Origin of the sequence: Micromonospora sp. LOL_014, from assembly GCF_048060245.1 — a bacterium.
Lineage (GTDB): Bacteria > Actinomycetota > Actinomycetes > Mycobacteriales > Micromonosporaceae > Micromonospora_E.
In genome coordinates this window covers 1-57,671 of record NZ_JBHMIP010000028.1, presented here as the reverse complement: position 1 = coordinate 57,671, position 57,671 = coordinate 1, and the positions used below count along the sequence as shown (strand labels likewise).

Sequence of the window (57,671 nt, the reverse complement as noted above, 5' to 3'; positions counted from 1 at the left end):
TCACCGACAACAGCCTCAACGCGGACCTCGTCGCCGAGGTGGAGGCGGCCGGACCACGGGTGGTACGGGCATGATCCTCACCCTCACCCTCAACCCCAGTCTGGACCGCGCCGTCGAGATCGACGACCTGGTCCGCGGCGAGGTCATCCGGGCCACCGGTGCCCGCCTGGACCCCGGCGGCAAAGGCGTCAACGTTTCCCGGGCGCTGCTCGCCAACGGCGTACCGTCGGTCGCCGTGCTGCCCTGCGGCGGCGACGAGGGCGGTCAACTCGTCCGGCTGCTGGCTGCCGAAGGGGTCGAGGTGGTCGCCGTGCCGATCGCCGGGCGGACCCGGTCCAACATCACCCTCGCCGAGCCGGACGGCACCGTCACCAAGGTGAACGAGCCCGGGCCAACCCTGAGCCGGGACGAGTTCGACGCGATCACCACCCGGCTGCTGGACACCGCGCACCAGGCCGACTGGGTGGTGGTCTGCGGCAGTCTGCCACCGGGGCTGCCGGTGGACGGGTTCACCGCGCTGTGCCGGCAGTTGCTCGACGCCGGGCTCCGGCTCGCCGTCGACACCAGCGGCCCACCGCTGCGGGCCGCCGCTGAGGCCGGAGCCGATTTGGTCAAACCCAACCGGGAGGAGCTGGCCGAGGCCGTCGGGCGGCCGCTGGACGGCCTCGGCGACGTGGTCGACGCCGCCCAACAGGTCCGCGCCTGGGGTGCCGGCACCGTGCTGGCCAGCCTCGGGGCGCAGGGTGCCGTGCTGGTCGACGCCGACGGAATGCGCACCGGCGACTCCCCGGTCGACCAGCCGCGCAGCACGGTCGGCGCCGGTGACGCGCTGCTCGCCGGTTTCCTCGCCGCCGGTGCCAGCGGGCCGGACGCCCTCGCCGAAGGGCTGGCCTGGGGGGCGGCGGCGGTCAGCCTGCCGGGCAGCCGGATGCCGGGGCCGGCCGATCTGCGCCGGCACACCGTACGACTGCACCCCCGACCGGATGACCTGCAACAACTCGCCATCCAAGGATGACCCGTCACCTCGATACCCAGACCGATCGCCTACTCCCTACCCCCGCACATAGAAGGAGCAGTAGAGCATGGCCACCGACTACACACCCCAGGTGCAGGGCACCGGGGTAAAGGCCACAATCCAGAGACTCGGCGGATATCTCGCCGGCATGGTGATGCCCAACATCGGCGCGTTCATCGCCTGGGGTCTGATCACCGCGCTGTTCATCCCCACCGGATGGATCCCCAACGCGACCATGGCCGAACTGGTCGGGCCGATGATCACGATGCTGCTGCCGATCCTGATCGGCTACACCGGCGGCCGGCTCGTGCACGGTCAGCGCGGCGCGGTGGTCGGCGCGGTCGCCACGGTCGGCATCATCGTCGGCGCCGACGTACCGATGTTCCTCGGTGCGATGATCATCGGCCCGCTGACCGCGTACCTGCTGAAGCTCTTCGACGGCCTGGTCGAGGACAAGATCCCGGCCGGCTTCGAGATGTTGATCAACAACTTCTCCGCCGGCATCATCGGCGGTGGCATGGCACTGGTCGGTATCTGGGTGATCGGCCCGGTGGTGCAGGCCGTCACCGACGCCGCCGGCTCCGCGGTGGACTGGATGGTCGGTCACAGCCTGCTGCCGTTCGTGTCCATCCTGGTCGAGCCGGCCAAGGTGCTGTTTCTCAACAACGCGATCAACCACGGCGTGTTCGGTCCGCTGGGCGTCGCCGAAGCCGCCGAAGACGGCAAGTCCATCCTGTTCATGATTGAGTCGAACCCCGGGCCGGGCCTCGGCCTGCTGGTCGCCTTCCTGCTGTTCGGGCCCCGGCTGCTGCGCGCCAGCACCCCAGCGGCGATCATCATCCACTTCCTCGGCGGCATCCACGAGATCTACTTCCCGTACGTGCTGATGAAGCCGCGGCTGATCCTCGCCATGATCGCCGGCGGCGCGGCCGGTGTCTGGACCTTCATGGTCACCGGTGCCGGTCTGGTTGCCACCCCGTCTCCGGGCAGCATCTTCGCCTACCTGGCGGTCACCCCGCGAGGCGGCTGGTTCCCGGTCCTGCTCGGCGTGATCATCTCGGCGGCGGTCTCCTTCGCGGTCGCCTCGGTGCTGCTCGGCTTCGGCCGTGGCGAGGGCAAGGAACCGGTCGAGGAGAACACCGGTCCGCAGGCCGCCACCACGGACGCACCCGCCGCCGCGCACGCGTACCACGCCACCCCGACCGCCGGTACCCACCGGCCGACCGCCACGGAGGCATGACGATGGCCACCATCGACGCCCAGAGCATCCGCAAGGTCGTCGTCGCCTGCGACGCCGGCATGGGCAGCAGCGTCATGCTCGCCAGCCAGCTGCGCAAGCAGCTCAAGAAGCAGCAGGTGACCGTCGAGCACACCCCGGTCAACTCCATCCCGGCCGACGCCGACGTCGTCGTCTGCCACCAGGGGCTCGCCGACCGGGCCCGCGTCAGCGCGCCCGGCAAGGTGGTCGTCCCGGTGCAGATCTTCCTCGGCGACCCGGCCGTCGCCCGGCTGGTGGCCGTGGTGCAGCAGGGCGGCCAACTCGATGGCTGAACCACAAACGGACCCCGGCGCTCTGCTCGAGCGCCGGGCCGTCCGGTTGACCGAACAGGCCGACGATCGGGTCGCCGCCGTGCGCCGCTGCGGCGAGGTGCTGGTCGAGCTCGGTGCGGTCACCGAGGAGTACGTCGCCGCGATGCTGCAGCGCGAGCAGTCCATCTCCACCTACGTCGGGGAAGGTGTGGCGATCCCGCACGGCACCCTGTCCGGCAAGGAGGCGGTACGCCGCGACGCGCTCGCCGTGCTGCGCTTCCCAGACGGGGTGGACTGGGCCGGATCCCCGGTCAGCGTCTGCGTGGCGATCGCGGCGCGCGGCGACGGCCACGTGGAGCTGCTCGCCGCCCTCGCCCAGATCCTGCTCGACCCGGAACAGGCCCGCGAGCTGCGTGAGGCCACCGAGATCGACGACGTGCTCCGGCTGCTCGCGCCGGTAGGAGAGGAGAGCTCCACATGAAGGTCGTCCGGTTCCACTCCCCCGGCGACGTCCGGATCGAGGAGGCACTGCCGCCGCAGCCCGGCCCCGGCGACGTGTTGATCCGCGTCCGGGCCTGTTCGACCTGCGGCACCGATGTCAAGATCCGCAACTACGGTCACCACCACATCGCGCCGCCCCGGGTGATGGGCCACGAGATCGCCGGCGAGGTCGTCGAGGTCGGCGCCGAGGTCGCCGGATGGCAGGCCGACGACCGGGTCCAGGTGATCGCAGCCATCCCGTGCGGCACCTGCGGCGAATGCCGGCGCGGCCGGATGACGGTCTGCCCCAACCAGGAGTCAATGGGCTACCACTACGACGGTGGGTTCGCCGAGCACATGGTGGTCCCAGCCAAGGTGCTCGCCGTCAACGGGCTCAACCGCATCCCGGACGGGGTCAGCTACGCCGAGGCGTCGGTGGCCGAGCCGCTCGCCTGCGTACTCAACGGGCAGAACCTGGCCCGGGTCGGCCCGGGCGACGACGTCGTCATCATGGGCTCCGGCCCGATCGGCTGCTTGCACGTCCGGCTGGCCCGCTCGCGCGGTGCCGCCCGGGTCTTCCTGGTTGACGTCAACCGTGAGCGGCTCGACCTGGCCGCCGCGCTGGTGCATCCCGACGCCACCGTCTGCGGCGCCGAAACCGACGTGATCGACGAGATCAAGAAGTTGACCGACGGACGCGGCGCCGACGTGGTGATCACCGCGACCGCTGCCGGCGTCACTCAGGAACAGGCGCTGCAGATGACCGCCCGGCAGGGCCGGATCAGCTTCTTCGGCGGTCTACCCAAGGACAAACCGGTCATCGCCTGCGACTCCAACCTGGTGCACTACCGGGAGCTGACCATCGTCGGCGCCAACGGCTCCAGCCCGTCACACAACGCCGAGGCGCTCACTCTGATCGCCAGTGGCGCGGTCCCGGTCGCCGACCTGATCACCCACCGGCTGCCGCTGGATCAGGCCCTCGACGCCTTCGACGTGGTCGCCCGAGGCGAAGCCATCAAAGTCACCATCGAACCCTGACCCAGGAATCCATCGAGCCCTGACCCCCACCAGGGACAAAGGAGGCAGACATGCCTACCCGTACCGTCACCGTCGGCTCCGCCAGCGGCCTGCACGCCCGGCCCGCCGCGTTGTTCGTCGCCGCCGCCGCAACCGCACCGGTGCCGGTGATGATCAGCACCGCCGGTCGCCCGGCGGTGCCGGCCCGCAGCATGCTCTCGGTGCTTTCCCTCGGCGCGAAGCAGGGCACCGAGGTGACCCTGGAGGCCGACGGTGACGGCGCCGACGCCGCGCTCGACGAGCTGGTCGCGTTGCTCGCCCGCGACCTCGACGCCGAGCCCGGCGGTGACGGCGCCGGTGCCACGGCGGCCGGTCGTGGCTGAGCTGCACACCGGGCTCGGCGTCAGCACCGGGCTGGCCGCCGGCCCGGTGCACCGGGTGGCCGAGGCACCCCGGCTGCCCGCGCCGGTGCCGGTCGACGACCCGGCCGCCGAGGCGGACCGGGCGGTCGCTGCCCTGGTGGCGGTCGCCACCGAACTGGGCCGGCGGGCGGGCACCGCGACCGACCCGACGGCGGCGGAGATCCTGCGGGCGCAGGTGATGATGGCCGAGGACCCGGTGCTGCACGAGGCGGCACGAGCCCGCGTGGCCGCCGGTGCCGACGCGCCGCACGCCATCGACGCCGCGCTCGCCGAGCACCGGGCGGCGTTCGCGGCCGCCGGCGGGTACCTCGCCGAACGGGTCGCCGACCTGGACGACCTGCGCGACCGTGCGGTCGCGGTCTGCCTGGGCGAACCGATGCCCGGCGTGCCCGACCCGGGCGTGCCGTTCATCCTCAGCGCCCGGGACCTGGCCCCGGCCGACACCGCCGGGCTCGACCCGGCCCGGGTGCTCGCCCTGGTCACCGCAGCCGGCGGGCCGACCAGCCACACCACCATCGTGGCCCGGGCGCTCGGGTTGCCAGCGGTCGTGCGATGCCCGGGCATTCTCGACGTACCGGACGGCACCCTGGTCACTGTGGACGGCACAACCGGCGACGTCACCGCCGGAGTCGACGACGACACTGTCGCCGAGACCTGCCGGCGGGAACAGCACCGCCGGGCGGAACTGACGGCGACCAGCGGCCCGGGACGCACCGCCGACGGACATCCGGTGACCCTGCTGGCCAACGTCGGCTCCGCCGCCGACCTCGTCGACGATGTGGAAGGCGTCGGCCTGTTCCGCACCGAACTGCTCTACCTGGACCGCGCCGAGCCGCCCGGTCACGACGAGCAGGTCACCGCGTACGCGAAGGTGTTTACCGCCGCCGGTGACCGCAAGGTGGTGCTGCGGACCCTGGACGCCGGCGCGGACAAACCGTTGCCGTTCCTGCACACCGGCGAAGAGCCGAACCCGGCGCTCGGCGTACGCGGACTGCGGACCGCCCGGCGCCGCCCCGAGGTGCTGCGCACCCAGCTCGACGCGATCGCACAGGCCGCTGGGGCCACCGGCACCGAGGTGTGGGTGATGGCACCGATGGTGACCACGCCGGCGGAGGCGGCCCAGTTCGCCGAGCTGGCCCGCGCGGTCGGGCTACCCACGGTGGGCGTGATGGTGGAGGTGCCGGCGGCCGCGCTGCGGGCCGAGGCGCTGCTGCGGCACGTCGATTTCCTCAGCATCGGGACCAACGACCTGAGCCAGTACGCGTTCGCCGCCGACCGCCTCTGCGGCGACCTGGCCGATCTGCTCGACCCGTGGCAGCCGGTGCTGCAGGAGCTGATCGCCATCTGCGCGCAGGCCGGCGCGGCCGCCGGCAAACCGGTCGGGGTCTGCGGTGAGGCGGCCGCCGACCCGGCCCTGGCCGTGGTGTTGACCGGGCTCGGGGTGTCCAGCCTGTCGATGTCGGCCCGGTCGGTGCCGGCGGTGCGGGCCGCACTCGCCGCGCATACCCTGGCCGACTGTCAGCGGCTGGCCCGTGCCGCGCTGGCCGCGCCGGACGCAACGGCCGCCCGCGCGGCTGCCTCGGCCGGCCCGGCCGCCGGTTGACCCGGCCGCCGGCGACGGGATGGCTAGGCGCCGGCCAGTTCGTCAGCGGGTGCCGCACGGCACCGTAGATCCGGTGCCGTGCGGCACGTGCGGACGGCAGCGGCGCAGCCGGGCGGCGACAGCCAGCGCCGGTAGCCACGGATGGCGGCCTCGCCCGGTCCGGCACGGGTCCCCGGGCGGCGGTCGCCGTCAGCGCGCCGACGGTCAACAGGGTCGAGAACAGTCCCAGGTCGCAGCAGTCACAGCCATCGCAGCAGCCATCGGCACCTTCCCGGCGCTGCAGGGCCGCGGTGGACTGCCGACGCTGAACGAGTCGTTCAACGCGCCGGTGCTGCGTGAGGTGGCCCAGGCGGCGTACCCCAAGGTCGCCCGGCAGGTGAACCCCGCAACACCGTAGGATCAAGCAACGCTGGATTCTGGGGAACTCGTTCAACACCGAGACGTACAAGGAGATCTTCTCCCTGGCCAGCCGGCAGTTCCGGACGTGAGGTACACGGTGGTGATGCTGCACGAGGGCCCGCACGGGCTGGGCGACAACGTCAACCCGCTGTTCGCCGACCCGGTGCGCACCGAGCAGACCGACGGTCGACGGCAACACCCTGGTCCGGTACGACTACCCGCGGCGGACAACGTGCTGGCCCGTGACGTCGCCGGCACCCATTACCTGGAGACTTCCAACGTGGGCAACTCGTGCGGCGCGTTCCACCCGCTGTCGGGTCGGTCCCGGCCGGTCCGCCGTTGCCGTTCGTGCAGAGCAACGACTACTCGGTGTTCAGCGTCCTGGACACCGGCACCGGTGAGGTGACCAGCTACCGCTACGACGTGCGTACCCCGGATGTCACACCGGTCGTGCTGGGCCGGTTACCGCTCGGCGCCTGATCGGCGACGGTCCCGCCACCGGCGGGGCCGGTGGCGGGACCGCAGTCGGTTCAGTTGCCGGCCCACACGTAGGACCTGCCGGTGGTGGCGGCGTCGGTGGCCGTCGCGGCGGCGCGGACGAACAGTTGGTCGACCCGGGCCGCCTCGGCTGCACTCGGGTAGGCATTGCGGCAGGACACCGGCGCGCTGCTGCCGGACATCAGGTCGGAGCAGAGCCCGGTACGCCGGTCCGGCAGCCCGAGGATGTGTCCCCACTCGTGGGTGGCGATCCGGGTCCGGTCGTAGCCCTGATCCACTGCCTGGGTACCCATGTAGATCCGGCCGGCGCCCAGCCGGGTGACGTACGCCCGGGGCCAGCCGCTGTCGACGTAGATTACGACCGACGCCGGGCTGCCCGGCTGCAGCCGGACGTTGTCCACGCTGCTGTTCCAGATCTGCGCGGCCTGGGCGAAGTTGGTCGCGAACTGGCCGGCGCGGCTCGCGTCGTAGTAGATCGTGGTCACTGCGGCCGAGGCCGGCGCGGTGGCCACGACCTGGACACCGATCAGCGACAGGATGACGGTGACCGTCGCGAGGATCGCCCGGACGGTGCGTTGTCTCGGCATGGCATGGCTCCTTGGGAACGGGCCGCGATACCGGTCGGTATCGACTGGTATCGCTCACCGTAGGGCAACTTAATCGATGTACACCTATCCCATTTCGCTCATAGCGCGTCCCGCTGGCAGAGCCTCGCGGCGCACTCAGCAGGCCGGACCCAACGTGACGACTCGCACAGCACGGGCCCCCGCCAGCAGATGATGACTTGAAGAAGTCTTCAATTGCACACATGCCAGTGCCGCTCTACCAGAAGAAGGCCGAGTTTTTCCGGATGCTCGGCCACCCGGTGCGGATCCGGGTGCTCGAACTGCTCGGCGAGCGCCCCCGCCAGGTCCGCGAACTGCTCGCCGAGATCGACGTCGAGGCGTCGAACCTGTCCCAACAGCTCGCGGTGCTGCGCCGGGCCGGGATCGTGGTCTCCAGCCGGGACGGCTCCGCCGTCACCTACGCCCTGGCCGGGCCGGACGTCGCGGACCTGATGCGGGCGGCCCGGCGAATCCTCACCGAGATGCTGGTCGACCAGACCGAGTTGCTGGCCGAACTGCGGGACGTGTCGGCCCACGCCCCGTCGGGGCGCGGATGAGCACCGGGGCCGGGGCGCGCCGGCTGCTGCCGCAGACCGCAGACTGGCGGGCCGTCCGCCGGCAACCGGGCCGGGATCTGCTGGCCGGGCTCACCGTGGCGGTCGTGGCCCTGCCGCTCGCCCTCGGCTTCGGTGTCGCCTCCGGGTTGGGCGCCGCCGCCGGGCTGGTCACCGCCGTCGTCGCCGGTGCCCTCGCTGCGGTCTTCGGCGGATCGAACCTGCAGGTCTCCGGACCCACCGGCGCGATGACGGTGGTACTGGTGCCGATCGTGGCCCAGTTCGGGCCCGGCGGGGTACTCACCGTCGGGCTGCTGGCCGGGCTGATCCTGATCCTGCTGGCGCTGGTGCGGGCAGGTCAGGTCGCCCGGTACATGCCGGCCCCGGTGATCGAGGGCTTCACCGCCGGCATCGCCGGGGTGATCCTGCTGCAGCAGATCCCGACGGCGCTCGGCGTGCACGTCCAGGGCGAGCGGGTGCTTGCGCTGACCGGGCAGGCGGTGGCGGCGTTCGTCCGACAGCCGCAGTGGCCGTCGCTGCTGATCGCCACCGCCGTCGCCGCTGCGATGCTGGCCGGAGCACGGTGGCGGCCAACCGTGCCGTTCTCGCTGCTGGCTGTCGCCGCAGCGACCGTGACGACGGCGTTGTCCGGGTTGCCGGTGCCGACCATCGGCGTACTGCCGGCCAGCCTGCCGGCACCGTCGCTGGCCTTCCTGGACCTGGCGGCGGTGCCGGCGCTGGCGACCTCGGCGATCGCGGTCGCCGCCTTGGCCGCCTTGGAGAGCCTGCTCTCGGCCACGGTGGCGGACGGCATGTCGGTCGGTCAGCGACACGATCCCGACCGGGAGCTGTTCGGCCAGGGCGTGGCCAACCTGGTGACGCCGCTGTTCGGCGGGGTGCCGGCCACCGCGGCGATCGCCCGAACGGCGGTCAACGTCCGAGCAGGTGCCGGTTCCCGACTGGCCGCGCTGTCACACGCGCTGATCCTCGCGCTACTCATGGTCGTGGCGGCTCCGCTGGTCAGCCACATTCCACTGGCCGCGCTGGCCGGGGTGCTGATCGCCACCGCCATCCGGATGGTCGAGGTGAGCGCGCTGGCCGCGCTGGCCCGAGCCTCGCGTTCCGACGGGCTGGTAATGGCACTCACTGCAGCGACCACCGTACTGCTGGACCTGGTTACCGCGGTGCTGGTGGGTCTGGTCCTGGCTGGCGGGCTGGCGCTGCGCAGGATCGCCCAGGCGGTACGGCTGGACCGGGTGCCGCTGGACACCGGCGACCACCACGCCGAGGAGCAGGCGCTGCTGGCCGAGCACATCGTGGCGTACCGGCTGGACGGGCCGTTGTTCTTCGCCGCCGCGCACCGGTTCCTGCTGGAGCTTTCCGAGGTCGCCGACGTACGGGTAGTGATCCTGCGGATGTCGCGGGTGTCCACCATCGATGCCTCCGGCGCGTTGGTGCTGTGCGACGTGGTGGAGCGATTGGAGCGGCGCGGCATCGTCGTCTACCTCTCCGGGTTGCGACCCGGACATCACAAGGCGCTCACCGCGTTCGGACTGCTGCCCCGGCTGGACGGACTCGGCCGGGTCTTTCCCGACACACCGGAGGCGATCGCCGCAGCCCGAGCCGTCCTCGGCCAGTCGGACAGGACCCGGGACGACGGCGTCACCCCTTGAGGGCAGTGCGCCAGGCCCTCGATATGAAACTGCCGCTGGGCGATGACGAGGACAATCAGCACCGGGAACGCGGTCAGCGACGCCGCAGACAACGGCACGATCTACATCGGACCGCTCTACACGTGGACGAACTGGGTCAACGCCTGCGGCAGGGTGAACTTCTCCGGGGCGGACAGGAAGACGACCGGCTCCAGGTAGAGGTTCCAGCGGTGCAGGAAGGTAAAGATCGCCACCGCGCCCAACGCCGGGCGGGCCTACGGCAACGCGATCCGCCAGAAGGTGGCGAACCGGCCGAGCCCGTCGGCCCGGGCCGCCTCCTCCAACTCGGCACCGACCGCAGCCGGTGGTATCTGTGCTACGAAGCCGGCCAGCGGGACAGCACCCGGATCGCGGTGGCCCGGGCGATGTGACAGCCGTCCGGGTGGCGGCTGGCCGGTGGGGTGAGGGGCGCCCCCGTTCCGCGCCCCTCACCCCACCGGCGGCATCGAGGTCGGCCACTCCAGGTCGGCCACTCCAACGGGTTGGTCAGCCTCAGGTCGTGATCGTATACTGACTCGGCGTATGGTCGTCAACCGAAATTAACCACAGCGCCAACGTGGCTAATCTTAGCTGCAGTTCCCAATCAGATCTTAGCTGTAGTTCCCCAGATCTCAGCTGCACATCCGACGGAGGTAGCCGTGACGGGCGGCACCACCCCCCCTGCCGGATCGGGATCAAGCCTGGCCGACAAGCTCAACCTGCTCTTCGAGACGGTCCGGCCAGCCCGCCGCGCCCCGTACACCTCACGGGAGGTGGCCGACGCCATCCGGGACCGGGGCGGCTCCATCTCCGACGTGTACATCTGGCAGCTGCGCACCGGGCGGCGGACCAACCCGACCAAGGAGCATCTGGAGGCGCTCGCTGACTTCTTCGACGTGGACCCGGCGTACTTCTTCGACCGGCGCCGTTCCAGCGAGATCGAGCGGGACCTGCATTCGCTGCAGGCAATGCGCAACCTCAAGGTACGCGCGGTGGCGACCCGGCTGAGCGCGCTGCCCGAGGCACAACTCGACGCGGTCGGCGACATCCTCGACCGGGTGGTCCAGGCGCTGGAGAACCGTCACGCCGAGGGCGGACACGGCGCCGACGGACAGCAGAACCTGTGATCGTCATGCAGTGGCGACGGACGGACCAAGCTGAGGGAAGCACGGACATGAAGTCATCCCCGCTGCGCCGGACCTGCCGCGACCGGCTACGTCAGCTCGGGGAACAGGGCCTGCGGATGCCCCGGCCGTTCAACGCGCCACAACTGTGCCAGCGGGTCGGTGTGGTGCTCGGCCAGCGGATCACCCTGGTCGGCGTGCCGATGCCCGCCGGTGCGCCGTTCGGGCTGACCTTCTTCACCGACGCCGGTCACGTCGTCGCCTACGAGGAACGCACCAGCCGGGTGCACCGGGACCACATCATCGCCCACGAGATCGGCCACATCCTGCTCGGCCACCGCGCCCTTGCCCTCGACGACCAACAGGCCAGCCAGCTGCTGATGCCGGCGCTGCGCCCCACTCTGGTGCACCGGGTACTCGCCCGCACCGGGATGTACGGCCGGGGCGAGGAGCAGGAAGCCGAGATGATGGCGACCATCCTGCTGGAGGCCGCCGCCCGCGAGACCGACCTCGGATCGGCACCCGCCCGCGACGATGCCGGGCCGGTCACCGACGCCGCGCTGGAGGCCCGGCTGCGGCACGGGCTCGAACCACCGCCCCGGTGAGCGCCGATGGACATCCCGCTGTACGCGGTCTGCGCCGCCGCCGGCTGGCTCGCCTTCGGCTACAAACTGGGTGACCTGCGGCGGGACCGCGACAACCGGGTGCTGCGAGCGATGGTGTACGCCTTCTGTTCGTTCGCCGCCGGAGTGACCGTCGCCGTCCGCCCGGTCGCCGAGGCGGTGGACCGGATCACCGGGCTGCCTAACCTCGCCAAGCTGCTGGCGCACGCCGGAGTGATGGGGGTCGCGGCCAACTCCGAGATCCTGCTGCTGTTCCTGGCCCTGCCGCCAGCGGTCGCGGCCCACCGGGTCCGGCGTCGGGTGATCGCCTCGATGACCGCGTTCGGGCTGCTCACCGTACTCTGGGCGACCACGTTGGCCGGTGCCGCACCGGTCCGGTTGGTGGTCGAGGACGCCACTCATCCGGCGGTCGCCGGCTACCTGGTCGTCTACCTGATCGTCTCTGTCTGCTATGCCGCCGACCTGGCCCGGCTCTGCTGGCGCTTCTCCCTGGTCACGCCACGTCGGTGGCTCCGTCGTGGATTGCGGATCACCGCGTTCGGCGCGGCCGCCGCGCTGCTGTACTGCGCCACCAAGGCCGGCTACCTGGTCGCCTACCTGGTCGGCCGGGAACCGGCCGGCGAGCCGCAGATCGCGGCGGTCCTGGTGACCGTCGGTGCGCTCAGCATGCTGATCGGTCTCACCCTGCCGACCTGGGGTCCCACCATGGACACCGGGCAGGCCTGGTTGCGGCGGCACCGGTCGTGGCACCGGTTGGCACCACTGTGGCGGGCGGTCAGCGCGGCGCAACCGCACCTGGTCCTCGACGACCGGGCCCACCACCGGCGGGTGGCCCTGCGCGACATCGACTACGCGCTGCACCGTCGGATCACCGAGATCCGGGACAGCCGGCTGGCGCTGCGCCCGTACATCGACCGCCGGATCGCGCCGACGGCCGACCGGCTGGCCGCAGCCGCCGGCCTGACCGGCCCCGACCGTGCGGCGCTGGTCGAGGCGGCGATGATCGCCGCCGGAGCGCGGCGGGCCGCAACCGGCAGGCCGGTGCGGGAGCCGGACTTCTCCGAGCCGCACGATCCGCCGAACGGCTATCCTGGCGAAGTCGCCTGGTTGAGTCGGGTGACCGAATGGTTCAGCCGCTCCCCGCTGGTCGACCAGGTGCTGGCCGCCGTCGCGTCGTCGCCCGAGCCACGGTCCGCGCCACCACCGCCACACCGATCCTGAACGGGGCCTTCGTGCAGCCGCACCGCTACACCAACCTCCGACGTAACCGATACGCCAACCTGCGGCGGATCCGCACCCTCGATCCGCAACTCGACTACCTCGAGATCTATCAGACGATGGTGCGATACGAGTTTCCGTGGGACAGCAAACTCGGCCTGAACCTGGCGTTCAACCGGTCATTCTCGCTGCCCCGGGTCGCCGCCCTGCACGTGCGCACCGGGGAGCTGCTGCACCACACCCGCAAGCGGATCGACGACACCGGACTGCTGATGTACGAGATGATCCTGCACGGTCTCGACGCCCCGCGCGGTCGCGACGCGATCCGGCGGACCAATCAGATCCACCGCCACTACGACATCGCCGACGACGACTATCGCTACGTCCTCGGTTGTCTGGTGGTCGTCCCGATCCGCTGGCTGGAGCGGTACGGCTGGCGGCGGCCCTGCTGCCATGAACGGAACGCCACCTACCACTACTATCGCGAACTGGGTCGACGGATGGGCATCCGGGACATCCCGGGCTCCTTCCGCGAGTTCGACACCTGGTTCGACGACCACGACCGGACGCACCTGCGCTACAACGACGACGCCGCGTCAATCGAGCGGGCCACCCGGGCGCTGCTGCGCGGGAAAATCCCACGGTCACTCGCGCCGTTCGGTGACGCGTTGGTCGCCGCCATCTACGACGACCGACTGCGGGCCGCGACCGGGGTGGCCACGCCGAACCCGGCGGTACGCGCGGGTCTGCACGCCGGGCTGCTGCTACGCGCCGCGCTGCTGCGCTGGGCCGGCCGACCGCGGCGGACCCCGCTGTTCGCCGACGGTATCCGCACACCCACGTATCCGGACGGGTACGACATCACCCGGCTCGGCCCGGTCACGACGCAACCCGGCCACCACACCCAGGAATCGTCGTAGTCGAGCAGGCACACTGAGTCGATCACGTTCGGTGGATGTGGTCACAGTCCGGGTACGAGTCCGACCATCAGTGCGACGCACCCTTAACATCCCGTGCATGACGGTGCCATCCGAGAGCCTCGACCCGGCCGCTGGATTCCCACCGGCCACGCCGGACGACTGGCGACGGCTCGCGCTCGGCGTCCTGCGCAAGTCGGGCGCCGCAGGCCCGGACACCCCGGCCGGATCCGTGGACGAACTGCTGGCCACCACCACCTACGACGGCATCCGGGTCGCCCCGCTGCACACCCGGCCGGCGGCCCCACCGGACGTCGGGGTGCCCGGGACGGCACCGTACGTGCGCGGGGCCCAGGCCCGACGCGACGGCGGCGGCGCGGGCGGCACCGACCCGGCCGAGACGGTGGCCGGCTGGGACGTCCGGCAGCGGTACGCCGACCCGGATCCGAAGGCGGTCCGCGAGGCGGTGCTGACCGACCTCGCCAACGGTTGCACCTCAATCTGGATCGACCTGACCGCCGGTGGCCTGCACCCGTCCGACCTGCCGGAGGTGCTCGACGGGGTCCACCTCGAGCTGGCCCCAGTGGTGCTTGACGCCGGCGCGGTCAGCGTCGCCGCGGCCAAGGCGCTGCTCACGCTCGCCGACGACCGGGGCGTCGAACGCGGCGCTCTGGCCGGCTGTCTGGGCGCCGACCCGCTCGGCTGGCAGGCCCGCACCGGCCAGGCCGGTGACCTCGCGCAGCTCGGCGTCCTCGCCGGGTACGCCGCCCGGTCACCGGGCCTGCGCGCGGTCACTGTGGACGCCACCGCGTACCACGACGCGGGCGGTAGCGACGCCCAAGAGATCGGCTGTGCCCTGGCCACCGGGCTGGCCTATCTCCGGGCCCTCACCGACGCCGGGCTCGACCTGCCGGCCGCCTTCGGGCAGCTGGAGTTCCGCTTCGCCGCCACCACCGACCAGTTCGCCACCATCGCCAAGCTGCGCGCCGCCCGGCAGGCCTGGGCCCGCGTCGGGCAGCTCTGCGGCGTACCCGAGGCGGGTCGGCAGCGGCAGCACGCGGTCACCTCCGCAGCGATGATGACCGCCCGGGACCCGTGGGTGAACATGCTGCGCACCACAGTGGCCTGCTTCGCGGCCGGGGTCGGCGGGGCGGACGCGGTCACCGTCGCGCCGTTCGACGCCCGGCTGGGGCTGCCGGACGGCTTCGCCCGGCGGATCGCCCGCAACACCCAGTCGGTGCTGCTCGCCGAGACTCACCTCGGTCGGGTACTGGACCCGGCCGGCGGGTCCTGGTACGTCGAACAGATCACTTCGGATCTGGCGGCGACCGCCTGGGACTGGTTCACCGAGATCGAGCGGGTCGGCGGTGCCGCCGCCGCGCTGTCCGCCGGGCTGATCGCCGACCGGATCGACGCGACCTGGCAACGTCGGGCCGGCAATCTGGCGCACCGACGGGACCCGGTGACCGGGGTCAGCGAGTTCCCCAATCTGGACGAGCGGCTGCCCGCCCGTACCCCGGCGCCCGTAACGCCCGGCGGAGGCCTGCCGCGACGGTTCCACGCCGGGGGGTTCGAGGCTCGGCGGGACCGGGCCGACGCGTACCTGGCGGCCACCGGCGCCCGGCCGAGCGTCTTCCTGGCCACCCTGGGGCCACTCGCGGCGCACAGCGCCCGCGCCGGGTTCGCCGGCAACCTCTTCGCCGCCGGTGGGATCGCCACCACCCGGGGTGGCGACCCGGCCGACGACCCGGCGGCGATCGCCGCCGCCTTCGCCGCCGATCCGTCCACCGTGGCCTGCATCTGCGGCACCGACGCCAGCTACCCGGCAGCCGCAGCGCCGCTGGCCGCCGCGCTGACCGCCGCCGGGGCCCGGCGGGTCTGGCTGGCCGGCCGGCCAGCCGGCCACGACCACGTCGACGGCTACCTATACACCGGCTGCGACGCGATGGCCGTCCTCGACGCCACGTTCGACGACCTGGAGGTCCCCCGATGATCCCGGACTTCTCGCAGGCCACACTGCTGCCGCAGGACGGTCGGTGCGGCGACGGCGGGCCGGCCGCGGCGTCGGGTGCGCAGCCGCCCGGTCCGACCTGGCACACGCCGGAGGGGATCGAGGTCGCGCCGCTGTACACCGCGGCGGACACCGCCGACCTGACCTTCCTCGACACGGTGCCCGGCGTCCCGCCGTACCTGCGCGGACCGTACCCGACGATGTACACCACCCAGCCGTGGACGATTCGCCAGTACGCCGGGTTCTCCACCGCCGAGGAGTCCAACGCCTTCTACCGGCGCAACCTGGCCGCCGGGCAAAAGGGCCTGTCCATCGCCTTCGACCTGGCCACCCACCGGGGGTACGACTCCGACCACCCCCGGGTCGCCGGGGACGTGGGGATGGCCGGGGTCGCGGTGGACTCCATCTACGACATGCGGCAGCTGTTCGACGGCATCCCGCTGGACCGGATGAGCGTGTCGATGACCATGAACGGTGCGGTGCTGCCGGTCCTGGCGTTGTACATCGTCGCCGCCGAGGAGCAGGGCGTACCGCCGGAGAAACTCACCGGGACCATCCAGAACGACATCCTCAAGGAGTTCATGGTCCGCAACACCTACATCTACCCGCCGGGGCCGTCGATGCGGATCATCTCCGACATCTTCGCCTACACCTCGGCACGGATGCCCCGGTTCAACTCGATCTCCATCTCCGGCTACCACATCCAGGAGGCCGGGGCGACCGCCGATCTGGAGCTGGCGTACACCCTCGCCGACGGCGTCGAGTACCTGCGGGCCGGGCAGACCGCCGGGCTGGCAGTGGACACCTTCGCGCCCCGGCTGTCGTTCTTCTGGGCGATCGGGATGAACTTCTTCATGGAGGTCGCCAAGTTGCGGGCCGCCCGGCTGCTGTGGGCCCGGCTGGTCCGCGACTCCGGCGCCACCAACCCGAAGTCGTTGAGTCTGCGCACCCACTGCCAGACCTCCGGCTGGTCGCTGACCGCGCAGGACGTGTTCACCAACGTGGTCCGCACCTGCGTCGAGGCGATGGCGGCCACCCAGGGGCACACCCAGTCGCTGCACACCAACGCGTTGGACGAGGCACTGGCCCTGCCCACCGATTTCTCCGCGAGGATCGCCCGCAACACCCAGTTGCTGCTGGCCCAGGAGTCCGGGACCAACCGGGTGATCGACCCGTGGGGCGGCAGCTACTACCTGGAGCGGCTCACCCACGACCTGGCGCACCGGGCGTGGCAGCACATCCAGGAGGTGGAGGCCGCCGGTGGCATGGCACGGGCAATCGACGAAGGGCTGCCCAAGCTGCGGATCGAGGAGGCCGCCGCCCGCGCCCAGGCCCGAATCGACTCCGGTCGCCAGCCGGTGATCGGCGTCAACCGGTTCCGGCCGGACGTCGACGAGCCGATCGAGGTGCTCAAGGTCGACAACACCGCGGTACGGGCCGCGCAGCTGGACAAGCTGCGGCGGCTGCGCGCCGAGCGGGACGGGCCGGCGTGCGACGCGGCGCTGGCGGCGCTGACCCGCGCCGCCGACGCCGGACCCGACGCCGGCGGTGACGGGCTGTCCGGCAACCTGCTCGCGTTGGCGGTCGACGCCGCGCGGGCCGGTGCCACCGTCGGGGAGATCTCCACGGCGCTGGAGCAGGTGTACGGCCGGCACGCCGCGCAGATCCGTACCATCAGCGGGGTGTACCGACAGGAGGCGGGCGCGGTGGCCGGGATCGACCGTGCCCGGGCCGCAACCGACGCGTTCGCCGTCGCCGAGGGACGCCGGCCCCGGATCCTGGTCGCGAAGATGGGCCAGGACGGGCACGACCGGGGGCAGAAGGTGGTCGCCACCGCCTTCGCCGACCTGGGCTTCGACGTCGACGTGGGTCCGCTGTTCCAGACCCCGGCCGAGGTCGCCCGGCAGGCCGTCGAGGCCGACGTGCACCTGGTCGGCGTCAACTCCCTCGCCGCCGGTCACCTGACCCTGGTGCCGGCGCTGCGCGATGAACTGGCTGCCCTCGACCGGGACGACATCATGGTGATCGTCGGCGGGGTGGTGCCGCCGCAGGACTTCGACGCGCTGCGCGCCGCCGGTGCGGCGGCGATTTTCCCACCCGGCACGGTGCTGGCCGACGCCGCGGTGGACCTGCTCGCCGAGCTGTCCCATCGGCTGGGGCACGACACCGCCGAGGCCGGATGACCGGCGTACGGCGCGGGCTGCCCCCGGTGGCCGACTATGTCGCCGGGGTACGGGCGGCGGCACCCGCATGGCTGGCCCGGGCGATCACCCTGGTCGAGTCGACCCGGCCCGACCACCGGACGCACGCCCAGCATTTGCTGGTCGCGCTGACACCGTACGCCGGGCTGGCCCGGCGGGTCGGGGTGACCGGCGTCCCCGGGGTCGGCAAGTCCACCTTCATCGACGCGCTCGGGTCCCGGCTGACCGGCGACGGGCACCGGGTCGCGGTGCTGGCCGTCGACCCGTCGTCGGCCCGCAGCGGCGGCAGCATCCTCGGTGACAAGACCCGGATGGCTCGGCTGGCCGCCGACCCGGCCGCGTTCGTCCGCCCCTCGCCGACCGCCGGCACGCTCGGCGGGGTGGCCCGCGCCACCCGGGAAGCGATGGTGGTGGTGGAGGCCGCTGGCTACGACGTGGTGCTGGTGGAGACCGTCGGGGTGGGACAGTCCGAGACCACCGTTGCCGAGATGGTCGACACGTTCCTGCTGCTTACCCTGGCCCGCACCGGTGACCAGTTGCAGGGCATCAAGAAGGGTGTGCTGGAGCTCGCCGACGTCGTGGTGGTCAACAAGGCCGACGGCGCGCACGCGGCGGAGGCCCGTTCCGCCGCACGTGAGCTGGCCGGGGCGTTACGGATGCTACGCGGCGGGCACGACGACTGGGCCGTCCCGGTGCTCACCGCCAGCGGCCGGGACGGGACCGGGCTGGCCGAGGTGTGGCAGCAGGTGACCGCCCACCAGGACCGGCGGCGGGCCAGCGGTGAGCTGGACCGGCACCGCCGGCAGCAGCAGCTGCGCTGGGTCTGGGCGATGGTGCGCGACGGGTTGCTGGACCAGTTGCGCGGGCATCCGGCGGTGGTCGCGCTGACCCCGCAGACCGAGAAACGGGTGCTCGCCGGGGAAATCACCCCCGCGCAGGCTGCGGCGCAGTTGCTGGCGGCGTTCACCGGCCCGGCCGACGGCGGCACCGACCGGTCGAGCGGCCAAGGCTGACCGGCAGCTGACCAGCCCGGGCGACCGGACGCTGATCAGCCCGGCTGCGGGCCGGGCAGGATCCGGCGCAGCTGGCCGGGCACCGCCAGGCGGCGACGCCACTCCCGGGGGTAGCCGACCGACACCTCCTCGAAGCGCACGCCGTCGTAGACGGTGGTGCGCGGGATGTGCAGGTGGCCGTAGACCATCACCGCCGCCCGGTACCGCAGGTGCCAGTCGGCGGTCCGGTCGGTGCCGCACCACATGGCGAACTCCGGGTAGCGCAGCACGTCCATCGGTGTCCGGACCAGCGGGTAGTGGTTGATCAGGACGGTGGGCAGTTGCGGTCCCAACTCGGCGAGACGCTCTTCGGTCTCCGCCAGCCGTCGCCAGCACCACTGCTCCCGGGTCGGGAACGGGTCCGGATGCAGCATCGCCTCGTCGGTGCAGACGATGCCGGTGCGGTGTGCGTACGCGAGCCCTTCCGCCTTGGTGCTGGTGCCCGGCGGCAGGAAGCTGTAGTCGTACAGGGTGAACAACGGTGCCACCGCCGCCGGTCCGCCGGCACCTGACCAGATCAGGTACGGGTCCTCCGGGGTCCGCACGTCGAGCGACCGGCAGAGGTCGACCAGGTGCGTGTAGCGCTCCACGCCGCGCAGCTGTACCGGGTCGTGCGCGGTGGTCCACAGTTCGTGGTTGCCCGGCGACCAGATCACCTCGGCGAACCGCTCGCGCAGCGTGGCCAGCGCCCACCGCACGTCGGCGATCGTCTCGGCGACGTCGCCGGCGACGATCAGCCAGTCCTGCGGCGCCGGCGCCGCCAGGTCGGCGACGATCTGGCGGTTCTCCGGGTACGCGATGTGCAGATCGCTGATCGCCCACAGCGCCGGGGCCGTCCCCGTGGCCTCCCCGTCGCCGCCGGTCTGCCGTACCGTCACCGTGGCCGCCCTCCCGTCCGCGTTCCGTGTCCGGTCCACCGGTGTCGATCATCCGGTACGCGGCCGCCGAGCGGTAGCCCGCCTGCCGATCGATGTCGGCGGGGGTCACCCCGGCCCGGGGCCGCCACCACGACCGGCGACACCCGCGCTGGCCGCCACCACCCGGTTCTCGCCGCGCAGCCGGACGTCAGGCGCCGGCTCGCCGGCCCGGGCCGCCCCGGACCGTTCGGGTGTCTCGTCGCCGTCGGTCCGGCGGTCACCGCGGCCGACCAGATGCAGCCGGCCGTCCTCGTCGAAGCGGCCCAGGTCCCCGCTGCGGTATAGCAGGTCACCCGGGATCTCCGGAAACGGGTTGGCAACGTACCCAGCGGCGGCGCGCCACGGCGTGCCGTGCCGGCCGGCGCCGACACCCGCCCCGCCGATCAGGATGGCGCCGGTGGCACCGGGCGGTAGCAGCCGCAGCCGGTCGTCGGCGACGAGCAGGTGGCAGTTGTCGACCGGCTGGCCGACCGGGATGGCGTCGCCGTCGGTCTCACCCACCCGGTGGTAGGCGACGGCGACCGTCCCGACCGGGCCGTACCCGGTGCTGACCTCGACCTGCGGCAGCAGGCGTCGCAGTCGGCGGGCACTGGCCGGCCGCAGCCCCGGACCCGGCACCACGACATGGCGCAGACTGGCGAGACGCCCGGCGACCGCGGCGTCCCGCTCGATCGCCGCCACCATCGTGTCGAACGTGTCCGGCTCCGTGTCGATCATCGTCACCTGCTCGGCCGCGATGACGGCGACCATGGTGGACAGATCCGGCCGGCCGGAGCCGGGGGACGCCAGCACCAGCCGCCCGCCGGTGGTCAACGGCCAGATGAGGTTGCCGACCGACGGAGCGGGCCCGGGGCCGCCCGGCAGCACGACCTCACCGCCGGTGGCGGCGAAGAAGCGGGTCATGAAGTGCACCCGGTCCGTCAGGGCGACATGCCGACTGACGGTGCAGCGCGGTACCCCGTCCGCGTCGGCGGTGACCAGCGCGTGCGCCAGGTCGTCGGGCGTCCCCGCCGGTTCCGGGCGCCGGCGGGATGAGGGGACCTGACCCGGCCGTACGTCGATCACGCGGGCGCCGGACAGCGCTGGGTCCCCGGACGGCGCGGCGGCGAGCACAGGCGCACCGGGTACCGATGCCAGCACAGGCCGCAGCCTGGCCGGTGACCAGCGTGGATCGATGGTGACATGGACGGCCCCGATCTTGAGCAGCGCGAGACTGGCCACCGGCAGCGCCGGGCCGGCGGCGAGCAGTACCGGCACCGGGTCGCCGGGCCGGACGCCGACGTCGGCCAGGGTCGCAGCCAGTCCGTTGGCGGCGTCGTCCAGTTCACGGTAGGTGAGGCGGCCTCCCGCGCCACTGACCGCGACCCGCTGGGGATGCCGGTCCACCGCCTGCTCGACCAGCAGGTGCAGCGGACGGAACGGCCCGCGGTCCACCCGACGACCGGCGTACCGGTCGAGCAACAGGTCACGCGAGGTACCGCTGACGCCGGCGGTACGCCAGCTGGCCTGGCCGGGTTCGTCGACCAGCTCGCGCAGCACCTCCGCGTACAGCTCGGCGACCGCCGGCAGGCAGCGCCGCCACGGGTCCCCGCCGGGGCAGCTGGCGTGGATGGTCAGGTGGTTCGCGGTGACCCGCCAGTCGATGCGGGCCGTGGGTGGGCCGGGCGGAGCCGCCACCCCGGTGGTCGCCCGCACCAGCAGGGCGTCCCGCCGCTCCGGCAGCAGATCCACCGGGCGCAGCCGCCGGGACAGCCAGGAGCGGACCGCCGGTCCAGCCAGATGGCGCAGCTGCTCAGGGGGGTCGATCAGGTCGAGGCCGAGCGTCGCCGTGGTCGACCGGATCGGCACCGGCCGGTCCAACCGGGCCGCGGTCTCCAGCGCGGCGAGCGCTCCGAAGACGACCGCCTGGGCTTCGTCGATCGACGTCCGGGCGCCGACACAGGACGTGCGGTAGGTCGCCACGGTCGGGGCCACCCGGGTGGATGCCGCCGTCCCGTCGCCGGCCTGGACACGTTCGGATGCCATTCCGCTGTCCTCCCCTGGCGACGGCGCGCCGCCGATCGACACGACCACAAACTCACCGCGATCGGACCATCACCCAGAGAGGCTATGCCAAATAGGCAGAGGTGGAAACATCTAACTTTGCGTGACGACTATTTCCGACAACAGGTACTCCCGCTCCCCTACGCCGCATAGTTCCTATGCGGCACATGCCGGAAAGGCGGTGGGGCACCGTGCCGACCTTCCGGTTCGGCCTCACGGCACCCCACCGACCGACGCGAATACTCCCGCTCAGTGGCTAATGCCGGCTTTCAGTGGGTCGGGAAGTCGTCCGCACTGCGAATCCGTTCCCGAATCCAGACACCTGCCTCCTTGAGCGGGGCGGTACCGGCGTAGGAGCCGCTGCCGCACACCCCGGTTCGGAAGACCGCCCCGGACCGGAAGTCGTCGGAATAGTTCCAGTTCACCCAGCTGATTTTGCGCGATTCCAGCAGGTCGATCCACAACTGGGCGTTGACCAGATCGTTGGCCCCGTCTCCGGTGTAGGTCTGGACGCCGAATTCGGTGACGAACATCGGTAGCTGATCCGCCGCCCGCGACAGCGCCGAGCGGTACGCGTCGTGATGCGAGCCGGCGTAGAAGTGGAAGGTGTACATGATGTTGGTCGCGTTCACCGGATTGGCGATGACCTCGGCCTCGCTGCCGCCTTCCGACACACCCAGCGACGACCAGGCCCGCGTGCCGACCAGCACGACGCCGTCCGGGTCGGCCGCCCTGATCACCGGGATGACCTGCTCGGCGTAGATCTTGATACCGGCCCAGTCGACCCCGTTCGGCTCATTGGCGATCTCGTAGAGCACGTTCGGCTTGCCGGCGTGCCGCTGGGCGATCTCAGCGAAGAAGGTCCTGGCCCGGTCCAGGTTGTAGTTTGGGTCACCCGGGGTCAGCAGGTGCCAGTCGACAATGGCGTACATGCCGCGGGCGGTCGCCTCGTCGATCAGTCCGTGCACCCGGTCGGTGAAGCCGCGCGGATCGGTCTCGTAGCCGTCCTCCTGGATGTACATCGAGATCCGCAGGACGTCGGCCCGCCAGTCGGTGGCGAGCGTGTCCAGCGAGGTGTCGTCGAGGCAGTGGGCGTACCACTGCAGTCCGTGCGTGCTCATGCCGCGCAACTGGATCGGGCGGCCGTGCTGGTTGCACAGGTTGACTCCGCAGACCCGCAACTGACCGTTGATCGCGACCGGCGTGGTGCCGGTCGGCGGAGCCGTCGTCGGCGGCGGGGTGGTCGGGGCCACGGTGGTCGGCGGCGGGGTGGTCGGGGCCGGTCCGCCGGCGCAGGCGGCACCGTTGACCGTACAGTTGCCGGGTATTCCGCTGCCGACGACGATGAACCCGAACGTAGTGCTGCCGCCGGCCGCGATGGTGCCGTTCCAACTGGCGTTGTCGAACGTGTACCGGTTGCCGACGGCGGCCGACCGCGCGTTCCACGACGAACTGATCCGGCTGCCGGTCGGCAGGTCGAAGCCCACCTGCCAGGAGGTGATGGTGCCGGCCGTGTCGTTGGTGACGGTGAACCGGCCCTCGTAGCCGCTGCCCCAGTCGTTGACCTTCACGAAGGCCGCGGTGGCGGCACTGGCCGACGGTGCGAGCAGGGCCACCGCCCCGACGACGGCCGCCGCGAGCCCTCCGGCCGCGACGACGAAACTCCAACGGCGCACGACGCCCTCCCTCAGGTCAGCGGGCACAACACATCGACGTGCGACGTTAAACAAGATTCTCAGTAGGGTCAACCGACAAGGTGGGACCACCGGTCCAGCTGTCCCACAGCCGCCGGTAGTCGCTGCCGGCGGCGATCAGCTCGTCGTGCGTACCCGAGGCCACGACCCGGCCGGCGTCGAGCACCACGATCCGGTCGGCCCGCCGGGCCTGGGTGAGCCGGTGCGCGACGATCAGAGTCGTCCGACCGGCGGTCGCGGCGAACGCGGCCCGTTCCAGGTCCCGCGCGCCGGCGCTGCCCGCCTCCGCCGTCGCCTCGTCGAGGATCGCCACGTCCGGATCGGCCAGCACCAACCGGGCCAGAGCGAGCTGCTGCGCCTGAGCGGCGGTCGGCTGGTGACCGCCCTCACCGACTACGCTGTCGACGCCGTCGGGCAATGCCCGGACCCAACCGAGCGCGCCCACCGTGGCCAGCGCATCGGTGATCTCGTCGGTGGTGGCGTCGGCGCGGGCCAGCCGCAGATCCTCGGTCAACGGACCGGCGAACACGTGCACGTCCTGACTGACCAGCGCGATCCGACCGGCGAGCCCCGGGTGACCGGCACGATCCGGCCCGGCGACCGGCACCCCGCCGAGCCGGACCGTGCCCGCGGTCGGCCGGAGCAGCCCGGCGACCACGCCGGCCAGGGTGCTCTTGCCCGCGCCGCTGACCCCGACCAGCGCCACCCGTTGCCCCGGCTCGACCCGCAGCGTCACGCCGCACAGCACCAACGGGCCGTCGTCGTACCGGTGGCTGACGCCGTCGATCTCGAGCCCGGTGTCGGCTGACACGACCGGCCCGGTCACGGCCGGTGCCGGGGGCAGATCGGCCACCCCCACCAGGCGCGCCAGGCTGGCCCCGGCCTGCTGGACCTGGTCGAACTCGGCGACCAGCGCGCCGAGAGGATTGAACAGCCGGTGGAAGTACAGCGCAGCGGCCGTGGTAGCCCCGACCGTCACCAGGTCCGCCCGCACCAACAGGAAGCCGACCACCAGCACCGAGGTCAGACCGACGCACTCGGCCCGGTTGAGCCGGGAGCCGAACCGGGTGAACATCCGCAGCACGGACACCGACAGGTCGCGCGACGCCGCCGAGCGCTGCTCGATCGCGGCGAGGTGTGCCGCCTCCAGCCGGTACGCGCGGACCGTCGCCGCGCCGCGCAACGCGCCGATCATCGCCTCGGACCGTTCCCCGGTGACCACCCGTTCCCGCGCGTAGTTCGGCCCGGAGCGGGGCAGGTACCAGCGCAACGCGAGCAGGTACATCGGCACCGCGGTCAACCCGGCCAGGCCAAGCCGCCAGTCCAGCGCGAACAGTCCGGCGACGGTGAGCCCGACGGTCAGCAGCGCGGACACCAGCACCGGCGCGGTGTCGGTGATGACCCGGGTCACCACCGACACGTCGTCACCGACCCGGGCCAGCAGGTCGCCGGTGCCGGTGCGGTCCAGCGTCCGGCCGGGCAGGTGCAGGGCCCGGTCGAGCACCCGTTCGCGCAACCGGGCCAGCACGGTCTCGCCGGTCCGGGCGACCAGCGCGGCGCCTAGACCGGTCAGTACGGCGCCGACCGTGGCCGCGAGCACGATCAGCACCACCGAACGGACCACCTGCCCGGTGCCGGTGCCGGCCCGGATGTCGTCGACCATGACGCCGAGCACCCAGGGCGCGACCAGCCCAGAGGCGCTGGCCGCCAGGACGGTCACCAGCGCGGATCCGCTCAGCGCACCGGCGCGGCGCAGCTGCCCGCCGAGCACCGCCCAGGTGCGCCCGCCGGTGGCGGTCGGCAGCCGGTCGCGGGCGCGGCCGGTCATCGCAGCACCGCCGCGCGGTAGGTCGGATCGGTCCGAACGAGATCGTGGTGCGGCGCGGTGCCCACCACCCGACCAGCGGCCAGGACGCAGACCCGGTCGGCCCGGCTGAGCAGCGCCGGGCTGCTGGTCACCACCAGGGTGGCCGGGGCCTCGGCCGGGACGGTCGGATCCACCGTACGACCGCCGTGGCGGGCCGCTCGCAGACCGGCCGCCAGCCGTTCCTCGGTGGTCGCGTCGACCGCCGTCGTCGGGTCGTGCAGCACCAGGATCGGCGGGTCGGCGGCCAGCGCCCGGGCCAGCCCGATCCGCTGTCGCTGGCCGCCGGAGAGACTGGCGCCCCGGTCGGTGACCGGATGGTCGAGCCCGGCGTGATGCGCCGCGACGATGTCGTCCGCGCACGCCGCGCCGATCGCAGCAGGCAACGGATCCGCTGCCTGGCCGGGTCGGATCAGCAGGTTACTGCGTAGCGTGCCGGCGAACAGCGCCGTGTCGTGCGGTTCGACCAGGACCCGTTCGCGCAGGCCGTCGAGGGTCAGCTCAGCGACCGGTACGCCGTCCACCGCCACCGATCCCCGATGGTCGTCGGCGGCGACGGCGCCGCGCAGCAGGTCGAGCAGCGCTTCGGCGTCGCGCGGCTCGTACGCCACCACTGCGAGCAGCTCCCCCGCTGCCAGCCGCAGATCGACGTCGCGCAGCGAGCGGTAGCTGACCGCGGTCAGAGCCAGGCGCGCCGGCTGCGGCCGGGGCGCCGGACGCTGACCGGGCAGCACGGCGGGCGGCGCGGCGAGCACCCGGGCGACCCGTTCGGCCGAGGCCCGCGCGGCGGCGGCGAGCTGGCCACAGAAGCCGAGTACACGGACCGGCTCGGCGATGAACTGAGCCAGACCAACCACGGTGATGAACTCACCGACGCCGATCCGGCCCCGGACCGCCATCACGCCGGCCGCGCCAGCGACGCCGGCCAGGAGCAGCCCGCTGGCGCCAGCGGTGACTCCCTGGTAGACGCCGGCCATGGTGGTCGCCCGCAGGGTCACCTGGAGGGTGTGCCGGCTCGACTCGCGGTAGCGCCGGGCCGCGTTGCGCTGCGCGCCGAACCCGCGCAGCGCGCGTAGCCCGTCGACCAGGTCGGTGGCGAGCGCGGTGGTCGCCCCGGCGGCGGCCTGCTGCGCGCCGGTACGTCGGGTGACCACTGGGGCGAGCGCCTGCAGGGCCAGCACCAGCGCCGGCACGCCGAGCAGGACACCAAGGCCGAGCGGCACGTCGATGGTGAGCAGGACCACGGACGAGACCGCCAGCGCCGCCACGGCGGCGACGGCGACCGTGGCGGCCCGGATGATCAACGCGGTCCGTTCGGCGTCGGCGGCGGCGATGGCGAGCAGCTCGCCGGAGCGAAGCCCGGTGCGGTGCCCGCGTGGGTCGAGTGCCCGCCCGGCGACCTCCACCCGGAGCCGGTGGGTCTCCCGGTGGATCGCGGTCTCGGTCAGCCGGGCACCGAACCGCCAGGCGAAGGTAAGGACGGTGAACAGAGCGGCCAGTCCGGCCACCGAGACCGCGAGCGCGGTCCAGTCGCCGGTCGCGACGGCCTGCTCGACGATCAGTCCGATGGCCAGCGGTACCGCCGCTTCGGCCGCCTGGTGCAGACTGAGCAGTACGACGCCGGCGGTGAGCCGGCCGCGGTGCCGGCGCAGGGTGCGCCGCAGCAGCCGGGCCGCGGTCAGCGGGGCGGGACGGGGTACGGGCACGGCGGGTCTCTCTCCGGCGGGGTCGGTGACGGGCCGGCTCACCGACCGGCTACCGGTGAGCCGAGGCTAACCTAAGCCGCGACCGGGCTCCATCGTCGATCACCGGCACCGGACATGACAGTCGCCACGTTGGGGTGACATCCGGTCCACCATGAGATAGGTTACTCTCAGATTGAGTAGTTCTTAATCAGAGACTTTCTAGTAACGAGAAGGACCGCGATGTCGGAGGCCGAGTTCCTCGCCAGCTACGACCCCCGGGCGTTCCCGCCGGTCGCCGTGACCGTCGACGTGGTGGCGCTGACCATCCGCGACGCACAGCTGCACGTGCTGCTCGTGCGGCGGGGCGCGCCGCCGCACGAAGGGGCCTGGGCGCTACCCGGCGGCTTCGTCCAGCCCAACGAGGACCTGCCCACCGCCGCCGCCCGGGAGCTGGCCGAGGAGACCGGGCTGGACACCCGGCCCGGCCGGGCCGCCGCGATGGACCGGGTGCATCTGGAGCAGCTGGCCAGCTACGGCGCACCCGAGCGGGACCCACGGATGCGGGTGGTCTCCGTGGCGTACCTCGCCTTCGCGCCCGAGCTGCCCCACCCGGCGGCCGGCAGCGACGCCGCCGCCGCGGCCTGGGTGCCGGTGGACGCGCTCGGCCTACCCGAACGGGCCGACCCCGACCGGCCGGTGCGGCAACGACCCGGCACCAGCCGGCGACTCGCCTTCGACCACGCCCGGATCGTCGTCGACGGCCTGGACCGGGCCCGCGCCAAGCTCGAGTACACCCCACTGGCCACCCGGTTCGTCGGCGACGAGTTCACCGTCAGCGAGCTGCGCAGCGTCTACCAGACCGTCTGGGGTGTCGAACTGCACGCCGGCAACTTCCACCGCAAGGTGCTCTCCGTACCCGGCTTCCTGGAAAGCGTCGGCGCCACCACCGAACGCGGTGGCCCGCGCGGCGGACCCCGCTCGCGCATCTACCGGGCCGGCGACGCCCGGCTGCTGCACCCGGCGCTGCTGCGACCCGCCCGGGAGGAGGAGGTCAGATGACCGTGACCGAGGCGATCAAACTCGTCCTGACCGCGCACCACCCGGCCGAGGTCTTCGGCACCGACCAGACGACTCGGCGCTACCACCAGCTGGCCCGGCTGCTGCACCCGGACACCGCCGGGGCGGCCACACCCGACCCGCGCGCCACCGCCGCGTTCATGCAGCTGACCGAGCTGTGGCGGGAGCACCTCGCCGACGGCCGGGACACCGTCACCATCGACACCGGTCGGCACCGGTACGTCGTGGACCGGACTGCCCGCTACACCGGCGACCTCGCCGACCTGTACCGGCACGGCGACGACCAACTGGTGAAGGTGCCCCGGGATCCGGCCAACAACGACCTGATCGCCCGGGAGGCGACCGCGCTGACCCGGCTCGCCGAGCGGGGCGACGCCCGCTACCTGCCGTACGTGCCCCGGGTGGTGGACGAGTTCCGGCACCGCGACACCGGCACCGGCGCCGTCCGGCAGGTCACCGCGCTGGGCACCGCCGCCGGGCTGCGCAGCCTCGCCGAGGTCCGTCGGGCGTACCCCGACGGGGTCGACGCCCGGGACGCGGCCTGGATGTGGCGGCGGCTGCTGGTCGCGCTCGGCTTCGCCCACCGCGCCGGGCTGGTCCACGGCGCGGTGCTACCCGACCACGTCCTCATCGAGCCCGACCAGCACGGCGTGGTGCTGGTCGACTGGTGCTACGCCAGCATCGACGGCACGCCGGTGCCGGCGCTGGTCCCGGCGTACGCCGACTGGTACCCCGACGAAATCCGCCGACGCCGCAGCCCCGGCCCCGGAACCGACCTCGCGATGGCCGCCCGCTGCCTCGACTGGCTGACCGGCGATCAGGCACCGGAGCCGATGCGCCGGTTCACCGACGGCTGCCAGCTGGCCGCGCTACGGCAGCGGCCCGACGACGCGTGGCGGCTGCTCGCCGAATTCGACGACCTGCTCGAACGGCTTTGGGGCCGCCGCCGGTTCCGGCCATTCACCATCCCCGACCCCAACCACCGTTAAGAATCACCCGCTTCGAAGGAGGCCCGACATGGGCAGTGGAGCCTGGTCGACCGACGTTTACCGCGCCGCGAGCGCCTACCGCAAGGCCACCGGCGCCAGCGCGTTCGCCTACAGCGACGGCGGCGCCCGCACCGTCCACCCGACCCTCGACCCGCGCGGCGTCACCGCCAGGGAAAGCCGCGACTCGACCGAACACCCTCAGTCGCTGGCCGTCGCCGTCCTGTTCGACGTCACCGGATCGATGGGCGGCGTGCCCCGGACGCTGCAGCAGAAGCTGCCGCAACTGCTCGGCCTGCTGCTGCGCAAGGGCTACGTCACCGACCCGCAGATCCTGTTCGGTGCGATCGGCGACGCGACCTGCGACCGGGTGCCGCTGCAGATCGGCCAGTTCGAGTCGGACAACCGGATGGACGAGCACCTGGGCAACATCGTGCTCGAAGGCGGTGGCGGCGGGCAGATGATGGAGTCGTACGAGCTCGCCATGTACTTCATGGCCCGGCACACGTCGATCGACTGCCACGAGCGGCGCGGCAAGCGCGGCTACCTGTTCGTCATCGGCGACGAGATGGCGTACCCGAAGGTCAAGGCCCGCGAGGTCCGGAAATTCATCGGGGACGACCTCGACGAGGACGTCCCGCTGCGCGCCGTCGTCGACGAGGTCCGCCGCCGGTGGGACACCTACTACCTGATGCCGGCCGGCAGCCACTACGCCGGCAACCGCCGCATCCTCGACTTCTGGCGGGACCTGCTCGGGCAGAACGCCGTCGAACTCGACGACCTCGACGCGGTCTGCGAGACCATCGCCACCACCGTGGCGCTCGGCGAAGAGGCCTGCGACCTCGACACCGCCCTGGCCGACCTGCGCGACGTCGGCGCCGGCGACGCCGCCACCACCGTGTCGCGGGCACTCGCCCGGATCGGCGCCGACCGCACCCCCGCGGTACGCGGCACCCTGCCGGCCACCTCGGGCCACGCCGACCGGGTGATCCGGCTGTGAATTGGGTGGCCAGCAGCGTGGCCGGGGACGCAACCGGCCGGCACGTCGCCGTGGTCGACCTCGGCTACGGCGACGCCGGCAAGGGCACCGTCGTCGACTGGCTGTGCGCGAGCCGGCCGGTCGACGCGATCATCCGGTTCAACGGGGGCGGGCAGGCGGCACACAACGTCGTCCTGCCCGACGGCCGGAGCCACACCTTCGCCCAGTTCGGCGCCGGCACCTTCCACGGCGTACCGACACACCTGTCCCGGTTCGTGGTCGTCGACCCGCTGGCGTTGGCCGGCGAGGCGACGCACCTGGCCGGGATCGGGGTGCCCGACGCGCTGGACCAGGTGACCGTCGACCGGGAGGCGCTGCTGGCCACCCCGTACCACCGGGCCGCGAACCAGGCCCGGGAGATCGCCCGGGGGGCCGACCGGCACGGCTCCTGCGGGATGGGGGTGGGCGAGAGCATGTCGTACGCTCTCGCCCACCCCGACACCGCGCCCCGGGTCGGCGACTGCCTCGACGAAGGCCTGCTGCGGCACCGGCTGAGGCTGCTGCGCGACCGGCTCACCGCCGAACTGGGGCCGCTGTACGCCCCACCGGTGGCGGACACTGTCACCGCGTTCACCGCCTTCGCGCGGCGGGTGTCGATCGTCGACCGGTCATGGACGACCCGCCTGCTGCGCGCCGGAACCGTCGTCTTCGAAGGCGCCCAGGGGGTGCTTCTCGACGAGTGGCACGGGTTTCACCCGTACACCACGTGGAGCACCACGACGTACGGCAACGTCGACACGCTGCTGGCCGAGGCCGGGATGCCCGGTACGGCGACCCGGCTCGGGGTGCTGCGGGTGGTCACCCCCCGGCACGGGCCCGGCCCGCTGGTCACCGAGGACCCGACGCTGCGGCCGCCGGAGCGGCACAACGGCACCAACGCCTGGCAGGGGCGGTTCCGGTTCGGCCACTTCGACGCCGTCGCCCACCGGTACGCCCTCGACGTCACCGGCGACCTCGAGGCCCTCGCGCTGACCCACCTGGACCTGGTCGGCGCGCACCGGCTGCGGCTGTGCGACGGCTACGACTGGGCCGACCGGCTGCCGGTCGGCCCGCCCGGCGACCTGGACCGGCAGGCAGCGCTGACCGCGAAGCTGCTGGCCAGCCGACCCCGGTACGCCGCCGACCCGGAGCCCGACCCGGACTCCTGGGTGGCGGCGGTCGAGGCGGCGCTCGGTGTGCCGGTCTGGCTGACCTCGCACGGCCCCACCGCCACCGATAAGGCCGTCCTGTCGCGTTACCGCAGGTCGACCGAGACGGAGCCGAAGTACGGCACGGCCACCGGGGTGGCGCTGTCGAAGTCGGTGCCGCCGTACCAGCGGGTCCCTTCGGGGCACTGACATTCGATCTTGATCTGCTGACCGCCGGTGATGTACTCCTGCACCACCCACTTCCATCTGCCTTGGCCGAAGTCGTCGAAGCCCATCACGTCCCTGGTGACCGCGTTGTAGAAGATCACCCGACCCGGCAGACCCGGCCCTTCGTCGCGGACCACCACCCGCACGAAACCCCGCGTCTGACTCGTGGGCCAGAACTGGTACGGCTCGGCCGGGCCACCGATCACCGCCGGCACGGTCTCGGCCTGTAACCGGTTGCCGACCTTTCCGCTCCACTGTGCTGGTTCGCGGTCCAACCGGAACAACACCGGCCACTCGTACGGACCGACCCAGTCGATGTCGAAGGTGCCGTCGGCACCGACCGGCACGGACCACATCTCCTGGTGCAAGTCCAGGTCGGGTGCGGCGGTGGAGACCCGCCCGGCGTTCTCCCCGGTCCAGTGGTTGACCGCACCGCTGATCGTGGCGCGGGGATCCAGCAGGATCTGATTCACCCGCTTGGTCTCACCTGCGGCGAGGGTGACCCGACGTGCCTCTTGCTGGCGACCGGTGCCGCCGCCCGGGCCGACCCACTGGGCACCGTACGGGCTGTCCGGTTTGGGCAGCGAGAACAGGTTGTACTGCCCGGGTTCCGGCACCTCGACCGTCACCCGTCCGCCGCCGCCGCTGCGCATCGAGCAGGCGTTGGGCAGGCGGAACGTGAGCACCGGCAGCGCCAGCACACAGACGCCCTTGACCGGTTCCCCGGTGGTCCGGTCGAACACCCGGGTGGTGATGGCACTGCCGCTGCCGATGCCGGCCCCGGAGGCCGGCGCGGCCGCCGCGCCACTGGCCATCACCGCTGCCAGTGCCATCCCGGCCGCAGCCGACACCAGCCACCGAGTGCTGCCGGAGGAGATGCTCGACCCAGTGGCCGGACACCACTGCGCACTGCTTGTCATTGCTCACCTGCCGATCTTTCCGGAACACAAAGTAATGACATGCCTACTATTCGCCTGCGTGATCGTCGGGGAAGCTGGGCAGGACGGCCGGTGTGTCGACGAGTGTCCGTCACCCAGGTGTCACCCACCGGCATGTGGGTAGGTCCGGAGAGGTCCGGTTCTCCGCACAAAGACCGCTCAGGGAATCTCACCATGCCGACCGCCTTCCGTCTGCGCCAACAGCCCACCCCCGTCCCGGCCGGCCGTGACCGGCCCCGCTGGTACGGACCCGGCCTGCTGTGGATGGTGTCGTCAGTGGGTTCCGGCTCGGTGCTGTTCACCCCCCGGATCGGCGCGCGGTACGGCTACGAACTGCTGTGGCTGGCGCTGATCGTGACCGTCTTCATGTGGATCATGATCCGGGAGGCCGGCCGGTACAGCGTTGCCACCGGCCGCACCCTGCTCGACGGCTTCCGCGACGTACCGGGGCCGGCCAACTGGGCGATCTGGGTGATCTTCGTGCCGCAGATCGTCGCCGGGGTGGTCACCATCGCCGGTATCGCCGCCCTGGTCGGCAGCGCGCTCATGGTGGCGCTGCCCGGCGGACAGGCGGTCTACGCCAGCGCCGTCATCCTCGGCTCCGGGGCACTGGTGCTGGCCGGCCGCTACCAGGGCGTGGAACGGATCACCGCCGTGATGGCCCTGGTCCTGGTCGGCGCAGCCATCACCGCGGCGGCCAGCACGGTCAGCGGCGACATCGTGACGGGCCTGGTGCCGGGCGTGCCGGACGACCTCGACCTGTACTTCGTGCTGCCCTGGGTCGGATTCATCCTGGCCGGCGCCGTCGGCATCATGTGGTTCTCCTACTGGGTGGCGGCGCGTGGCTTCGGCGGGCCGACGGGCCCGTCCTCGTCAACGGATCAGACTGATGCCGGGGCCCGCGACGATGTGCCTTCGAACAGGCAGGTCGGCGGCGACGAGCGGATCGAGCGGGTACGCGGCTGGACCCGGACGATGAGCCGGACCGCCGCGCTCGGCGTCGCCGGCGGTGGACTGGTCATCGTCTCCTTCCTGGTGCTGGGCGCCGAACTGCTCGCCCCGCAGGGGCGGGTACCCGACGGGGTCGACGTCGCCCGCGACCTGACCGCGCTACTCGGCGACCTGTGGGGCACCTTCGGTGAGGTGCTGCTGCTGACCTGTGTGGTGGTTGCTCTCTGGGGCACCATCTTCGCCAACCAGGACGGCTGGGCGCGCACGTACGCCGACGCCACCAGACTGATCACCGCCGGCCGATCCGACGACGAGCCGGCTGATGACGGCGAACATACCGGCAGGCTGGCCCGTCTGATCCGCCACCCACGGGCGGTCTACCTGACCTATGTCGCGGTCGCCATGACTCTCGCCCCGCTGGTGCTGTTCCTGCTGGTCCGCAACCCGGTCGAGATCCTGTCTGTCGGCGGTATCATCGCCGCCGCGCACACCCCCGTCGTGGTCGGCCTCACCATGTACGTCAACCGCCGGCTCCCCGCACCGGTACGGCCGTCGTGGACCAGCCAGGTGGCGCTCGGCACCGCCGGGGTGTTCTTCGGCGCCTTCGCCGTCGTCTACCTGCTGAGCCTGGTCGGAGTCCGGATCGGTTGACCCGGTCCGGCACCGACTCACAGGATCAGGTTCAACCAGTCCCGGTGACGGACCCGCACCGAGGCGGCCGTGGCGAAGTCCGAACCGCCGTACCAGCGGTCGCCACCCGTACAGCGGCACCGGATCTTGACGTGCTGCCCGCCGCTGACCCGCAAAAATCCCCAGGTGGCGCCGTCGCCGATCGCCACCGACCCGACATGCTCGCCGGATCCGGAGTTGTACAGGACCAGTTGCCGGCCGGCGCTCGTCGGCTCGTCGAGGATGTGAACGGTCAACTCGCCGCCGTGCCGCAGCCGGTAGGTCGCCGGGTCCGGGGTGCCGACGACCGCCGGGACGAGGTCGACCTGGGCACGACCGGCGACACCGACCACACCGCCGACGATCTCCCCCCTTTCTGTGCACCATGTACCCGGTGATGGTGGCCCGCAGGTCGAGCATGACCGCCGGCACGGACTTGGTCTCGCCGGCCGCCACAGTGATCCGGCGGGCCCCGCCGATCACCTCGACGGCCGCCTCTACGCAAGCGCTTTGCACGCGCTGGCACGTCCGTTGCACAGTGGAGGCAATACCGAGCGTGACCATGGGCGGGAGACTGCGATGAGCGACGACCGCCGGTGGGCTGGCCTTCCCGAGACACGTCGGGCGGCGGCAGCCGGCGACTATGGCAACCTGATCCGGCTGGCCCGCACGGCCGCCCGGCTGACCCTCGCGGAGGCCGGACGACGCTGCGGCTACTCCGCGGCGAGCCTGTCGCGGATAGAACGCGGCCACCAGCGCCTGACCGACGTGTCCGCCCTACGACGGCTCGCCGACGTGTTCGACATTCCACCGGAGCTGTTCGGCTTGACCAACTCTGGCACATCGGCCAGCCACCACGGGTCCACTTCGATCGTTAGGCTTCCCGGTAGCCGATCCTGGCCGCAGACGGGAGAGGACGTGATCCGACGGCGCGCGGTACTGAGCGGTCTGGCGGGGCTCGCCGGTGCGGCCATCCCCACGGGCCCAGGCTCTGCCGGCCACGCCACTGCCCGCCCGCCGCAGCTGGCGGCCGGACTGTCGGGCCTGCTCCTCGGCGCGGAGCCGAGCACCACCCCACCTGTCGGCCCAGTCGAGCTGCGCGCCACGCTGGCCGCCGCGTCGGCCGACCTTCAGGCGTGTCGGTACGCGCGACTCGCCACCCGCCTACCGCAGCTGGTCACCGGCGCGGCGACGGTCACCGCGAACGCCGCCGATGACCGACGATGTGCGGCCACCGCCCTGGCGACCCGGGCGTACCACCTCACCGCACAGGTGCTGATCAAGCTGCACGAGGACGGCATGTCCTGGTCGATCATGGACCGGGCATCGAGGCGTACCGGGCGTTGCTCGCCGCCGAGCAGACCGCGCCGCAGGAGGTCCGCTACCGGCCGTGGGCTCAGCGGTTGACCGTCGACCTGCTGGCGAGCGACCGGCACCGGTCCCTTCCGGACCTGCGCGCCTTCGCCACCCGCATCGGGGCTGACGCATAAGATGCCGAGAACTGGTCGTCCCACCCCGCCGCTGACGCTGACCGACGAAGAGCGGGCGACGTTGACCCGCTGGTCACGACGGGCGAAGTCGTCACAGGTTCTGGCGATGCGTTCACGGATCATCCTGGCGTGCGCCGAAGGGGCGTCGAACACCGACGTCGCGGCGAGTCTCGGTGTGCATCTGTCGACTGTGGGTAAGTGGCGGCGGCGTTTCCTGAAACTACGCCTGGACGGCCTGGTGGACGAGGAACGGCCGGGCCGCCCGCCGTCGATCAGCCTTGACCGGGTCGAGGATGTGGTGGTCGCGACCCTGGAACAGACGCCACGTGACGCCACCCACTGGTCCCGCGGGTCGATGGCGGACAGGTCCGGGTTGTCGAAGTCCACGATCGGGCGGATCTGGCGCGACTTCGGCCTCAAGCCCCACCGTGCCGACACGTTCAAGCTGTCCACCGACCCGCTGTTCATCGAGAAGGTTGTCGACGTGGTCGGGCTGTACCACAACCCGCCCGAGCGGGCCGTGGTGCTCTGCGTCGACGAGAAGAGCCAGGTCCAGGCGCTCGACAGATCCCAGCCGGTGCTGCCGATGATGCCCGGCATGCCGGAACGCCGCACCCACGACTACGCCCGCAACGGCGTCACCAGCCTGTTCGCCACGTTCAACATCGCCGACGGCACCGTGATCAGCGAACCGCACCGCCGGCACCGCGCCGTCGAGTTCAGGAAGTTCCTGATCACGATCGACAGGACGGTGCCGGCGGAGTTGGACGTACACCTCGTCTGCGACAACTACGGCACCCACAAGACCCCCGCCGTGCGAGCCTGGCTCGCGAAGCATCCCCGGTTCCACATGCGCTTCACTCCGACCGGATCCTCCTGGATCAACCAGGTCGAACGCTGGTTCGGCCACCTCACCGAACAGAAGATCCGGCACGGCGTCCACAAGAGCGTCCAAGCCCTGGAAGCCGACATCCGTTCCTGGATCGCCGACTGGAACACCAACCCGAGACCGTTCACCTGGACCAAGACCACCGAAGAGATCCTCGAGTCACTCGCCCGATTTTGTAGGCGAATCTCCGGCGCAGGACACTAGCCGACTGCCCGAACTTCCAGTTCCCAACCCGGAGTCGACCGAGCCCCACCGAGCTCTACTGGGACCGCCCCGGCAATCGGTCGCCGTCGACGAGCAGGGTCACGCCGTTGTCCCGGCAGATCTCGCGCCACACCGCGTCGACCGGGGCCGAGGTCAGCAAGATCGGGGTGACCACCCGGCCGATCAGGGCAAGCCGATGGCGGTAGTCGAGCACCTGCCCGAGACCGAGCCGCAACTGATCATCCGGACTGGCACCGACGAGGCTCTTGACCTCCGCGATGTACTGCCGGCCGTCAGCATCCTGCCAGGCCAGGTCCACCGGCATCCCGGCCAGCCCGGTGCCCACCGACGTGCCGGAGACGGCCAGAGTGTCGATCAGCCAGCGGCTGAGCCGGTCATGCTCGTCGCACCCGGCCACGTACGCTTTCTTGTCAAAGGCCCGGGTGTCGGTCAGCGTCGCCGGGTCCACCACCGGAGACCGGTACGGACGATCGAACGCCGCACCCGCAACCGGCTCCATCCGCAGAGGCGGGGAGTCGACGCGCGCCTGCGCGGCGGACCAGGCCCGGGCCAGCCGCTCCGGCCGGTGCAGTCGCTGGAACGAAAACCCGCCAACGGCCAGGCACTTGACGTTGACCAGCCGCGCTGCGGCGAGGACCGGCGGCTGCCGCAGCGCCCACAGCGCGTCGTCGACGGTGTCGCACACGCAGCCGATCTTCTCGCCCCGCAGGGTGTCGAACGGGTCGTCCTCATATTCGGCGACCTGGGTGGCCCAGGCGTCCTCGTCGATGACACCGGCGTCGAAGGCCGCATCGAGGGCAGCCTTGTCCAGGTGGAAGTTGATCCCGTCGCCGTCCTCGTAGAGCCACAGTGTCTCCAGCCGGCCGAGGGTCACCCGCAGCAGCGACCGGCCCCGCACCCGCCGCTGGTTCAGAAACCACAACTTGCCGTCGGTCTCGACCGGCTTCGGCACGGTCATCCGGATGTACCAGCCGGCGAGTGCCCATGAGGCGCGCGCCGGCTCGTCAAGACCAGCGTCGAGTGGATCCACGCTCGGTGCCGCCAGTTCCCCGGCGGCGGGCAACGCCGGATCGGCGAAGACCCAGTGGGCCATCTCCGCAGGGCTGGTGTAGCTCCACAGCCCGGCTCTGGGATGCCGGGCCAGGTCCTTCTCCGCGCTGGCGACGTCGTCCGCCGTCCACCAAGACCCAGTTGGCACGAGCACCACTCCCATCACCAGATGTCATCAACGCTGCACGTTAGGCGACATTTGGTGATGTGGTCCGGCGACACGCGTACGGCAGGGTGTCCCGGTCAGAGCAGCGCGACGCCGATGAGGGTTAGGTCGGCGGGACCGTCCAGCGGCTCACCGGCCAGCGGCTCGACCCCCGCGCCGACGATGTCGCCGTTGTCGCTGTCGCGGCGCAACCACAGCCGGCCGACCGACGCCGCACCGGCCTGTCGGGCGAAGACGATCCGCCCCTCGTAGAGATCGAGCTGGCCGGGTGTCACCGGTTCGAACACCTCACCGGGTACGTCGTCGATCAAGAATCTGCGGTCGGCATCGACGGCGGCCGCGTGCTCGGCGAGTGTGACCCGCAGCGCCCCGACCGGGGTCTGGTCGGCGCGGCCGAGCAACCGACCCAGCACATCGGCGGCGACACCACGGCGCAGGTGCTCGTGGTAGCGGTCGTTGCGGAACACCCGCAGACACCGGTAGCAGCTGGTCTCCACCCCGCATTCGCAGTCGCGGACCCGCCGCAGCGCCTCGTCGAGGACGTCACGTACCCGCGCCGCGATCCGTTGCACGTGTCCGGCACCGCCCGGCACGGTGTCGTACAACATGATCACGCTGCGGTTGGCTTCGGTCCGGTACACCGTCGCGTCGATGTCGTCGCGGGAGATCTCCAGCGCCAGCACCGCCCCTTCGACGACCGCGTACGCGAGCGACCGCCAACCGTTGTCGTCGATACCGCCCAGCGCGGCGCTGTCGACACTGAGGTCGAGCACGTCGGTCTGGTACTTGTGGGCCAGCGACAGCAGTTCCAACCGGCCCCGGCAGTCCCGGCCGGTGAGCGGGCTGGAGTGCTGGCGCTGCTTCTTGCTGGTGTTGGACTGGGCGAACCCGCATCGGTCGCAGATGAGGTAGCCGGCGCCACCGGAACCGTCGCTGATGGCGATCAGTTCGCCGCGGGAGCCGGCCCGCACCGTCACGGAGCCGCTCGGCAGGTCGACCTTGTCCTCGAAGATCTCGGCGCCGGTGGAGACCACGTGGGTGGCGCCGTGCCAGGTGCGCCGGGGCGCGGTGCTGGGCCGCCGGCCCCCGGACCGGTCGGCGACGAACCCGAACACCGGTACCGCGTACTGCCGGGGAACGCCGGTGGCCGGTGCCCCGCAGGCCGGACACTGCGGGTCGAGCCGCTCGATCGAGTCCCGGTAGTGGCCGCAGCCGGCGCAGACGGCGTAGTGGCGCCGTTCCAGGTCCCGGCCTGGCAGCCGGTACACCCCAGCCGACTGCCAGGTCTGTCCACCGGCGACCACCTCGGCACCGGGGGCGTACTCGTAGATCGCCGACGACAGGTCCCGGGACAGCTCCAGTTGGCGGGACATCTGGTCGTCGGCGAAGCTGAGCCGCAGTTCGACGGTGTCGACCGGGAAGCCGTACTTTGGCAGGACGTTGCGGTTAGCGAGCAGGCCGAGCAGTTCCCGGCCGGTGATGGTCTTCATCACCCGGCCGAACCGGGCCGCGCTGTCGTCCTTGCGGGCGGTGAACGCCTCGGCCCGTTTCTCCTCGTAGATGTCGATGTCGTTCTGCACTTCGGCGCGGACCGACTCCAGCAGGCCGACCAGATGGGTGGCCCAGTCGCCGGAGGCGACGCCGATCTCGTCGCGGACCTCGGCCGGCAGCACCCGGTGCAGCGATTCGACGATCTCCGCCGGTACCGGGTTGAGAAAGCCTGCGACCAACGTCACCGGCGCGACGCCGTCGTCGTTGGCGAGCAGGAACTCCCCCGCCGTACGCCAGATGGTGCCGTAGGTGCGGAAGTGGTGCCGGAAGAACGCGGCCAGGGCCACCGAGTGGGCGTGCCGGCGGTCGATCCGTACGTTGGTCAGCGGCACGTACGGCGCCCGGACCTCGCCGGCGATCATCCGGTCCGGTTCGGCGAACCGGGACAGGTCGTGTGACCGCCGCTGCGCGTAGGTCAGCACCAGGGCCGCCGAGTCGGTACGCCGACCGGCTCGACCGGCCCGCTGCACGTAGTTGGCGGTGGTGGGTGGCATGTTGCGCAGCATGACGGCCTGCAGCTCGCCGACGTCGACACCGAGCTCGAACGTGGTGGAGCAGGACAACGCGTTGACCGCGCCCCGGACGAACTCCTGCTGGATGAACGCGGCCCGTTCGCTGGTCCATTGAGCGGTGTGTTCGAGCACCCGCATCGGCACCGGGTTCATCGCCCGGTACACCGACCGGTAGTGGTCGTGGTCAACGTCGGCCGGCGGCGGCACCCAGCGGGTCAGCTCCCCGACGCACTTCATGGTCGGGCAGACTCCTCGGACGGTGTACGGGGTGATCCGCCGGCAGGTGCCGCACTGCCAGACCGGGTGGTCGTCGCCGGGAACCGTGCAGGTGACGAGTTCGTGGTCGAGCTGGTAGACCTGCCCGATGCCGGGTTCGAGGCTGGGCCGCAGTAGTTCCTTCATCGGCCCGGCGGTCAGCAGCCGCCAGATGCCGTCGAGGAGCTGGTGCGGGTCGACGGTGACACCGAGGCGGGCGAGGACCCGCTGCAGGTAGTCGACCCGCCGGTTGGTGCCGCTGGTCGGCAGCCAGCTCAGCACCTTGCGGCGGGAGTCGGAGCCGGTGCCGCGCAGGTAGATCGGCCCGACCCGGGGTGCGAACGCCTCGTCACGCGGGTCGACCCCGTCGGGGGCGGCGACCGCTCCCTGCAGCCGTACGGAGCGCAGCAGCTCGTCGAGCAACGCCCACACTTCCACCTCGGTCAGGCCGAGGCTGATCAGCGGTTGGGGTGCCCGCCAGGCGGGGTCGCGGGACATTCCCCAGGCGAGCAGGCCGCGCCCTTCAAGCGAGTTGCGTTCGTCGACGCCGACGATCTCCGTCTGCGCCCAGAGGGCGACCTGCCGGCGGCGGGCCTGGGCGGAGTCGCGGCGTTGGAAGATGCCGTAGCGGTCGGCGGCGCGCGCCGTGTCGTGGACGACGTCGTCGAGCCGGATCTCGGCGTCGCCCCGGGCCGCGGCGGCGAGCGCGCCTTCGCGCAGCAGCCGCCGTCGCTGCACCCGCTGGTAGGAGTCTTCCAGGTACGGGGCGAAGTAGGCCGCCGACTGGCGGCTGTCGCTGAACAGCAGCACTTTGCGGCCGCCGCCGGACCGGGCCTGTTGCGTCGCGTCGGTGGCCTGCGGCAGCCGCTGGTAGAGGGCGGTGGCGAGCACCGAGGCGGAGGCCTCGTTGCCGCTGGCGAACAACCGGATGAGTCCGTCGCCGCGTCCGCCGCAGCCGACGCAGGAGGTGAGTGCTTCGGCGTTCTGCCGCACGAACCGCACCGGACGCATCCGGCTGTCGGGGCACTGTGGGCAGTTGCCGGCCGGTCCAACCTGGAACAATCCGCAGCGGGCGCAGAGCGCACCGGTCTCGCTGGCTTTGGCGACGCTATTGGTCTGCAGGGTCTCCTCGTCCTCGTCGGTGGTCACGTTGTCGACGAGGGCCAGCCAGGTCTGTTGTTCGTCGCGGGAGCGGCGGGACCGGAAGACGGCGGTGGTGCCGACCCGTTCGACGGTGCCGGCCAGGTGTTCGGTGCCGCACCGACGGCAGGTGCCGATCTCGAAGGCGGCGTCGCCGCAGCTGGTGCAGCGTTCGTGCCGGGTCAGGCTCACGTGCGGGCCGTTCGCGCCGAGGCAGGCGAAGGCGCCTTCGGTGGCGCGGGCGAACAGGTGGTAGCGGGCGGACAGCACCGGGGTGCCGGTGCTGTCGTGTACGGCGTTGGCGAGTGCGACGAGGTCGGTGACGGCCGCCTGGTCGGCGTCGCTGAACAATGCCTGGGCGACGTCGCGCAGCGGCATCGGCCCATGCGAAAGCAGCCGTTTGAGGCGGCGTACCCGCTGCTCCTGCTCCAGCACCGCGGCGGCGGCGTCATCTGCCGACCCGGCCGCCACCGCCGACACGGTCGACACCACCGGCACGCCGTCGCGGCGGGCGCAGTCCAGCAGGGCGGCGGCCGGCGACGGGGCCTCGCGCAGCTGCCGGTACGCGGCGGCGGGCAGCGGACCCCATTCCGGCCCGGCCGGCACAACCACCCGTTCAGCGGTGATGACGTCCTGCACGGCGGCGTCGGCCGGGTCATGCTGGAACGGCACCGGGAACAGGGAGCCGGCGAAGTCGGCGACGGCCGCCAGGTCGCCGCCGACGGTGGCGCTGGTGGCGATGCACTGCACGGACCGACCCTGACCGACCCGGTCGACGAGCCGACGCAGCAGCATCGCCAGTTCGGCACCGCGCGCCCCGTCGTAGACGTGGGCTTCGTCGACGACGATGAACTGCCAGTGGCCGGCGTGGTCGCCTTCGAACAGGTCCATGTCCAATGGCCGCAGCAGCAGGTATTCCAGCATGGCGTAGTTGGTCAGCAGCAGATGCGGCGGCGTGGCCTGCATCTGTTCGCGGCTGAGCAGTTCGTTGGGCAGCCGCTGCTCGCCGGGGTGCTGGTGGGCGAAGACCTCGGCGGCCTCGCGCAGCGTGTGCCTGGTTTCGCCGGTGTAGCGGCCGAAGGTGATGTCGGGGGCTCCGGCGAGCAGGGTGCGCAGCCGTTTCATCTGGTCGTTGGCGAGGGCGTTCATCGGGTAGAGCAGCAGCGCTCGGACGCCGGGGCCGAGGGTGCCGGCGGCCCGCTGCGCCATCAGCCGGTCCAGGATCGGCAGGAGGAAACTTTCGGTCTTGCCCGACCCGGTGCCGGTGGCGACGACGACGTTGCGGCCGGCCTGTACCTTGCCGATGGCCCGTTCCTGGTGCCGGTACAGCGGCCGGTCCAGGGCCAGGCCGGCGCCGAGCGCGGCGACGCCCGGGTGCAGCGCCCCGGCGTCGATGAGCTGACGCGGGGTGCTGCCGGTGCGGTACGGCGGGGTGGCTTCCAGCAGTGGTCCTTTGGTGATCTCCTGGCTGATCGCGTCGGCGATCGCGGTGTCCAGTGCGGCGGCGAGCCGAGGATCTCTCGGCTCGACCAGGCTGCGCAGGTACCGCTGATAGGTGGCGACGATGTCGTCGCTGGTGGCCAGGGGATCCAGGATCATTCGGCGTCTCCGGTGAGGGTGAGTTCGGCGAGGAAGATGTCGATGGTGGTCAGGTCGGGGGCGTGCCGGGCCAGGGTCGCGTGGTGCGGGGTGGTCCGGGTCAGCAGGGTCGCCGGCAGCCGGTCGCGGGCGACCAGCCGGGCGGTGAAGGCGAACGCCAGCGACAGCGCCGGCAGGTTCGGCCAGCCGGGGCCGCATTGTCGGGCTCCGACGGCCGCGTCGACGACCGGGCCGCCGGCGGTGGCCAGCGCGGGCCGCAGGGTACGCAGCAGGTCGGCGCCGGCGGCGGCGATCCGGGCCACGCCGGGCCGGTCGCGCACGTCGAACAGTCGCCGGGCGGCGGCGACCCGTTCGTCGGCGTCGAGGAGTCCACCGGGGACGATCCGCATCGCCCGCCACAGCTCATCGCGCTGCTCGGCCGGCATCTGGGCGATCTGCTGCGCGGCCTGGTCGAACCGGCCGACCACCCGGTGCGGGTCGGGCTCACCGGCCAGGAGCTTGTCGAGCACGTCGCCGCACGCCGTCGCCGCCCGTTCGTGCAGGTCGTCGCCGGCTGCGGTGACCCCGAGCCGGTACGCGGTGGCCAGCAGCGCCGCCAGCGGGCTGGTCTGCCACAGCCTCGCCTCGTCGGCGGTGCCGAGGTAGGCCAGCGGTGGTAGCGCCACCAGCGCGGAGTGCACCAGCGGGGCCACCAGTTCGGCCGCGGGTGACCGGGTGCGGGTCAACGCGGTCAGCGCGGCGACCGGGTGTCGGCGCAGCACGGCGGCGGTGTCGCGGACGGCGACGGTGACGCCGTGGCGGCGCAGGTCCTCGGCGCGGCGGTACAGCGGGAAGATCAGCGGGGCGATGTCGGGGCGGTCCGGCAGGTCGGTCAGCCCGGCCAGGTGACGCGACAACGCCGTGTCGGGGGTGTCGGGCAGCGGCGGGTCCCAGTCGCCGTCGACGGTGAAACTGTTGTCCGGGCCGGGCCAGTCGGGCCAGGGTTCGGGCAGCCACGGGTCGTCGACGCGCAGCAGCACCGCCAGCGGCCCGGCCCGGGTCAGGTCGGCGGGCAGCGGTGCGCTGGCCAGGTCGGCGCCGATCGTGGTGACGTGCGGTGGCCGCCACGGGGCCAGCACCTGGTAGACGCCGGCGGTCAGCCCGTTGACCGGGCTGGCGTCGTCGAGGACCAGCTGGTCGTCTTTGAGGTGGACGGTGCCGGCGAGTTGCCGGGGCAGGCAGCGGGCGACCGGGAACTGTTGACCGCCCAGGCGGACCGCGAGCTGGGCGGAGCCGCAGACCCGGACGGTGTCGGCGATTCTGGCGAGCGGGAACCGGGCCAGCGGCTGGCCGTAGGTGGCGCGGGAGGCGACGGTCTGCCGTTGCTGGCCGCCGCTGGCCACGACGAGGTCGGCGTCGACCGCCGCCGGCAGCCGGACCAGCAGTTCGCCGTCGCCGACGGTTTCGGTGTCCAGGCGCAGCGGCTGCAGCGACCACGGGGTGGTGCGGCCGGCGCTGACCCACTGGACGGACATGTGCGGCGGGGTCACCCGTACCATCGTGGTGTGTCCGGCGGCGGTGAGCTGCACGTCGGCGCTGGTCTGGGTCGGGTCGAGCCGGGTCAGCGGCGGGTCGACCCGCAGCGCCGACGCGGCCGCGCCGAGCCGTACCGTCGCCGGGGCGAGCCCGTCGGGCCGCAACTCCCGCCACACCGGGTGGCCGGCGACGGTCAGCCCTTCGGCGAGGTCGATGGTGCGTGACAGGCCCCGGCCGAGCGGCCCCCGGACGGTGATCTCGTAGCTGCCGACCAGCGGCCGGGGCAGCTGCTCCCACGGGTCGGCGACGGTGTCGTCGGTGATCCGCACACTGGTGGCGGTGAGCAGTTCGGCGCTGCCGGGCCGGCGGACCCGGATCGACCACTCGGTGACCACGCCGGCCTCGGTCGGCAGGAACAGTCGCGGCGCGGCACCGTATACGGGGGTGCCGGCGACGCTGGTCACGTCGGGCAGTGGCGGGCTGAGGCGCAGCTGGGCCCGCCGGGCGGTGCCGACCCGCCGGTCCGGTCCGTCGGCGATCCGCAGCCCGGTGACCTGCGCCAGGTTGACTCGGCGCAGGGTCCAGCCGAACCAGCCGTACGGCACCGGGAGGTCGTCGTCGGCCGCCGGGCCGGCACCGCCTGCGCCAGTGGACGCGGCGGCGGCCCGGTCGATGTGCAGCGTGACCGGTTGGTTGTTGCCGTCGTGCGCCGCGTGCAGGATCCAGACCGGCTCCGGCGGCAGGCTGGAGGTCAGCGGCGCCCGTCGGCCTTCGTCGGTGAAGATCAGCATCGGTTCGCGGGGGTCGATCAGGTCGAGTTCGAACTCCCGCTCGATCGCGGCGAGTTCGACGATGACCTGCCGCACCGGCCGGGAGATCGTCGCGACGGCCGGTGGCGCGGTGTCGACGTCACCGGGGATCCGGGAGCGGCTGATGATCGTGTGGACGTCCTCGCCGGCCCGGACCCGCCATTCGACCCGGCCGCCGGGTGCGTCGGGCACCGCCGGCAGCCGCACCAGCAGGCCTCGGCCGTACGGCTCCAGCTCCACGTACGGTCGGGGGGTCGCCGTCCCGCCGCTGCCCCCGGCAGCGGTGCCGGTGCGGCTCGCGGTGCCGGCCCAGTCGAGCTGCCCGTCGTCGACGCAGCGGCGGGCCTGGTCGATCAGGTACGGCGGCAGGCCGAGCCCGTCGGCGGTGAACGCCGGCGCGCGGAACCGGTCCAGCAGGTCAATGCAGCGGTCGACGAGGTCCTCGGCGTATTCGCCGCCGTACTGCAGCAGCCGCCGCACCGGCACGTCGAGAGTGTTCAGTCGCGATTCCCGGCCGGGTGTCAACGCCCAGGCGAAGAAGTCCGTGACAGTGGTGCCGGGCTCGCGGGACTGTCGTTGCAGCAGCAGATTCAGCAGGTCCCGCAGACAGTAGGCGGGAATCCCGCCGTGCATGAGGATTTCACCGACGTTGATCTGCGGAAGGCCAGGGAATCGGGCCAGGCCGAACTGGTCCAGGTTGGCTCGGAACGCCGCACCCCAGGCGGTCTGGTCGACCTGGTGGCGGGTGTGCTCACGCACGGCGCGCCAGTAGTTGCCCTGCTCGTAGCGGGACGCACCGATCCCGCTGAGGCCGACCAGCAGGCAGGCCGGGTAGCGGTAGTGCAGGTATTGACGCTGCTCGTACTCGTTGCCCGCGCCGTACAGTTTTCCCAGCGCACTGACCGCTCGGCGGGCTTCGAGCTCGGGCACCGCGATCTCGGCGACCAGCGATACCGCGCGCAGCGCGGGCGCCCACTCACGCTCCCGATCGTGGAGATAGTCGGATGCCCGCACCACGGTCCCCCTGACGAATAGGCGATCTGGGCCGTATCGCGACTATGCAGATGTATCGGCAGCAACTCAAGGAAACAGGTCCCTCCGGAACCTGACCGTGTCCGTTCGGTCAGCGCCGTCGGGCTGACAATCCCATCACACCCGCCGACGCGGCCGGCACGGCAGGCACCGACGACGGGTGTCAGCGCCGCGCTGGCCGCAGCCGGCTTCCATCACTGGTACGGGTCGGTGCCGTTGACGGCACGCGCCGATTCCCGCACTCCGGGCCGGGTCAGCGCCTGTTTGTAGATCGCGATCGCCACCATCCGGCCGTCGCGTCCACCGCCGACGATCGTGGCGATGACGCCGATCACCGGCGACTCGTCGCTGTCGTCGCCGTAGCGGATGTCGGAGACCCGGACCCGCATCGAACAGTCGCCGTACGCCCAGTCGGCCTTGCCCAGGTACAGCGTCTCACCGATCCGCAGCGGCTCGTCAGACATCTCGTCGTCCTTTCCGTGCGGGTAGCCGTCCGGCATCAGCCCGGACAGCTGCAGCACCGCCCGCACCGCCGGGCCTTACCCGGGTCCCAGCGGTCGAGGATGACCAGCGACCGCAGGAACGGCCGGCACGGCGCGGCGACGTCACAGGTGCGGCATTCCCCGAGCCGCGCCGACGGCAGGTGTTCGGCGATGTCGAGCCGCGCCCGGTGCACCGCCTGCGCCACCACGGTGTCGCCGGGGTCGAGCGCGGCGTCGAGCGCACTGGCCGGGGCGGGGGCGACCGCACGGGCGGCGGTCAGCCGGAACCGCGGGTCGCGGCCGATGTCCGTCTCCCCCGGCGTCCGTCGCGGCAGCGGCGGCTGGTTCGGGGTCGCATCGGTACGCCGTGGCGTCCCGATCGACGTGTAGCGGGCCAGCCGGGGCGTCCCGCCGATCCCGTCATTCCTGTGCACCACCAAGATCCTCCTGGATAGCCGATCAGTCGTGACATCCACCCTGGACTCGTAGTCGTGCCTGGCGGAACCGCATCGGTGACCCCGTGCACGCCGGGAGTCCGATGACGCGAACACTAGCTACCACGAGGGAACTGAGGAATGCGAAAGGCTTGCGATTAGTAGCGCCCATCTGATAACAGCACGAAGATCAATTATCGATTTGATCTTGAAGTTATCCACAGGACCGGAATCCATGCTGGACGCCTCAGCCCTCAGCACCCGTGAAGGAAGATGAATGGCAACCGCACGCAACGGAGACGCCTTTCGGCGATGCCTCCGACGCGTGTACACGAGGGAACCCGAGGGATGCGAGGGCTTGTGAGCGGCAGCGAGTACCTGATATCGGAACTACGGTGAGTGCGCGAGTCGATGGGCCTCACCCAGGAGTCGTGGGGCGAGCGCGTCCACTTCTCGGCGAAGCACGTCGGCTCCATCGAGCGCGGCGAACGTCCCGCCCTGCCCAACTACCTGGGCATGGTCGACAAGGTGCTCGGCACCGCCTTCATGAAGTTCTACCGCGAGTTCGTCATCGGCGAACACGCCCCCGTCTGGTTACGGCCGTTCATCGAACACGAGCAGCAGGCCAGCTTGCTCCGTGTCTTCCAACCACTCGCAGTCCCCGGTCTACTGCAAACCGAGGCGTACGCGAAAACCATCATCACCGCCTACGGCGCACGGGAGGAAGACCTGGAAGCCGCGCTCGGCACGCGACTCACCCGGCAGGAGATTTTGCACCGCAAACCCGACCCCTGCCAGCTCGTCGCAGTGATGGACGAGTGGATGCTCCATCGGGAAATCGGCGGGCCGGAGGTCATGCTTGAACAACTGCTCGCGATTCTCGCCGCGAGTGAGTCACCCAGCATCCGGGTGCACATCGTCCCGACGAGCGCGGGTGCCTATCTCGGACTCGATGGCCCCTTCACGCTCGCGACAGTCGACGGCAGATCAGTCGGCTACCTGGAAGGCCACCTCAAAGGTCGCGTCGTTGAAGGATCCGAAGACACCGCAGACCTCGAACGGACCTGGGAGGCCGTGCGGGAGTACGCTCTGCCAGGAAACCAGAGCCGCGACGTGATCATGAGGATGGCGGAGAAGTGGACATGACGGCTGCACCCTGGCACAAGAGCACGCACAGCGACACCAGCGGCTGTGTCGAGGTCGCCGAGAACCTGCCCGGTCGGGTATACGTACGGGACACCAAGGACCGCGACGGCGGCACCCTCGCCTTCGCTCCGGCTGCCTGGCGGTCGTTCCTCGCCGAGATCACCGTCAACCGCTGAACCATCGGCCAGCCGGCAACTGACCGGCCCCGGCCACCGCGCACCGTAGCCCCCTGTCCGGCCCGCGATGACGGCCGGACAGGGGGCTGACGCGTACCGCCGGGGCGATCTCACACGTTCATCAGCAGCAGCATCGTCGCCATGCCGGCGCTCATGACGCCGTAGCTCAGCAGATGCAGCCGATGGCCGGACGTCGTCGTCGCGGCGCGGTACAGCCACCACAACGCCCCGGTCGCGCTCAGGACCACGAAGACGACGTTCGTCAGGTCCGCCCACGCCGGAGTCGGCGTGGGCGTCGCCCCGGCGGCGGCCACCCCGTGCGCGTGCCCGGAGCCGCCGCCGACCCCCAACTCCGACATCAGGGTCGGCATCGCCGCGAGCATCCAGATCATCGCCAGGTTCTGCGTGACGTGGCCCAGCACGTCGACGCGCTCCGGCCTGCCACGCGCCCGCCCGTACCCGGGCAGCAACGCGAGCACCAGGATGCCGAAGATCGCGACCTGCGCCCAGGCGACCGGGCCGTGCACCATCAGCCAGGCCATCAGGATCATCGCGGCGCTCATCACACAGTGATTGATGTCTATCAGCTCCGCGTCGGAGAACGCCTGGTCGCGTGGCACGCCACGGCGACGGATGACCAGGTCACCGACACAGACGAGCCCTGTCAGCAGGAAAACGATCGTCAGGACGGGAACCCAGGGTGTCTCCAGCACGACTCTAGCTAGTACCACAGGTTCCACCGACGAACAACGTGACGATCAGGAAGGGCCAGCCGATGACCACCGTAGAAGCCGAGACACCGCCTCCCGGGGAGACGCCGCCCGAGGATGCGCCCTCGTCCCCGGCCCGGCCGCGGAAGACGAACTGGTTCGCCGCGTTCTGGCGCTGGCACTTCTACGGGTCAGTCCTCGTCATACCCGTACTCTTCTGCCTCGCCGTCAGTGGTATGACCTACATGTTCCGGGCAGAGGTGGACTCCCTCGCCCACCCCGGGGTACTGCAGGTGCCGGTGGCCGACGGCGCGCAACGGGCCGAGCTGTCCGCCCAGGAAGCGGCCGTCCGCGCGGATTTCCCGGACCGTCCCATCCTGTCCGTGCAGGACGGCACCGGCGACCGGGCGACCCTGTTCGTCGTCGGGCTCGACGACGGCAGCAGCACCAACATCTACGTCGACCCCTACACCTCCACCGTCACCGGCGAACTCAGCCAGGACCAGCTCATCTCCACCTGGGCCGAACGCGTCCACGGCGACCTGCTCATCGGCGACGGTGGCTTCGGCGACCGCATCGTCGAACTCGGTGCCTCCTGGGCGATCGTGCTGACGATCACCGGGTTCATCATCTTCTTCCTCGGCCGCCGTGCGCGCAGTGGCGCCGAAGCCAAGGGCAACCGCGGTGCCCGGCTCCGCAGCTACCACGCCCTCGTCGGGCTCCCCGTCGGCCTCGGCATCCTGCTGCTGGTCGTCTCCGGGCTGCCCTGGACCGGTGTGTGGGGTGCTCAGGCCCAGCAGATCGCCGTCAACTCCGGCTCCGGGCTGTGGGGCGCGGACCCCGGTGCCGAGTCCACCATCCGACAGCAGATCGAGGACAGCGATGGTCAGTCCGCACCCGCCGGGTGGGCCTCCGGCAACGCCCCGCAGGGCAGCAGCACCGGCGGCGGCACCCCGATCTCGATCGACCGGGCGGTCGACGCGGCCCAGACGCTGGGTGCCCCCGGGCCGTACCTCATCCTGTACCCGGAGGGCGAGACCGGGGTGTTCAGCGTGATGAGCAGCCAGTGGTACGACGTCGGTAACCCCGCCGAGTCCGACGTGACCCAGGAGACGACGATCCACGTCGACCAGTACAGCGGCGACGTGGTAGGCCAGTACGGCTACGACGACTACAGCGCGATGGCGAAGGTGGTCTCGCAGGGCATCGCCCTGCACGAAGGGCGCCGCCTCGGCACCTTCAACACGATCATGTCCACGCTGTTCTGCCTCGCCGTGATCTTCATGTGCGTCACCGGACCAATGATGTGGTGGACCCGTCGGGCCACGGCCTCCGGCCTCGCCGCACCGCGGGCGAAACTCCCCGTCTGGGGCAGCTGGGTACTGCTCGCCTCCATGGTCGCACTCGGCGTCTTCCTGCCCCTGTTCGGCCTGTCCCTGCTGGTCGTCCTGGCGCTGGACCAGTTCCTCATCCGCCGGGTGCCCGCGCTGAAGTCCTTCTTCGGCACGGTCTGAGCCGAACCGGCACCCCTCAGATCGATCCGGCGCCCCAGCTGGTGCGGCTCCGGTGGCCGTGACCCGGGTACGGGTCACGGCCACCGGGGCCTGGGGAGTGAGAAAACGCTAGTCGGCGGCGACCAGCCGGTAGGCGTTGATCACCGTCTGGGTGAACGTGTTGCCCTTGCGGTCCTCGGCACCGAACCGCAGCGACACGTAACCTTCGCTGTCCGGATGCTGGACCGTGGCCACCCAGCTGCGGCCGTCGGCACGCACCGGAGCCGGCAGCCAGGTGGTGCCGTCGTCGTAGGAGACCTCGACCGACAACGCGTCCAGGTTGACCGTGACCCCGGTCTGCCGGCGCACCGTCACCGGAATGTCGACCTGGTCGCCGGCCGGGGCGGCGCCGGCCTCGTCGACCGGCGGCGCCGGCCGGGCCACCATGACCGGCAGCCGCCGCCACTGATCGCCGTTGACCCGACCCGACTGGAAGGTCCAGGCCAGGCTCACCTCGGTGGCCAGGTCACCGGCGTCACGGGTTGCCGACGTCTCCAGCCGGTAGTCAGCCTGGCCGGGTGGCACGACGAAATAGCCGAAGCCACCGGTCTCCCACTCCTCGACCAGCTCGCCCGCACGGTAGAGCGCGGTGCGCTCAGTCAGTGCGATCGAACCGCCGGCGTGCCCGGCGGCGTCACCAAACAGCGGCACCTCCACCAGGATCTCGTCGCCGAGTCGGCTGGCCCAACCGGTCGGCGACGACGTCGCCGGCATCGCCGGGCCGAACGGCGGCAGGTTCCAGATGTCGGTGCGCCGGGCGCCGGCGGGGTAGGCGCGGGCCGGTGCGTACAGGAACGACACCGGTTCCAGCCAGTCGTCCTCCACCGAGTAGTTGGAGAAGTACAGGTCGGAGAACCAGGCCACCCGGTCGGTGCTGTACCACTCGATCCGTTCGCCTGGAACGCGCACCTCGGTCAGCTCGGTGAGCGCGCCCAACTTCGGGTCGTCGAACTCGGCGACGAGCAGCCGGTCGGAGACGTCACCGGTCGGGATGCCCCGGAAGTCCTGCCGGACCCGGGCCAGGTCACCCGCGGCGTAGTCGCGCTGGTACCCGGTGGGCAGCCGGCCGTCGAAGACCTCACTCAGCGCGTAGGCGAACGGGCTGTTCGCGTACCCGCCGTCGGGGTCCGGCTTGAACCACTGGTGGGAGATGGATGAGCCGAACGCAGGCGCCGGGTCGTCGCCGCCGAGCTGCTTCGACGACACCCCGTCGAATCCGGGGTACGCGGCACCGACGCCCGCCGGACCGCCGACGGTGTCGAAGCCGACGGTCACGTCGACGATCGCGGCGCGGGCGGCCGGTTGCGGCACGGTGGCCCGCACCGGTGCGGCCTGCCGGGCGTCCAGGGTGACAGTGGCCTCCGCAGCGACGGTGAGGCGCGGCTGGGCGAGGACGGCACTGCTGGTCGGCTCGCCCTCCTCGTCGAATTCATCGATCGTGGCGAACAGACCGTACTCGCCCTTGGGTAGTCGGGTCACCACGGTGCCGTCCTCGTGGTACGGGAAGTCGAAGTACGAGTTGTCCAGACCGACCAGTGCGGTCCAGTACGACTGGGCTGGTCCGCCGTCGACGTCGATGTGCGACACGGTCACGTCGTAGCTCTCGACCTCGCGGTGCACCCCGGCGGGGGTGACGACGCGGATCTGCCCGCCGGTGGCGACCAGTTGGCCGCTGTAGTAGCCGTCGGCGGCGGCGACACCGGTGTCGGCGGTGGCGTCGACGCTGGCCGTACCGCCGGCAGGCACCTCGACCTGCGCGGCGCTGGTGGTGAACATGCCGGCCGGCACCGACGCGCCCGCGGGTCCGGTGATCTCCCAGGCCAGGTCGAGGGTGACCGGCTCGGTGCCGTTGTTGCGGTAGGTCACGGTCCGGCTGATCGGCTCGTCGTCCTGGTGCGGCCAGAGGGCGCGGCCGTAGGAGATGCTGGCCGGTGCGGCGGTCACTGTCTGGGTGACGGCGCGGGCCACGTCGACCAGGCCGGCGCCCTGCTGGTACGCACCGGTGCCGGGGTGCGGCGCGGCGGACCCCATCAGGGCGGACTTGAACTGCTGCGCGGTCCACCCCTGCTGCTGTTGGGCGAGCAGCGCGACGGCGCCGGTGACGTGCGGCGCCGACATCGAGGTGCCCGGCGCGGAGACATAGTGCTCGTCGATCGGGACGTCGAGGGTGGTGCCCTCGGCGCGGGCGGCGACGATGTCGACACCGGGTGCGGTGATGTCGGGTTTGACGGCGTCGTCGCCGACCCGCGGGCCGCGGCTGGAGAAGTCGGCCAGCGAGCCGTCGCGGTCGACCGCGCCGACGGTCAGTGCCGCGTCGGCGCTGCCGGGTGACCCGACGGTACGGTCGGCGCCGGCGTTGCCGGCGGAGATGACGAACAGGGTGCCGGTCTGCTCGGTGAGGGTGTTGACCGCCTCCTCGAGGGGGTCGATCTCGGGTCCGTCGCCGCCGCCGATGCTGATGTTGACCACCGGGACCTGTTTGTCCACGGCGAACCAGTGCATCGCGTCGATCATCGCCGAGTCGTCGCACCAGGCCGCCGGGCAGACCTTCGCGGAGATGATCTTCGCGGCTGGGGCGACACCTTGGTACTTGCCGCCGGAGGCGGTGCCGCTGCCGGCGATGATCGAAGCGACGTGGGTGCCGTGGCCGGTAGTGTCGCCCTCCTCCGGCGCATCGGTGAAGTTACGCGTCTCGATGACGACGTCGGCCAGGTCGGGGTGTCCGGTGTCGACGCCGCTGTCCATGACGCCGACGGTGACGCCGGCACCGGTGAACCCGGCCCGGTGAGCGGCGGGTGCGCCGATCTGTGTGACGCTGCGGTCCAGCAGCATCTGCCGTTTGCCGTCCAGCCAGATCCGCTGGATACCGGTGTCGGTGCCACGGGCGGCCGGGCCGCCGGACACCATGGACCACAGATCGCCGATAGTGGCTTTGTCGGCGGTCACCGCCGCACCGTCGATCGCCGGCAGGTCACGCTGCACGTCGAGGCCATCGACGGCGAGCACGGCGGTGCCACGGGCGGCGACGTCGCCCCGCGCGGTGGTGACGATCAGCGGCAGGGTGTCCCGCGCGGCGTCGTGGTAGCCCCACTCGATCAACTTGGTGACGTTGAACAGTCGGCTGTCGAGTGTGCCGCGTTGGACCAGCTCGGCGGCGTCGCGTGGGACGACGTGCAGCTCCCCGTCGATCCGGTAGGTGCGGAACTGCATGCCGTCGCGACCCTCGCCCGGGCGCAGTGCAGCGGCGCCGGTACCGGTGACGGTGACCTGGTCGCCGGTGAGCAGGGTGACCGTGGCGCGCTGACCGGCCGGCGCCTGTCCGGCAGAGGTCCGACTGGCGCTGTCTCCGTCCGTCGGCGTGGCCCGGCCAGGTTGCCCCGGCCCGATCACGAGTACGGCGGCCAGTCCGGCCGCCACGAGTCTTCTCGAACGTGTCACCAATACCTCCCCATTGGACGTCTGTCAGGACGTCGGGCAGATGCGAAACGTCAGCGTTACACACCAGACCTTCAGGGCAACAGGCCTAAGGATGGCTTTCTGGGTCAATCCCGGGCAATCAGCCCGTTGGGCAACGGATCTGCGGTCACCCGGTCTGCCCGGCACCGGTTCCGGTGCGATCTGCGTTCCGGCACGACCTGCGTTCCGGCACGGACCCCGCCACAGCCGCTGAGGCTGACGTCAGCGACAACGAACCCTGGTTCTCGCAGGTCCGGCCGGGCTTGCGCGGGGTCACCGGAAGCGACGATGATCGGCGGACCAGATCCGGCCCGACAAGTGACGGGCGGGTTCGACAGCCCACGTCCTGATTTGAGATCATCGATTCTCGTGGAGACCGCTCAAGACCGCCCGTCCGCCCCCCGGCCCCCGCTGTGGCGGTTCCTGCGGCACGAATGGACCTTGGCCGTGCTCGGCGGACTGCTCCTCGCGGTGGTGCTGACCTGGCCCACCCTGCGACATCCCGCCAGCACCATCCCCGGCGACATCGCCGACCCCACCCTGCAGGCCTGGCAGGTGGCCTGGGGCGGGCACGCGCTGTCGACCGACCCGACCGGGCTCTGGCACTCCAACACGTTCTTCCCCGAGCGCTACACCTACGCGTACAGCGACACGCTCCTCGGCTACGCACCGGCCGGGATGATCGGCTCCGGCTTCGAAGCCGCGCTGATCCGCTACAACATCCTGTACGTGCTGCTGTACGCGTTGGCGTTCATCGGCGCGTACGCCCTGATCCGACAGCTCGGCGCGGGCCGGATCGGCGCGGCGGTGGCCGGGGTCGCGTGGGCCTTCGCCCCCTGGCGGCTGGCCCACTCCGGGCACATGAACATCCTCTCCACCGGTGGAATCGCGCTGTGTCTGGCGATGCTCGCCCGTGGCCACGGCTGGTCGTTGCGGCACGGCTACCGCCCCGAACGGCGCAGACCGGGCTGGGCCCTCGCCGGCTGGCTGGTCGCCGCCTGGCAGATCAGCCTCGGCTTCGGCATCGGACTGCCGCTGGTCTACTTCCTGCTCGCCGCCGGGATCGTCGCCGCCGGCGGCTACGGGATCTCCTGGTGGCGACACCGCCGCCGCCCGCCGTTCGGCCGACGGCTACTCGTCGCCGACGCCGTCGGCGGGGTGATCTTCGGCGCGGTCACCCTCGCGATCGCGGCGGCCTACTTCCACGTCGTCGAGCTCAACCCGCAGGCGGAGCGGAGCCTGGCCTGGACCGAGATGTTCTCCCCGCCGGTGGTCGGCCTGATCACCGCACCCGCCGAGTCCTGGCTGTGGGGAGAACGGCACGCCGGCACCCGGGAGCAGATCTTCTGGCCGCCGGAGATGACGCTGCTGCCCGGGGTGACGCTGATCGCCCTGGCCGCCGCCGGCCTGGTCGTCTCGTCGTTTCGGATTCGGCACCGGGTGGCGCTCACCGCCGGAGTCATCGGCACGGCGCTGCTCGCTCTCGGCGCCACGCTCGGCGGCGACGGCGACCCCGGCTACCTGACGCTGTCCAAGCACCTGCCGGGCTGGGACGCGCTGCGTACCCCGGGGCGGATGATGATCTGGACCAGCCTGCTCCTCGCGGTGCTGGCCGCCGGGGCGCTCACCGCCGCGGCCACGGCGCTGCGCCGGGCCGCCGCCGGATGGCCGCGGTGGTCCCGGCAGGCCGCCGGTGCCGTCCTGGCGATCCCGCTGGCGCTGGTGGTGGTCGAGGGAATGAACCGCACCGCCCATCCGCAGGTGCCCACCCCACCGGCCGCCTGGGGCCAGCTCACCGGGCCGGTACTGGTGCTGCCCAGCGACGCCGGCGCGTTCGAGTTGAACGTGATGCTGTGGACCACCGAGGGAGACTTCCCGCAGGTCGCCAACGGTCTGGCCGGTTTCGTCCCGGCCAGCCAGGAGCAGACCCGGGCGGTCACCGCGTTCTTCCCCGACCCGGCGAGCGTCGGATACCTGCGCGACCTGGGGGTGCGTACGGTGCTGGTGATGCCGGACCGGCTGATCGGCACACCGTGGGACGGGGTCGCCCAACGTCCGGTCGACGGGTTGGGCATCACCCGTGAGGAGATCGACGGTGTCCTCGTCTACCGACTCAACTGACCCTTCCGGTCCGGCCGGCCCGCCGGCCGAACCACCCGCGCCGGCCAGTCGGCCGCTGCGACTGTCGGTCGTGGTGCCCTGCTTCAACGAGGACGCCTCGCTGACCCGGCTGCACACGGCGGTGACCGCCGCGGTGACCGCGCTCGACGACGTCGAGATCGAGTACGTCTTCGTCGACGACGGCAGCACCGACGGCACCTTGGCCGAGCTGCGCCGGCTGGCGGCGGCCGACCCGGCCGTCCGGTATCTCGCGCTGAGCCGCAACTTCGGCAAGGAGTCGGCGATGCTCGCCGGGTTGGACCGGGCCAGCGGGGACGCCGTCATCGTGATGGACGCCGACCTGCAACACCCTCCACGCCTGCTGCCCGATATGGTCGCCCTGTACCGGCAGGGGTACGACCAGGTCATCGCGTGCCGCGACCGACGGGGTGACCGGTTCGTCCGTACCGTCGCGTCGCGGACGTTCTACCGGCTGATGAACCGCTGGGTGGACGTGCAACTGCTCGACGGTGCGGGCGACTTCCGGCTGCTGTCCCGCCGGGCGGTCGACGCGCTGCGGGCCATGCCCGAGTACAACAGGTTCTCCAAAGGCCTCTACTCGTGGATCGGGTTCAACACGGTGGTGTTCGCGTACCCGAACGAGGCCCGCGCCGACGGTGGCAGCCGCTGGAGTTTCCGGTCCCTGTTGAACTACGCGTTCGACGGGCTGCTGTCGTTCAACGACCGGCCGCTGCGGTCGGCGATCTACGCCGGCATGGGGCTCACGTTCATCGCCGTGGCGTATGCGGCCTGGGTGGTCGCGGCGGCGCTGATCCGGGGGATCGACGCCCCCGGCTACACCACGATCATCGTCAGCGTCATCGGTCTCGGCGGTATCCAGATGATGATCCTCGGCGTGATCGGCGAGTACATCGGCCGGATCTACTACGAGACGAAGCGCCGACCCCGTTACCTGGTCATGGAGTCCGACGGGGCCGGTGGTACGCCGCAGGTGCCGACACCTCGGCGGGAGACGGCTGTCCCCGGCCCGGCGGCCGACCCGGAATGATCCGGCGGGCGGGGTCGTTGTGCATGGTCGCGCCACGCACTCCGGCCTGCGGCAGCCCGGCACATGCCGCCCGGGCCACCAGGCCCAGGCCCGTAGCCGGTAGGCACCGGCCGGGCGGCCCGGCGGGTGGGCCC

Annotated in this window: 45 protein-coding genes (1 of these 45 running past the window's edge); 30 read left to right on the top strand and 15 right to left on the bottom strand. The window is 71.7% G+C overall.

Features of this window, described 5'->3' with window-relative positions:
- From ACFHW1_RS22880 to ACFHW1_RS22840, 9 genes are all read left to right on the top strand, one after another.
- Window positions 1-74 carry the final stretch of a DeoR/GlpR family DNA-binding transcription regulator gene (locus tag ACFHW1_RS22880; protein ID WP_416556384.1) on the top strand. 688 nt of this gene lie to the left of the window's left edge, so the window shows 74 of its 762 coding nt (coding positions 689-762); its start codon lies beyond the left edge, outside the window; its stop codon occupies window positions 72-74.
- On the top strand, window positions 71-1,015 hold the full coding sequence (gene pfkB, locus ACFHW1_RS22875; protein ID WP_416556385.1) for a 1-phosphofructokinase: 945 nt from the start codon (window positions 71-73) through the stop codon (window positions 1,013-1,015). Before ACFHW1_RS22880 ends, pfkB begins: the two co-directional genes overlap by 4 nt.
- A gap of 67 nt (window positions 1,016-1,082) precedes the next feature.
- On the top strand, window positions 1,083-2,255 hold the full coding sequence (gene mtlA / locus ACFHW1_RS22870) for a mannitol-specific PTS transporter subunit IIC (RefSeq protein WP_416556386.1): 1,173 nt from the start codon (window positions 1,083-1,085) through the stop codon (window positions 2,253-2,255).
- 2 nt (window positions 2,256-2,257) lie between these two features.
- Window positions 2,258-2,566: a PTS lactose transporter subunit IIB gene (locus ACFHW1_RS22865; RefSeq protein ID WP_282230893.1), complete on the top strand. Its 309-nt coding sequence runs from the start codon at window positions 2,258-2,260 to the stop codon at window positions 2,564-2,566.
- The gene (locus ACFHW1_RS22860) at window positions 2,559-3,026 is read left to right on the top strand and encodes a PTS sugar transporter subunit IIA (protein ID WP_416556387.1); all 468 of its coding nucleotides are present in this window, start codon (window positions 2,559-2,561) and stop codon (window positions 3,024-3,026) included. The genes ACFHW1_RS22865 and ACFHW1_RS22860 overlap by 8 nt, the downstream gene beginning before the upstream one ends.
- Window positions 3,023-4,063 (top strand): zinc-dependent dehydrogenase, encoded by a 1,041-nt coding sequence (locus ACFHW1_RS22855; RefSeq protein ID WP_416616043.1) that lies wholly within the window; start codon window positions 3,023-3,025, stop codon window positions 4,061-4,063. The genes ACFHW1_RS22860 and ACFHW1_RS22855 overlap by 4 nt, the downstream gene beginning before the upstream one ends.
- 50 nt (window positions 4,064-4,113) lie before the next feature.
- Window positions 4,114-4,425: an HPr family phosphocarrier protein gene (locus ACFHW1_RS22850; RefSeq protein ID WP_416556389.1), complete on the top strand. Its 312-nt coding sequence runs from the start codon at window positions 4,114-4,116 to the stop codon at window positions 4,423-4,425.
- Window positions 4,418-6,067, top strand: a complete 1,650-nt coding sequence (gene ptsP, locus ACFHW1_RS22845) for a phosphoenolpyruvate--protein phosphotransferase (protein WP_416616041.1) — start codon at window positions 4,418-4,420, stop codon at window positions 6,065-6,067. Before ACFHW1_RS22850 ends, ptsP begins: the two co-directional genes overlap by 8 nt.
- Before the next feature lie 690 nt (window positions 6,068-6,757).
- On the top strand, window positions 6,758-6,946 hold the full coding sequence (locus ACFHW1_RS22840) for a hypothetical protein (protein ID WP_416556391.1): 189 nt from the start codon (window positions 6,758-6,760) through the stop codon (window positions 6,944-6,946).
- A gap of 50 nt (window positions 6,947-6,996) precedes the next feature.
- Here ACFHW1_RS22840 and ACFHW1_RS22835 read toward each other — a convergent pair whose 3' ends face one another.
- Complete coding sequence (locus ACFHW1_RS22835; protein ID WP_416556392.1) at window positions 6,997-7,551, bottom strand: snapalysin family zinc-dependent metalloprotease; 555 nt, start codon at window positions 7,549-7,551, stop codon at window positions 6,997-6,999.
- Between the two features lie 221 nt (window positions 7,552-7,772).
- Here ACFHW1_RS22835 and ACFHW1_RS22830 point away from each other — a divergent pair, with 221 nt between their 5' ends.
- The 9 genes from ACFHW1_RS22830 (at window position 7,773) to meaB (ending at window position 18,921) form a co-directional block, all read left to right on the top strand.
- Window positions 7,773-8,126: an ArsR/SmtB family transcription factor gene (locus tag ACFHW1_RS22830; protein WP_416556393.1), complete on the top strand. Its 354-nt coding sequence runs from the start codon at window positions 7,773-7,775 to the stop codon at window positions 8,124-8,126.
- On the top strand, window positions 8,123-9,796 hold the full coding sequence (locus ACFHW1_RS22825) for a SulP family inorganic anion transporter (RefSeq protein ID WP_416556394.1): 1,674 nt from the start codon (window positions 8,123-8,125) through the stop codon (window positions 9,794-9,796). The genes ACFHW1_RS22830 and ACFHW1_RS22825 overlap by 4 nt, the downstream gene beginning before the upstream one ends.
- A gap of 677 nt (window positions 9,797-10,473) precedes the next feature.
- The gene (locus ACFHW1_RS22820; RefSeq protein WP_416556395.1) at window positions 10,474-10,941 is read left to right on the top strand and encodes a helix-turn-helix domain-containing protein; all 468 of its coding nucleotides are present in this window, start codon (window positions 10,474-10,476) and stop codon (window positions 10,939-10,941) included.
- Window positions 10,942-10,988: 47 nt separating this feature from the next.
- Window positions 10,989-11,543: a hypothetical protein gene (locus ACFHW1_RS22815; RefSeq protein WP_416616040.1), complete on the top strand. Its 555-nt coding sequence runs from the start codon at window positions 10,989-10,991 to the stop codon at window positions 11,541-11,543.
- 6 nt (window positions 11,544-11,549) lie between these two features.
- A complete protein-coding gene (locus ACFHW1_RS22810; RefSeq protein WP_416556397.1) occupies window positions 11,550-12,782 on the top strand; it encodes an MAB_1171c family putative transporter in 1,233 nt (410 codons plus the stop codon).
- Complete coding sequence (locus ACFHW1_RS22805; RefSeq protein WP_416616039.1) at window positions 12,686-13,699, top strand: oxygenase MpaB family protein; 1,014 nt, start codon at window positions 12,686-12,688, stop codon at window positions 13,697-13,699. The genes ACFHW1_RS22810 and ACFHW1_RS22805 overlap by 97 nt, the downstream gene beginning before the upstream one ends.
- 97 nt (window positions 13,700-13,796) lie before the next feature.
- A complete protein-coding gene (locus ACFHW1_RS22800; RefSeq protein ID WP_416616038.1) occupies window positions 13,797-15,689 on the top strand; it encodes a methylmalonyl-CoA mutase subunit beta in 1,893 nt (630 codons plus the stop codon).
- On the top strand, window positions 15,686-17,890 hold the full coding sequence (scpA, locus tag ACFHW1_RS22795) for a methylmalonyl-CoA mutase (protein WP_416556400.1): 2,205 nt from the start codon (window positions 15,686-15,688) through the stop codon (window positions 17,888-17,890). The genes ACFHW1_RS22800 and scpA overlap by 4 nt, the downstream gene beginning before the upstream one ends.
- Complete coding sequence (meaB, locus tag ACFHW1_RS22790) at window positions 17,887-18,921, top strand: methylmalonyl Co-A mutase-associated GTPase MeaB (protein ID WP_416556401.1); 1,035 nt, start codon at window positions 17,887-17,889, stop codon at window positions 18,919-18,921. Before scpA ends, meaB begins: the two co-directional genes overlap by 4 nt.
- Window positions 18,922-18,956: 35 nt before the next feature.
- On the opposite strand, the gene ACFHW1_RS22785 is transcribed toward meaB, so the two are convergent.
- The 5 genes from ACFHW1_RS22785 to ACFHW1_RS22765 all read right to left on the bottom strand — a co-directional run bounded on the left by ACFHW1_RS22785 (window position 18,957) and on the right by ACFHW1_RS22765 (window position 27,184).
- On the bottom strand, window positions 18,957-19,838 hold the full coding sequence (locus tag ACFHW1_RS22785) for a metallophosphoesterase family protein (protein WP_416556432.1): 882 nt from the start codon (window positions 19,836-19,838) through the stop codon (window positions 18,957-18,959).
- Window positions 19,839-19,943: 105 nt separating this feature from the next.
- Window positions 19,944-21,902, bottom strand: a complete 1,959-nt coding sequence (locus ACFHW1_RS22780) for an AMP-binding protein (RefSeq protein WP_416556402.1) — start codon at window positions 21,900-21,902, stop codon at window positions 19,944-19,946.
- A 287-nt stretch (window positions 21,903-22,189) separates the two neighbouring features.
- Window positions 22,190-23,596 (bottom strand): cellulase family glycosylhydrolase, encoded by a 1,407-nt coding sequence (locus tag ACFHW1_RS22775; RefSeq protein WP_416556403.1) that lies wholly within the window; start codon window positions 23,594-23,596, stop codon window positions 22,190-22,192.
- 46 nt (window positions 23,597-23,642) lie between these two features.
- Window positions 23,643-25,442: an ABC transporter ATP-binding protein gene (locus tag ACFHW1_RS22770; RefSeq protein ID WP_416556404.1), complete on the bottom strand. Its 1,800-nt coding sequence runs from the start codon at window positions 25,440-25,442 to the stop codon at window positions 23,643-23,645.
- A complete protein-coding gene (locus ACFHW1_RS22765) occupies window positions 25,439-27,184 on the bottom strand; it encodes an ABC transporter transmembrane domain-containing protein (RefSeq protein WP_416568832.1) in 1,746 nt (581 codons plus the stop codon). Before ACFHW1_RS22765 ends, ACFHW1_RS22770 begins: the two co-directional genes overlap by 4 nt.
- A gap of 219 nt (window positions 27,185-27,403) precedes the next feature.
- Here ACFHW1_RS22765 and ACFHW1_RS22760 point away from each other — a divergent pair, with 219 nt between their 5' ends.
- Genes ACFHW1_RS22760 through ACFHW1_RS22745 form a run of 4 tightly spaced genes read left to right on the top strand, consistent with a single transcriptional unit; the run spans window position 27,404 to window position 31,602 of the window.
- The gene (locus tag ACFHW1_RS22760) at window positions 27,404-28,222 is read left to right on the top strand and encodes an NUDIX hydrolase (RefSeq protein WP_416556406.1); all 819 of its coding nucleotides are present in this window, start codon (window positions 27,404-27,406) and stop codon (window positions 28,220-28,222) included.
- Window positions 28,219-29,229 carry a serine/threonine protein kinase gene (locus tag ACFHW1_RS22755; protein WP_416556408.1) on the top strand — a complete coding sequence of 337 codons (1,011 nt, stop codon included), beginning with the start codon at window positions 28,219-28,221 and terminating at the stop codon, window positions 29,227-29,229. The genes ACFHW1_RS22760 and ACFHW1_RS22755 overlap by 4 nt, the downstream gene beginning before the upstream one ends.
- Window positions 29,230-29,257: 28 nt before the next feature.
- Window positions 29,258-30,226 (top strand): hypothetical protein, encoded by a 969-nt coding sequence (locus ACFHW1_RS22750; RefSeq protein ID WP_416556409.1) that lies wholly within the window; start codon window positions 29,258-29,260, stop codon window positions 30,224-30,226.
- 17 nt (window positions 30,227-30,243) lie between these two features.
- Window positions 30,244-31,602, top strand: coding sequence for an adenylosuccinate synthetase (locus tag ACFHW1_RS22745; RefSeq protein ID WP_416556410.1), 1,359 nt, complete (start codon window positions 30,244-30,246; stop codon window positions 31,600-31,602).
- On the opposite strand, the gene ACFHW1_RS22740 is transcribed toward ACFHW1_RS22745, so the two are convergent.
- Window positions 31,500-32,540, bottom strand: a complete 1,041-nt coding sequence (locus ACFHW1_RS22740) for a hypothetical protein (RefSeq protein WP_416616037.1) — start codon at window positions 32,538-32,540, stop codon at window positions 31,500-31,502. The genes ACFHW1_RS22745 and ACFHW1_RS22740 overlap by 103 nt on opposite strands.
- A 192-nt stretch (window positions 32,541-32,732) precedes the next feature.
- Between ACFHW1_RS22740 and ACFHW1_RS22735 the strand changes: the two genes are divergently transcribed.
- Entirely contained in the window at window positions 32,733-34,160 is a 1,428-nt protein-coding gene (locus ACFHW1_RS22735) for an Nramp family divalent metal transporter (RefSeq protein WP_416556413.1), read from the top strand.
- A 17-nt stretch (window positions 34,161-34,177) separates the two neighbouring features.
- Here ACFHW1_RS22735 and ACFHW1_RS22730 read toward each other — a convergent pair whose 3' ends face one another.
- The gene (locus ACFHW1_RS22730; protein ID WP_416556414.1) at window positions 34,178-34,531 is read right to left on the bottom strand and encodes a hypothetical protein; all 354 of its coding nucleotides are present in this window, start codon (window positions 34,529-34,531) and stop codon (window positions 34,178-34,180) included.
- A 226-nt stretch (window positions 34,532-34,757) separates the two neighbouring features.
- Here ACFHW1_RS22730 and ACFHW1_RS22725 point away from each other — a divergent pair, with 226 nt between their 5' ends.
- On the top strand, window positions 34,758-35,585 hold the full coding sequence (locus tag ACFHW1_RS22725) for a helix-turn-helix domain-containing protein (protein ID WP_416556415.1): 828 nt from the start codon (window positions 34,758-34,760) through the stop codon (window positions 35,583-35,585).
- A gap of 84 nt (window positions 35,586-35,669) precedes the next feature.
- The gene (locus ACFHW1_RS22720; RefSeq protein WP_416556416.1) at window positions 35,670-36,761 is read left to right on the top strand and encodes an IS630 family transposase; all 1,092 of its coding nucleotides are present in this window, start codon (window positions 35,670-35,672) and stop codon (window positions 36,759-36,761) included.
- A gap of 55 nt (window positions 36,762-36,816) precedes the next feature.
- Here ACFHW1_RS22720 and ACFHW1_RS22715 read toward each other — a convergent pair whose 3' ends face one another.
- The 5 genes from ACFHW1_RS22715 to ACFHW1_RS22695 all read right to left on the bottom strand — a co-directional run bounded on the left by ACFHW1_RS22715 (window position 36,817) and on the right by ACFHW1_RS22695 (window position 47,327).
- On the bottom strand, window positions 36,817-37,980 hold the full coding sequence (locus ACFHW1_RS22715; protein WP_416556417.1) for a hypothetical protein: 1,164 nt from the start codon (window positions 37,978-37,980) through the stop codon (window positions 36,817-36,819).
- A 95-nt stretch (window positions 37,981-38,075) separates the two neighbouring features.
- Window positions 38,076-43,055: a DEAD/DEAH box helicase gene (locus tag ACFHW1_RS22710; protein ID WP_416556418.1), complete on the bottom strand. Its 4,980-nt coding sequence runs from the start codon at window positions 43,053-43,055 to the stop codon at window positions 38,076-38,078.
- On the bottom strand, window positions 43,052-46,393 hold the full coding sequence (locus tag ACFHW1_RS22705; protein WP_416556420.1) for a hypothetical protein: 3,342 nt from the start codon (window positions 46,391-46,393) through the stop codon (window positions 43,052-43,054). Before ACFHW1_RS22705 ends, ACFHW1_RS22710 begins: the two co-directional genes overlap by 4 nt.
- 212 nt (window positions 46,394-46,605) lie before the next feature.
- Window positions 46,606-46,932 (bottom strand): hypothetical protein, encoded by a 327-nt coding sequence (locus ACFHW1_RS22700; protein ID WP_416556421.1) that lies wholly within the window; start codon window positions 46,930-46,932, stop codon window positions 46,606-46,608.
- A complete protein-coding gene (locus tag ACFHW1_RS22695; RefSeq protein ID WP_416556422.1) occupies window positions 46,911-47,327 on the bottom strand; it encodes a hypothetical protein in 417 nt (138 codons plus the stop codon). The genes ACFHW1_RS22700 and ACFHW1_RS22695 overlap by 22 nt, the downstream gene beginning before the upstream one ends.
- A 411-nt stretch (window positions 47,328-47,738) precedes the next feature.
- Between ACFHW1_RS22695 and ACFHW1_RS22690 the strand changes: the two genes are divergently transcribed.
- Together ACFHW1_RS22690 and ACFHW1_RS22685 are read left to right on the top strand one after the other, a co-directional pair.
- The gene (locus tag ACFHW1_RS22690; RefSeq protein WP_416556423.1) at window positions 47,739-48,473 is read left to right on the top strand and encodes a DUF5753 domain-containing protein; all 735 of its coding nucleotides are present in this window, start codon (window positions 47,739-47,741) and stop codon (window positions 48,471-48,473) included.
- Entirely contained in the window at window positions 48,470-48,649 is a 180-nt protein-coding gene (locus tag ACFHW1_RS22685; RefSeq protein ID WP_416556424.1) for a DUF397 domain-containing protein, read from the top strand. Before ACFHW1_RS22690 ends, ACFHW1_RS22685 begins: the two co-directional genes overlap by 4 nt.
- Before the next feature lie 110 nt (window positions 48,650-48,759).
- On the opposite strand, the gene ACFHW1_RS22680 is transcribed toward ACFHW1_RS22685, so the two are convergent.
- Window positions 48,760-49,362, bottom strand: coding sequence for a DUF5134 domain-containing protein (locus tag ACFHW1_RS22680; RefSeq protein ID WP_416556425.1), 603 nt, complete (start codon window positions 49,360-49,362; stop codon window positions 48,760-48,762).
- A 62-nt stretch (window positions 49,363-49,424) separates the two neighbouring features.
- On the opposite strand from ACFHW1_RS22680, the gene ACFHW1_RS22675 reads away from it, so the two are divergent.
- Window positions 49,425-50,873, top strand: coding sequence for a PepSY-associated TM helix domain-containing protein (locus tag ACFHW1_RS22675; protein ID WP_416568844.1), 1,449 nt, complete (start codon window positions 49,425-49,427; stop codon window positions 50,871-50,873).
- A gap of 108 nt (window positions 50,874-50,981) precedes the next feature.
- Here the strand turns inward: ACFHW1_RS22675 and ACFHW1_RS22670 are convergent, their stop codons facing one another.
- Window positions 50,982-54,350, bottom strand: coding sequence for a S8 family serine peptidase (locus tag ACFHW1_RS22670; protein ID WP_416616036.1), 3,369 nt, complete (start codon window positions 54,348-54,350; stop codon window positions 50,982-50,984).
- 306 nt (window positions 54,351-54,656) lie between these two features.
- Here ACFHW1_RS22670 and ACFHW1_RS22665 point away from each other — a divergent pair, with 306 nt between their 5' ends.
- The gene (locus ACFHW1_RS22665; protein WP_416616035.1) at window positions 54,657-56,489 is read left to right on the top strand and encodes a hypothetical protein; all 1,833 of its coding nucleotides are present in this window, start codon (window positions 54,657-54,659) and stop codon (window positions 56,487-56,489) included.
- A 55-nt stretch (window positions 56,490-56,544) separates the two neighbouring features.
- Window positions 56,545-57,537: a glycosyltransferase family 2 protein gene (locus tag ACFHW1_RS22660; RefSeq protein ID WP_416556433.1), complete on the top strand. Its 993-nt coding sequence runs from the start codon at window positions 56,545-56,547 to the stop codon at window positions 57,535-57,537.
- Window positions 57,538-57,671 lie beyond the last annotated feature (134 nt).

Bases quoted from the DNA above. Each gene is read 5' to 3' on its own strand.
- pfkB (WP_416556385.1), top strand. From the start codon at position 71: ATGATCCTCACCCTCACCCTCAACCCCAGTCTGGACCGCGCCGTCGAG.
- mtlA (WP_416556386.1), top strand. From the start codon at position 1,083: ATGGCCACCGACTACACACCCCAGGTGCAGGGCACCGGGGTAAAGGCC.
- ACFHW1_RS22865 (WP_282230893.1), top strand. From the start codon at position 2,258: ATGGCCACCATCGACGCCCAGAGCATCCGCAAGGTCGTCGTCGCCTGC.
- ACFHW1_RS22860 (WP_416556387.1), top strand. From the start codon at position 2,559: ATGGCTGAACCACAAACGGACCCCGGCGCTCTGCTCGAGCGCCGGGCC.
- ACFHW1_RS22855 (WP_416616043.1), top strand. From the start codon at position 3,023: ATGAAGGTCGTCCGGTTCCACTCCCCCGGCGACGTCCGGATCGAGGAG.
- ACFHW1_RS22850 (WP_416556389.1), top strand. From the start codon at position 4,114: ATGCCTACCCGTACCGTCACCGTCGGCTCCGCCAGCGGCCTGCACGCC.
- ACFHW1_RS22835 (WP_416556392.1), bottom strand. From the start codon at position 7,551: ATGCCGAGACAACGCACCGTCCGGGCGATCCTCGCGACGGTCACCGTC.
- ACFHW1_RS22830 (WP_416556393.1), top strand. From the start codon at position 7,773: ATGCCAGTGCCGCTCTACCAGAAGAAGGCCGAGTTTTTCCGGATGCTC.
- ACFHW1_RS22825 (WP_416556394.1), top strand. From the start codon at position 8,123: ATGAGCACCGGGGCCGGGGCGCGCCGGCTGCTGCCGCAGACCGCAGAC.
- ACFHW1_RS22815 (WP_416616040.1), top strand. From the start codon at position 10,989: ATGAAGTCATCCCCGCTGCGCCGGACCTGCCGCGACCGGCTACGTCAG.
- ACFHW1_RS22810 (WP_416556397.1), top strand. From the start codon at position 11,550: ATGGACATCCCGCTGTACGCGGTCTGCGCCGCCGCCGGCTGGCTCGCC.
- ACFHW1_RS22805 (WP_416616039.1), top strand. From the start codon at position 12,686: ATGGTTCAGCCGCTCCCCGCTGGTCGACCAGGTGCTGGCCGCCGTCGC.
- ACFHW1_RS22800 (WP_416616038.1), top strand. From the start codon at position 13,797: ATGACGGTGCCATCCGAGAGCCTCGACCCGGCCGCTGGATTCCCACCG.
- scpA (WP_416556400.1), top strand. From the start codon at position 15,686: ATGATCCCGGACTTCTCGCAGGCCACACTGCTGCCGCAGGACGGTCGG.
- meaB (WP_416556401.1), top strand. From the start codon at position 17,887: ATGACCGGCGTACGGCGCGGGCTGCCCCCGGTGGCCGACTATGTCGCC.
- ACFHW1_RS22780 (WP_416556402.1), bottom strand. From the start codon at position 21,902: ATGGCATCCGAACGTGTCCAGGCCGGCGACGGGACGGCGGCATCCACC.
- ACFHW1_RS22770 (WP_416556404.1), bottom strand. From the start codon at position 25,442: ATGACCGGCCGCGCCCGCGACCGGCTGCCGACCGCCACCGGCGGGCGC.
- ACFHW1_RS22760 (WP_416556406.1), top strand. From the start codon at position 27,404: ATGTCGGAGGCCGAGTTCCTCGCCAGCTACGACCCCCGGGCGTTCCCG.
- ACFHW1_RS22755 (WP_416556408.1), top strand. From the start codon at position 28,219: ATGACCGTGACCGAGGCGATCAAACTCGTCCTGACCGCGCACCACCCG.
- ACFHW1_RS22750 (WP_416556409.1), top strand. From the start codon at position 29,258: ATGGGCAGTGGAGCCTGGTCGACCGACGTTTACCGCGCCGCGAGCGCC.
- ACFHW1_RS22740 (WP_416616037.1), bottom strand. From the start codon at position 32,540: ATGACAAGCAGTGCGCAGTGGTGTCCGGCCACTGGGTCGAGCATCTCC.
- ACFHW1_RS22735 (WP_416556413.1), top strand. From the start codon at position 32,733: ATGCCGACCGCCTTCCGTCTGCGCCAACAGCCCACCCCCGTCCCGGCC.
- ACFHW1_RS22725 (WP_416556415.1), top strand. From the start codon at position 34,758: ATGAGCGACGACCGCCGGTGGGCTGGCCTTCCCGAGACACGTCGGGCG.
- ACFHW1_RS22720 (WP_416556416.1), top strand. From the start codon at position 35,670: ATGCCGAGAACTGGTCGTCCCACCCCGCCGCTGACGCTGACCGACGAA.
- ACFHW1_RS22710 (WP_416556418.1), bottom strand. From the start codon at position 43,055: ATGATCCTGGATCCCCTGGCCACCAGCGACGACATCGTCGCCACCTAT.
- ACFHW1_RS22690 (WP_416556423.1), top strand. From the start codon at position 47,739: ATGGGCCTCACCCAGGAGTCGTGGGGCGAGCGCGTCCACTTCTCGGCG.
- ACFHW1_RS22685 (WP_416556424.1), top strand. From the start codon at position 48,470: ATGACGGCTGCACCCTGGCACAAGAGCACGCACAGCGACACCAGCGGC.
- ACFHW1_RS22675 (WP_416568844.1), top strand. From the start codon at position 49,425: ATGACCACCGTAGAAGCCGAGACACCGCCTCCCGGGGAGACGCCGCCC.
- ACFHW1_RS22665 (WP_416616035.1), top strand. From the start codon at position 54,657: ATGATCGGCGGACCAGATCCGGCCCGACAAGTGACGGGCGGGTTCGAC.